This window comes from Paraburkholderia sp. PAMB 6770, from assembly GCF_057748135.1.
In genome coordinates this window covers 744964-802634 of the sequence record NZ_CM173239.1, presented here as the reverse complement: position 1 = coordinate 802634, position 57671 = coordinate 744964, and the positions used below count along the sequence as shown (strand labels likewise).

43 protein-coding genes and 1 pseudogene (1 of these 44 running past the window's edge) are annotated in these 57671 nt (G+C 68.8%); 14 read left to right on the top strand and 30 right to left on the bottom strand.

From position 1 onward, the window contains the following. From AC3AP7_RS21035 to AC3AP7_RS21010, 6 genes are all read left to right on the top strand, one after another. Positions 1-1333: the 3' portion of a cellulose synthase subunit BcsC-related outer membrane protein gene (locus tag AC3AP7_RS21035; protein ID WP_487364490.1), read on the top strand. It extends 3551 nt beyond the left edge of the window; the window shows 1333 of its 4884 coding nt (coding positions 3552-4884); its start codon lies off the left edge, out of view; the stop codon is at positions 1331-1333. A 61-nt stretch (positions 1334-1394) separates the two neighbouring features. After that, entirely contained in the window at positions 1395-2321 is a 927-nt protein-coding gene (locus tag AC3AP7_RS21030; protein WP_487364489.1) for a DUF72 domain-containing protein, read from the top strand. A 57-nt stretch (positions 2322-2378) separates the two neighbouring features. Then, on the top strand, positions 2379-3275 hold the full coding sequence (locus AC3AP7_RS21025) for a TolC family protein (RefSeq protein ID WP_487364488.1): 897 nt from the start codon (positions 2379-2381) through the stop codon (positions 3273-3275). A 479-nt stretch (positions 3276-3754) separates the two neighbouring features. Further along, positions 3755-4036 carry a hypothetical protein gene (locus AC3AP7_RS21020; protein ID WP_487364487.1) on the top strand — a complete coding sequence of 94 codons (282 nt, stop codon included), beginning with the start codon at positions 3755-3757 and terminating at the stop codon, positions 4034-4036. Positions 4037-4158: 122 nt separating this feature from the next. Beyond that, a complete protein-coding gene (locus tag AC3AP7_RS21015) occupies positions 4159-4821 on the top strand; it encodes a response regulator (RefSeq protein ID WP_487364486.1) in 663 nt (220 codons plus the stop codon). Next, entirely contained in the window at positions 4818-6191 is a 1374-nt protein-coding gene (locus AC3AP7_RS21010) for an ATP-binding protein (RefSeq protein WP_487364485.1), read from the top strand. Before AC3AP7_RS21015 ends, AC3AP7_RS21010 begins: the two co-directional genes overlap by 4 nt. A 286-nt stretch (positions 6192-6477) precedes the next feature. Here AC3AP7_RS21010 and AC3AP7_RS21005 read toward each other — a convergent pair whose 3' ends face one another. The 4 genes from AC3AP7_RS21005 to AC3AP7_RS20990 all read right to left on the bottom strand — a co-directional run bounded on the left by AC3AP7_RS21005 (position 6478) and on the right by AC3AP7_RS20990 (position 10009). Continuing rightward, the gene (locus AC3AP7_RS21005; protein WP_487364484.1) at positions 6478-7425 is read right to left on the bottom strand and encodes a class I SAM-dependent methyltransferase; all 948 of its coding nucleotides are present in this window, start codon (positions 7423-7425) and stop codon (positions 6478-6480) included. A 137-nt stretch (positions 7426-7562) separates the two neighbouring features. Beyond that, positions 7563-8981 (bottom strand): ATP-binding protein, encoded by a 1419-nt coding sequence (locus AC3AP7_RS21000; protein ID WP_487364483.1) that lies wholly within the window; start codon positions 8979-8981, stop codon positions 7563-7565. Further along, the gene (locus AC3AP7_RS20995) at positions 8978-9637 is read right to left on the bottom strand and encodes a response regulator (RefSeq protein WP_487364482.1); all 660 of its coding nucleotides are present in this window, start codon (positions 9635-9637) and stop codon (positions 8978-8980) included. Before AC3AP7_RS20995 ends, AC3AP7_RS21000 begins: the two co-directional genes overlap by 4 nt. A 144-nt stretch (positions 9638-9781) precedes the next feature. Beyond that, complete coding sequence (locus tag AC3AP7_RS20990; protein ID WP_487364481.1) at positions 9782-10009, bottom strand: hypothetical protein; 228 nt, start codon at positions 10007-10009, stop codon at positions 9782-9784. Positions 10010-10647: 638 nt separating this feature from the next. Between AC3AP7_RS20990 and AC3AP7_RS20985 the strand changes: the two genes are divergently transcribed. Further along, complete coding sequence (locus AC3AP7_RS20985) at positions 10648-11766, top strand: 3-deoxy-7-phosphoheptulonate synthase (RefSeq protein ID WP_487364480.1); 1119 nt, start codon at positions 10648-10650, stop codon at positions 11764-11766. A gap of 79 nt (positions 11767-11845) precedes the next feature. Here the strand turns inward: AC3AP7_RS20985 and AC3AP7_RS20980 are convergent, their stop codons facing one another. The 12 genes from AC3AP7_RS20980 to AC3AP7_RS20925 form a co-directional block, all read right to left on the bottom strand. Further along, the gene (locus tag AC3AP7_RS20980; protein ID WP_487364479.1) at positions 11846-13312 is read right to left on the bottom strand and encodes a heavy metal sensor histidine kinase; all 1467 of its coding nucleotides are present in this window, start codon (positions 13310-13312) and stop codon (positions 11846-11848) included. Beyond that, complete coding sequence (locus tag AC3AP7_RS20975; RefSeq protein WP_487364478.1) at positions 13312-13995, bottom strand: heavy metal response regulator transcription factor; 684 nt, start codon at positions 13993-13995, stop codon at positions 13312-13314. Before AC3AP7_RS20975 ends, AC3AP7_RS20980 begins: the two co-directional genes overlap by 1 nt. A gap of 163 nt (positions 13996-14158) precedes the next feature. After that, positions 14159-15682 (bottom strand): efflux transporter outer membrane subunit, encoded by a 1524-nt coding sequence (locus tag AC3AP7_RS20970; protein WP_487364477.1) that lies wholly within the window; start codon positions 15680-15682, stop codon positions 14159-14161. Continuing rightward, entirely contained in the window at positions 15679-16902 is a 1224-nt protein-coding gene (locus AC3AP7_RS20965) for an efflux RND transporter periplasmic adaptor subunit (RefSeq protein ID WP_487364476.1), read from the bottom strand. The genes AC3AP7_RS20970 and AC3AP7_RS20965 overlap by 4 nt, the downstream gene beginning before the upstream one ends. 22 nt (positions 16903-16924) lie before the next feature. Further along, positions 16925-20128, bottom strand: coding sequence for an efflux RND transporter permease subunit (locus AC3AP7_RS20960; RefSeq protein WP_487364475.1), 3204 nt, complete (start codon positions 20126-20128; stop codon positions 16925-16927). 290 nt (positions 20129-20418) lie between these two features. Then, positions 20419-22128 carry a SulP family inorganic anion transporter gene (locus tag AC3AP7_RS20955; protein WP_487364474.1) on the bottom strand — a complete coding sequence of 570 codons (1710 nt, stop codon included), beginning with the start codon at positions 22126-22128 and terminating at the stop codon, positions 20419-20421. Positions 22129-22652: 524 nt separating this feature from the next. Continuing rightward, positions 22653-23750: a LacI family DNA-binding transcriptional regulator gene (locus AC3AP7_RS20950; RefSeq protein ID WP_487364473.1), complete on the bottom strand. Its 1098-nt coding sequence runs from the start codon at positions 23748-23750 to the stop codon at positions 22653-22655. Between the two features lie 24 nt (positions 23751-23774). Then, a complete protein-coding gene (locus AC3AP7_RS20945) occupies positions 23775-25028 on the bottom strand; it encodes an ABC transporter ATP-binding protein (RefSeq protein WP_487364472.1) in 1254 nt (417 codons plus the stop codon). 3 nt (positions 25029-25031) lie between these two features. After that, complete coding sequence (locus AC3AP7_RS20940) at positions 25032-25934, bottom strand: carbohydrate ABC transporter permease (protein ID WP_487364471.1); 903 nt, start codon at positions 25932-25934, stop codon at positions 25032-25034. Beyond that, positions 25931-26767, bottom strand: coding sequence for a carbohydrate ABC transporter permease (locus tag AC3AP7_RS20935; RefSeq protein ID WP_487364960.1), 837 nt, complete (start codon positions 26765-26767; stop codon positions 25931-25933). Before AC3AP7_RS20935 ends, AC3AP7_RS20940 begins: the two co-directional genes overlap by 4 nt. A gap of 110 nt (positions 26768-26877) precedes the next feature. Further along, positions 26878-28116: an ABC transporter substrate-binding protein gene (locus AC3AP7_RS20930; RefSeq protein ID WP_487364470.1), complete on the bottom strand. Its 1239-nt coding sequence runs from the start codon at positions 28114-28116 to the stop codon at positions 26878-26880. Positions 28117-28178: 62 nt separating this feature from the next. Then, positions 28179-29570 (bottom strand): GH1 family beta-glucosidase, encoded by a 1392-nt coding sequence (locus AC3AP7_RS20925; protein WP_487364469.1) that lies wholly within the window; start codon positions 29568-29570, stop codon positions 28179-28181. Between the two features lie 565 nt (positions 29571-30135). Here AC3AP7_RS20925 and flhD point away from each other — a divergent pair. Further along, complete coding sequence (gene flhD, locus AC3AP7_RS20920; protein ID WP_487364468.1) at positions 30136-30453, top strand: flagellar transcriptional regulator FlhD; 318 nt, start codon at positions 30136-30138, stop codon at positions 30451-30453. Between the two features lie 237 nt (positions 30454-30690). After that, positions 30691-31968 (top strand): EAL and HDOD domain-containing protein, encoded by a 1278-nt coding sequence (locus tag AC3AP7_RS20915; RefSeq protein WP_487364467.1) that lies wholly within the window; start codon positions 30691-30693, stop codon positions 31966-31968. Positions 31969-31976: 8 nt separating this feature from the next. Here AC3AP7_RS20915 and AC3AP7_RS20910 read toward each other — a convergent pair whose 3' ends face one another. The 3 genes from AC3AP7_RS20910 to AC3AP7_RS20900 form a co-directional block, all read right to left on the bottom strand. Further along, entirely contained in the window at positions 31977-33188 is a 1212-nt protein-coding gene (locus AC3AP7_RS20910; RefSeq protein WP_487364466.1) for a lysozyme inhibitor LprI family protein, read from the bottom strand. Positions 33189-33605: 417 nt separating this feature from the next. Then, on the bottom strand, positions 33606-33794 hold the full coding sequence (locus AC3AP7_RS20905) for a hypothetical protein (protein WP_487364465.1): 189 nt from the start codon (positions 33792-33794) through the stop codon (positions 33606-33608). A gap of 298 nt (positions 33795-34092) precedes the next feature. Beyond that, the gene (locus AC3AP7_RS20900) at positions 34093-34926 is read right to left on the bottom strand and encodes a winged helix-turn-helix domain-containing protein (RefSeq protein WP_487364959.1); all 834 of its coding nucleotides are present in this window, start codon (positions 34924-34926) and stop codon (positions 34093-34095) included. 287 nt (positions 34927-35213) lie between these two features. Here AC3AP7_RS20900 and AC3AP7_RS20895 point away from each other — a divergent pair, with 287 nt between their 5' ends. Next, positions 35214-36926, top strand: a complete 1713-nt coding sequence (locus AC3AP7_RS20895) for an ATP-binding protein (RefSeq protein WP_487364464.1) — start codon at positions 35214-35216, stop codon at positions 36924-36926. Further along, on the top strand, positions 36919-37647 hold the full coding sequence (locus tag AC3AP7_RS20890) for a response regulator (protein ID WP_487364463.1): 729 nt from the start codon (positions 36919-36921) through the stop codon (positions 37645-37647). The genes AC3AP7_RS20895 and AC3AP7_RS20890 overlap by 8 nt, the downstream gene beginning before the upstream one ends. A gap of 66 nt (positions 37648-37713) precedes the next feature. Here AC3AP7_RS20890 and AC3AP7_RS20885 read toward each other — a convergent pair whose 3' ends face one another. Continuing rightward, positions 37714-38115: a hypothetical protein gene (locus tag AC3AP7_RS20885; protein ID WP_487364462.1), complete on the bottom strand. Its 402-nt coding sequence runs from the start codon at positions 38113-38115 to the stop codon at positions 37714-37716. A gap of 859 nt (positions 38116-38974) precedes the next feature. On the opposite strand from AC3AP7_RS20885, the gene AC3AP7_RS20880 reads away from it, so the two are divergent. Further along, entirely contained in the window at positions 38975-39256 is a 282-nt protein-coding gene (locus tag AC3AP7_RS20880; protein WP_487364461.1) for a hypothetical protein, read from the top strand. A gap of 80 nt (positions 39257-39336) precedes the next feature. On the opposite strand, the gene AC3AP7_RS20875 is transcribed toward AC3AP7_RS20880, so the two are convergent. The 5 genes from AC3AP7_RS20875 to AC3AP7_RS20855 form a co-directional block, all read right to left on the bottom strand. Further along, positions 39337-40464, bottom strand: a complete 1128-nt coding sequence (locus AC3AP7_RS20875; protein ID WP_487364460.1) for a DUF2827 domain-containing protein — start codon at positions 40462-40464, stop codon at positions 39337-39339. Then, positions 40461-41048, bottom strand: coding sequence for a hypothetical protein (locus AC3AP7_RS20870; RefSeq protein ID WP_487364459.1), 588 nt, complete (start codon positions 41046-41048; stop codon positions 40461-40463). Before AC3AP7_RS20870 ends, AC3AP7_RS20875 begins: the two co-directional genes overlap by 4 nt. Then, positions 41045-42202, bottom strand: coding sequence for a DUF2827 domain-containing protein (locus tag AC3AP7_RS20865; protein ID WP_487364458.1), 1158 nt, complete (start codon positions 42200-42202; stop codon positions 41045-41047). Before AC3AP7_RS20865 ends, AC3AP7_RS20870 begins: the two co-directional genes overlap by 4 nt. Next, positions 42202-43332 (bottom strand): DUF2827 domain-containing protein, encoded by a 1131-nt coding sequence (locus tag AC3AP7_RS20860; RefSeq protein ID WP_487364457.1) that lies wholly within the window; start codon positions 43330-43332, stop codon positions 42202-42204. Before AC3AP7_RS20860 ends, AC3AP7_RS20865 begins: the two co-directional genes overlap by 1 nt. Positions 43333-43423: 91 nt before the next feature. After that, the gene (locus AC3AP7_RS20855; protein WP_488324873.1) at positions 43424-45475 is read right to left on the bottom strand and encodes a YadA family autotransporter adhesin; all 2052 of its coding nucleotides are present in this window, start codon (positions 45473-45475) and stop codon (positions 43424-43426) included. 2902 nt (positions 45476-48377) lie between these two features. Here AC3AP7_RS20855 and AC3AP7_RS20850 point away from each other — a divergent pair. After that, the gene (locus tag AC3AP7_RS20850) at positions 48378-48566 is read left to right on the top strand and encodes a hypothetical protein (RefSeq protein WP_488324862.1); all 189 of its coding nucleotides are present in this window, start codon (positions 48378-48380) and stop codon (positions 48564-48566) included. A gap of 143 nt (positions 48567-48709) precedes the next feature. On the opposite strand, the pseudogene AC3AP7_RS20845 reads toward AC3AP7_RS20850, so the two are convergent. Then, positions 48710-49468 (bottom strand): annotated as a pseudogene (locus AC3AP7_RS20845) (ESPR-type extended signal peptide-containing protein); the annotation flags it as partial. 305 nt (positions 49469-49773) lie between these two features. Then, entirely contained in the window at positions 49774-51102 is a 1329-nt protein-coding gene (locus tag AC3AP7_RS20840; protein WP_487364456.1) for an EAL domain-containing protein, read from the bottom strand. A 772-nt stretch (positions 51103-51874) separates the two neighbouring features. Between AC3AP7_RS20840 and AC3AP7_RS20835 the strand changes: the two genes are divergently transcribed. Next, positions 51875-54880 (top strand): AfsR/SARP family transcriptional regulator, encoded by a 3006-nt coding sequence (locus AC3AP7_RS20835; protein WP_487364455.1) that lies wholly within the window; start codon positions 51875-51877, stop codon positions 54878-54880. A 12-nt stretch (positions 54881-54892) separates the two neighbouring features. On the opposite strand, the gene AC3AP7_RS20830 is transcribed toward AC3AP7_RS20835, so the two are convergent. From AC3AP7_RS20830 to AC3AP7_RS20820, 3 genes are all read right to left on the bottom strand, one after another. Then, positions 54893-56347 (bottom strand): metal-dependent hydrolase family protein, encoded by a 1455-nt coding sequence (locus AC3AP7_RS20830; protein ID WP_487364454.1) that lies wholly within the window; start codon positions 56345-56347, stop codon positions 54893-54895. A 321-nt stretch (positions 56348-56668) separates the two neighbouring features. Continuing rightward, positions 56669-56842: a hypothetical protein gene (locus tag AC3AP7_RS20825; RefSeq protein ID WP_487364453.1), complete on the bottom strand. Its 174-nt coding sequence runs from the start codon at positions 56840-56842 to the stop codon at positions 56669-56671. 332 nt (positions 56843-57174) lie between these two features. Then, positions 57175-57651: an Lrp/AsnC family transcriptional regulator gene (locus tag AC3AP7_RS20820; protein WP_487364452.1), complete on the bottom strand. Its 477-nt coding sequence runs from the start codon at positions 57649-57651 to the stop codon at positions 57175-57177. Positions 57652-57671 lie beyond the last annotated feature (20 nt).

The window sequence follows — 57671 nt, the reverse complement described above, 5'->3', positions numbered from 1 at the left end:
CTACGTGCCGCAGCCGCCCGCCGCTTATGCGCAACCCTATGCGCAACCTTATGCCGCGCAGGCCGGAGGCCAGCCGGCGCAGGACAGCACCGCGAACTCGCAGACGCTCGGCGTCGCCGCGGAACTCGCGCAGATCAACCGGGAGCAGACCAGCACCGTGAGCAGCGGCCTCGTGTTCCGCAACCGTGCGGGCGAAGCCGGGCTGTCCGGTCTCACCGACATCGAGGCGCCCGTCGAAGGCCGCATCAAGGCCGGCGACGGCCACGTCGTGATCACCGCGACGCCGGTCACGCTCGATGCCGGCACCGCTTCGACCAGCACGTCGACGCTCGCGCGCTTCGGCTCCGGGCTGTCGTCCTATCAGTCGTACCTGAACGCGAAGAATGGCGTCAATGCGTACGGCGCGCAGAACTCGAGCGGCGTCGGCCTGTCGCTCGGCTACGAAACCGCGAGCCTGAAGGGCGATGTCGGCGTGACGCCGCTCGGCTTCCCGGAGACCAGCATTGTCGGCGGCGCGCAGTACAGCGGCGCGATCACGGACAAGGTGTCGTACTCGCTCGAAGTCGCGCGCCGCGCGGTGACCGACAGCCTGCTGTCGTATGCCGGCGCGCGCGACCAGGGCTCGAACCTCAAGTGGGGCGGCATTACGTCGAACGGGGGGCTCGGCAGTCTCTCGTGGGACGACGGCACGAACGGCGCTTATGTCAACGCGTCGTACCAGTACTACACCGGCGACAACGTGCCGAACAACCAGTCGATCAAGGGCGGCGGCGGCGTCTACTCGCGCGTCGTGAAAAACACCGACCAGACACTGACGGTCGGCGTCAACGCGACCATGATGGGTTACAACAAGAACCTGTCGTACTTCACGTATGGCCAGGGCGGCTATTTCAGCCCGCAGACCTATGTGATCCTGAACCTGCCGGTCGAATTCGCCGGCCGTTACGACGCGTTCGTCTACGACGTGAAGGGCTCGCTGGGGGTCCAGTACTTCCGCGAGGATCCGTCGAACTACTTCCCGCTCGGCGGCGCGCAGCAGTCCAACGCGGCCGGCTACGCAGCGGCGGTGAACGCGAGCGGCGTGAACGTCGACAGCGGCGCGGTCTACCCGGGCCTGAGCAAGACCGGCCTGAGCTATGCGTTCAGCGCGACCGGCGAATATCAGCTCGGGCCGCAGCTCGCGGTGGGCGCCACGGCGTCGCTCGGCAATGCCTATGACTACCGCGAGTGGCTGGCCGCGGTGTACGTGCGCTACAGCTTTACGAAGCAGACCGGGTTGATGCCGTTCCCGCCCACGCCGCTCAGGTCGCCGTATCTGTCGCTGTCGGAGTAAAGGGCGCGCGTCGCCCCGGGAGGCCAGACAAGCCGCGCCGCGGATCGCGAAGGAGTCACGCATGAGCATCGCATGCGGTACCGCCGGCTGGACCGACCGGTCGCTGATCGCGTGCCGGCGCTTCTATCCGCGCGGCTGCAGCAGTGCGGAGGCGCGGCTGCGCTACTACGCCACGCAGTTTCCGCTGGTGGAGGTCGATTCGGCCTACTATGCCATGCCGTCGGTGACGAATGCGCAGCAGTGGGCGGCGCGCACGCCGGATGGCTTCACGTTCAACGTCAAGGCGTTCCGCCTCTTTACCGGCCACCCGCGCGCGCCCGACGCGCTGCCGCGCGACATCACGCTCGCGCTGCCGTCGCGGACGGCGCAGGCGGCCGCGCGCCGCACGCTGTATTACCGTGACCTGCCCGACGAAATCCGCGACGAAATGTGGCGCCGCTACCGCGACGCGCTCGAACCGCTGCGGCAAGCCGGCCGCCTCGGCGCGGTGCTGTTCCAGTTCGCGCCGTGGGTCGCGCGCAGCGCGGCGAGCGCGCGTCATATCGACGACTGTGCGGCACGCATGGGCGGCCACACGCTCGCCGTCGAGTTCCGGCATCCGTCCTGGCTCGACGACGCGCATGCCGGCACGACGCTCGCCTTTCTGCGCGAACGCGGGCTCGTGCATGTAATCGTCGACGCGCCCTCCGGCGTGCGCAACCGGGCGCACACCGTGTGGGACGTCACGTCCGCGTCGCTCGCGCTGGTGCGGCTGCACGGCCGCAACGCCGCGACGTGGGACAACAGCGGCGCGGCCGCATCCGGGCGCTTCGACTACGACTACAGCGACGCGGAGCTCGACGCGCTGAGCGGGCCGATCCGGGCGATTGCCGCGCGCAGCGCCCGCACCCATGTGATTTTCAACAACTGCTTCGAGGATCAGGGGCAGCGCAACGCGCGCACGCTGATGCGCCTGCTCGGCGACGCGGCGCTGGCGCCGCCGACGTGAGCGCATGACGCATACGGCGGGCCGCGTCGGCTACCGGATCGGCTGCGCCTGCGCTGAATGAACGACGTCGGTCAGCACGTCGATTGCCGCGTGGGCGGCGTCGATGCCGGCCAGAGGGGTTGCGATTTCAGAGCCGGCCGCGACGCCGCGCGCATACGGTGTACCGCGATGCGAGTGGGCCACCCGGTGCGGATGTGTCTGGGCAGTGGCGCAATTTTTGAGACCTTTCATCGGACCACGCTGTGCTACAGTCGCAGCGCCGCTTTCGTGTGGATCGTCAAGATTTGTGTGATTCGGATTACTTATCATATTTTTCTCTTATCCGGCTGGTGTCGCGCTTGCCTCTGCCCGCCCGATTTCTACGGATGGGCCTGCCAGGCGACGCATCCATCGGTGCGCGCCGCGCAGGCACAGTACGAGGCAGCGCTCGCGAAAATTTCGCAGACGCGTGCACAGGGGCTGCCCTCGATCAGCCTGGTCGGCAAGTACAGCCGCGACAACCAGCCCGAGAGCATGGGACTCGGCCTGCCCACCTACCCCGCGACCGGCCACGACGCGTACATCGGCGTGCAGGTCAGCATCCCGCTGTTCGAGGGGTTCGGGCGGCATTACCAGATCGACCAGGCACGCGCGCAAGCCGAGCGGCAGCAGGATGCCGTCGACGACGCCAGGCGCCAGGTCGCCCTCGACGTTTGGACCAGCTATCAGACACTGAGCGCTGCGACGCAGAACGCACAGACCAGCGAAAAGCTGCTGGATACCGCGCAACGCGCATGGAAGGCGGCCCAGCACCGCTACGATGCGGGCGTGGGCAACATCCTCGAACTGCTAAACACGCAGGCCGCGCTGGCAAACGCAAAGCAGCGCCGCATCGAGGCGCTGGCAGACTGGGACAATGCGCGGGTCGATCTCGCCGCGAAGCTCGGGCGGCTCGGGCCGGCCGACCTGCACTAGAGTGCCGCGCCACGTCGCGCACGGCGCTCACGCCCGATGTTCCCTCGCCCTCCATCCGCCTGTGCGTCGCGCCCCCGCGCGGACGGGCGCGTGACCGTCCGGAAGCCGCGGATGCACGCATGCGCGCATCCGCGATCCGGCCCCGGCACGCGTTGCGGCCGGGTCACGTTCAAGGAAACGCGCATGAAAAAGGGGACCGTTCCTCAAGGCCGGCGACGATCTGCGCATGGGGCAGCCGCGCCGCCGCCCAGCTCAGCACGGCTTCACGTTCGATCCCCCGCGAGCGGTCCCGGAACCGTATTCCCGTCGCGACGACGCAACGCGACGCTCGCATGGCGCGCCATAAGCTCCCGCTAAGGTTGGCTGTGTAATCTGCACGATAACGTCGGGCAATCCGCACGACGCGCAACGGCATCCTCGACACACCATGCAATTTAGTCAGGATGACTTATCACTATGTCACGAAGGAGTCCCGCATCATGAAGCCTGCCCTGACCCTCTCCTTTCTCGCCGTCGCCCTCGCCCTCGCGCTGCCTGCCGCGGCCTTCGCGCAAAGCCAGCCAACGCCGGGCGAACCGCAAGCCGGCACCGCGCCCGCATGGCAGCAAAACGCACCGTCACGCAGCGCCACGTCGGGCGCCGACGGATCGGGCTACGGCGCCCAGCCCGGCAGCGTATCGGACGCATCGTCGATGCACGGATCGCGCACGACGCGCTCGCTGTCCGACTGGGACCCGCACGGGATATTCGCGCATCACTGAGGCACGCCACTGAGGCACGCCACCGAGGCACACTGCCGAGGCACACGACCGCCGCCCGCCGCTTCAGGCCGTCTTAAGGTACAGTGCGGCACAATGGACTACCCTGATGTGCGGAGGCCGCCATGCGACTGCTGCTGGCAGAAGATGACGAGATGATCGCCGAAACGGTGCTCGATTCGATGCGCCGCGAAGGCTACGCGATCGACTGGGCGCGCGACGGCCGCGAAGCCGAGCTGTCGCTCGACAACGGCGTCTACGACCTCGTGCTGCTCGATCTCGGCCTGCCGCGCAAAGACGGCATCGCGGTGCTCGATCGCTATCGTCGCCGCGGCGGCGACGCGCCGGTCATCATCCTCACCGCGCGCGACGCGATCAGCGAGCGCATCGGCGGACTCGACGCCGGCGCCGACGACTACCTCGTCAAGCCGTTCGACCTGAACGAACTGGCGGCGCGCTCGCGCGCGCTGCTGCGCCGCCGCACGGGCAAGAAGCAGCCGATCTACACGCACGGCGCGCTCGCGCTCGATCCGGCCGCGCACGAAGTCACGAAAGACGGCGCAGCAGTCGCGCTCGTGCCGCGCGAATTCGCGCTGCTGCGCGTGCTGATCGAGGAGCCCGCACGCGTGTTCACGAAGGCCGAACTCGAAGAGCGTCTGTACGGCTGGGGCGAGGAAGTCGGCAGCAACACCATCGAAGTGCACGTGCACAGCCTGCGCCGCAAGATCGGCGCCGAGCAGATCGTCACGGTGCGCGGCGTCGGCTATCGCCTGAAGCGCGACGCATGACGTCGATTCGCCGCCAGTTGCTCGGCTGGCTGATCTGCGGGTTCGCCGCCGCGTCGGCCGCCGCCGGGCTCGGCATTTTCCACACCGCCCGCGAAGAAGCCAGCGAACTGTTCGACTACGAGCTGCGCACCGTCGCGCTGTCGATGCCGGTGAACCTGCAGACCGCGCGCACCGTCGAACAGCCGCAGCCGGGTTTCGAGGGAATCGCCGACGACCGCATCCTGATCGAGATCTGGGACGACAACGGGCAGCTCATCTATCACTCTCGCGCGCGCCCGACGCTGCCGCGCTTTCAGGACGGCCTGCGCACGATCGGCCACGAAGACAATCACTGGCGCGTGTTCGGCGCGCGCCAGCCGGGCCGCTACGTGCAGGTCGCACAGCCCGTCTCGGTGCGCAACACGCTCGCGCTCAAGCTCGCGCTGCATACGCTGTGGCCGCTCGCGCTGCTGCTGCCGGTCGCCATCCTGATCGTGCTGCTCGTCGTGGCGCGCGGACTCGCGCCGGTCAAGGCGCTATCGCGCGCGCTCGCGACGCGCTCGCTGAACTCGCTCGAACCGCTGCGTCTTGGCGGCACGATGCCAGTCGAGCTGAGCCCGCTCGTCGATGCGCTGAACGATCTGCTGGAGCGGCTGAACGTCGCGTCGCAGGCGCAGCGCACGTTCATTGCCGACGCCGCGCACGAATTGCGCTCGCCGCTCACCGCGCTCAAGCTGCAGCTTCAGGCCGCGCTGCAGGACGGCACGCTGGCCGGCGAGCCGCACACGCTCGAACGCATCGAAACGCGGCTGAACCGCATCATCCGCCTCGTTCAGCAGTTGCTGACGCTCGCGCGCGAAGATGCGCGCCCCACGCTCGACGTCGCGCGCGTGAGCCTGCGGCGGCTCGGCGAACAATCGGTCAGCGACTTTTCGCTGCTCGCGGAGCGCAAGGGCATCGATCTCGGCCTCGAATCGCGGCCGCCGGTCGCGCCGGACGATCCGTGCGACGTCGTGGGCGACGCGCACGCGCTGACGACGCTGCTGAACAATCTGATCGACAACGCGATCCGCCACACGCCGGTGGGCGGCCAGATCGACCTCGTGCTCACGCGCAACGGCGAGCACTTCGGCTTCGAGGTATGCGACACCGGCCCGGGCATCCCGGAGGCCGAACTCGAACGGGTGCTCGACCGCTTCTATCGCGGCAGCCACGCGCAAGGCACCGGCAGCGGTCTCGGGCTGTCGATCGCCACCCGCATCGTGCAGCGGCACCGCTTGAGCATGACGCTGCGCAACAACACGCCGGGCCCCGGCCTGAGCGCATCGGTCGGCGGGCTGGCCCCGGCCGCGCCTGGCACGCCGCCCATCCCGCCGCACCGCGCGCCGTGAGCGGCAGCCGCGCGCCGGACCGACCGGCGCGCCCCGCAGTTATGCTCCGCAGTCATGCATGGCCGTCACACCCTGCAGTTACGCCTCGCCGTTACGCCTCGCCGTTACGCCTCGCCGTTACACCCCGCAGTTACACCCCGCAGTTACACCTCACCGTCACACCCCGCAGTTACACCCCGCCGTCACACCCCGCAGTTACACCTCACCGTCACACCCCGCCGTCACACCTCGCCGTCACACCCCGCCGTCACACCCCGCCGTTACGCCTCGCCGTCACACCCCGCCGTCACGCCGCGTCCGGCTTGCGCGCGGTCAGATACGCGATACGCAGCGCGCCGAACTGACGGCCGCTCTCGACGAGGGGCCGCAGCCTCGCCTCGAAGAAGTGCCGCTCGTCGGCGGAAAACCGCTCCGCGAGAATCGCCGAAAGCGGCGGCGCCCACGGATGCGGCGACGTCCTGACAAAGGTGCTCCACGACATCGCACCTTCGGCGCGCACGTCGATGTGCAGTTCGAGGTGAATGTCGACGAAGCCGGTATCGATCGCGAAACGCACGAGATCCCGCTCGCCGTAATTCGTGATCGGAAGCTGCCGGACCTTCTCCTCGGTATCGGGATATTGCGCGGCGCGCCAGCGCAGCAGCAGCGGAAAGAACGGGTCGCCGTCGCCGGGCGCGCGCGCATCGACCAGCTTTTTCAATGCGCAGACTTCAAGCGCCTCGTCGCGCAGGACCGGCTCGGCCATCGACAGCCGGCCGCCCGGCTTCAGAATGCGCGCGCACTCGCGCAACGCGGCCAGCTTGTCGGGCACGTACGCGAGCACTGCACGCAACGTGACCGCATCGACGCTCGCGTCGCCGATGCCGGCGAGCCGCTCGGCCGGCGCATGCACGAACGCACACTGACTGCCGACACCGCGCTGCGCCGCCTGTGCCTGCGCATGCCGCACCAGCGGCGCGGACACATCCGTCATCACGACGCGCAGCGACGGCCCGATCCGCTCGATCGCGCGCAATGCGACAAGACCATCGCCAGTACCGATGTCGGCGAGCGTCATGTTCGGCTGCAGGCACGCGCCGTCCAGCACGCGGTCGGCATAGCGCGTGATCTCGGCGCGCACCTCGTGCGCGTGCGCCGCGTCGTCTCCATGCCGGCGATGCAGCAGCCAGTCGGACCAGAGGTCGGACCCGGCGTCGATATCGAGGTGACGATCGGACGGCAGCAAGACAGGCACCCCGGCTCCAGATGAACTGGAGGCGGATCTTACCGCGCGACCCTGAAGAAAATCTTAAGTACCGCGCGGCCCATGGCTTTCACACCCTTGCACACCGCCGGCCACCGCGCGCGGCCGGCTGGGGCGCCGCGCGACGATTACCCGTCCGCGCGCGCCGGTGCCGCCCCAAGGCCGGGAAAGACGACACGCACGGCAAGCCCGCGCCCGTCGATGCCGGGGCCGAAACTCAGCTGCCCGTCAAAGCGCTGCGCGATCCGTGCGACGATCGACAGGCCGAGCCCGCTGCCGCTCGCGCGGCTGCCGGACACGCGGAAGAACCGGTCGGTGAGCCGGCTGCGATCCTCGCCGGACACGCCGGGCCCGTCGTCGCGCACGGTCAGCGCCGCGCGCCGCGCGTCCCCCTCCAGCACCAGTTCGACGGTTCCGCCGCTGCGGCCATACTTGATCGCGTTGTCGATCAGGTTCGCGAGCAGCACGGACACGAGCGTCGGCTCGGCGAGAATCTCCGGCGCCGCCTCGCCGATCAGCGCAAGACCGATGCCCTTCGCCGCCGCGCCGTCCCGGTGCGCGTCGAGCGCAGCCCGCACCGCGCGCGCGAGCGACATGCGCTGCACCGACAACGCGTCGCTTTCGTCCAGACGCGCGAGCACCAGCAGTTGCTTCGCGAGATGGGTGCTGCGATCGACGCCGTGCACGACCCGCTGCATCGCGATGCGCTGCAGCGCGACGTCGTCGGCGGCGAGCGCCACCTGCGCCTGCACCTTGATCGCGGCAAGCGGCGTCTTGAGTTCGTGGGCGGCGTCGGCGGTGAACGCGCGCTCGCGCTGCAGCGAACGATGCAGGCGCCCGAGCAGATGATTGATCGCCTCCACCAGCGGGCGCACCTCCTGCGGCGCGCGGCGTGCGTCGATCGGTTCGAGCCGGTTCGCATCGCGCATGCTGACCGCCGCGGACAGCGCGCTGATCGGCGCGAGGCTGCGGCTCACGCTGATCCCGAGCAGCAGCGCGATCACGGGCAGCGACAGCAGGACCGGTCGCGCAATGCGCCAGGCGACGCCAGACACCAGGTCGCTGCGCTCGTTTGCCGGCTCGAACACGTTCACGGTGCGGCCGCTCGCCGCGTCGTGAAATGCGTAGGCGCGCCACGGCGCGCCGCCGATCGTCACCGGATGGGGCGCCGCGCGCGCGCCGGAATCGCCAGCGCCGATGCCGATGCCGGACACCGCGAACGGCGGGCTCGCCACGATCGCCCCGTGACGATCCTCGACGACAAACCAGGCCCGGCGCGGCTGCTTGTCCGTGTCCGTGGCGTCGTCGGTTGTGCCGCGGCGCGGATATTCGGTGCGGGTTTCCACGCCGTCTTTCGCGAGCGTCGCGAGATCGGCGGCATCGAGCTTCGCGAGCATCGTGGCGAGCTGCACGAGCCGCGCGTCGTCCCACTCGCCGACCTCGTCGGCCGCGCGCGCGTAGCTCAACGCCAGCGCGACGCTCCAGACCACGGTAATGCCCGCCAGCGTCAGCAGCAGCAGGCGAGTGCGTATCGACAGGGCCGTCATGGCTTCTCGATCACATAGCCGATGCCGCGCACCGTCCTGATCAGCTCCGCCCCGAGCTTCTTGCGCAGGTTGGAGATATGCACCTCGACCGCGTTGCTCTCCACTTCCTCCTGCCAGCCATACAGGCCCTCTTCGAGCCGCGCGCGCGATTGCGGCACGCCCTGGTTGGCCAGCAGACGGATCAGCAGCGCGCACTCGCGCCCGGTGACGGGCACCCGCGTGTCGTTGCGCATGACCGTGCACGCGGCGGGGTTCACGGTCAGTTCGCCGTGGCGGATCAGCTCGACGCTGCGGCCCTGCGAGCGCCGCAGCAGGGCACGGGAGCGCGCGATCAGCTCCGACAGCTCGAACGGTTTGCCGAGGTAGTCGTCCGCGCCGGCTTCGAGCCCCTCGACGCGCTCGCTGACCGTATCGCGCGCGGTCAGCACGAGCACCGGCGTGTCGTTGCCGGCCTGGCGCAACCCTTGCAATACCGCTGTTCCGGGGAGACCGGGCAGCCCCAGATCGAGAATGACGAGGTCGTAGGCGGTCGTCACGAGCGCGAGCCTCGCCGCGTTGCCGTCGACGGCCCAGTCGACGGCCATCCCGGACTGCCTGAGCGCCGCCTCGACACCGCTGCCGATCAGGTCGTCGTCTTCAACAAGTAATACGCGCATACCGGACTCGCCTTTCCCCTGGACGATGCGCCGCGCGGGCAATGGGGCACTGCACGCCCGCGTGGCGGCAACGCCTGCATTGTATGCCCACGTGCCCGCGCGCTCGCCGGCCCCGGGCCGCGGGGAACATGCGCCCGCGCGGCGTCAGTCGGCCGTCGCGTGGATGCGGACCGTGCCGCGCGCGGTCGGCAGCAGAAAGCTCGCCACGCGGCCCGCGCGGACGTCGAACAGCAACTGGGTCAGCTCTTCGAGCCGCGTGTGCAGAGGATCGGCCGCGCCGTGGGCGGGCTCGTCCGCGCGGGCGACGAGGCCCTGCCGCTCGGCCACGACCCACGCGACAGCACTCGATCGCGTGACGAAATACTCTTCCATGCCCTCTTCCTGCGGCCCGGCGCGGTGTCGCGCCGGGCGATCCGGTTCCATGCAGGCGGGGCGCGACGCGCAAGCCGCTCCCAGGCCGCCGTGCCATTGTATCGGCTGACCGCGCGCGGCGCTTTCTGGCTGCCCGCGCGCGGCACGCATGCGGGGGCGCAGGGGCGTGTGCTCGCGGAGACACGGGGGCACGGGGGCACGGGGGCACTGGGGCATGGGAGCACTGGAGCACTGGAGCACTGGGGCACTGGGGCACTGGGGCACTGGAGCACTGGAGCACTGGAGCACTGGAGCACTGGAGCACGCAGACACGGGCAGGCCGCGACGCGCCGCGTCACGAAGCCGTCCGCGTCCGCGCGCGCCGCCATTCGGTTACGATGTCGGCCTGGCATCCGCCAGCGGGCGCGCCCGCCGCCGTTTCCGGCAGGAATTCATCGGTTCCGGCCCGGACCGGGCACCGCGCGCTGCGCACGGATCCCGCCGCTTTCGAACCTGCCCGGTCCGCGCCCGCGCGAACCGGGCGCCGCACCCGCGCCGCCGATACGCACTCGCGCGCCGCACGGGCCGCCCCTGGGGTGGGCCCGTGCGCCGCGCGCATCCGGCAGCGGGCGCGGCCGCCCTACCCCAAGGAGCCCGCTTTGAACACGCTCGACAATCCTTCCCACGACCGCGAGGTCGGCGTCGCCGATGCGACCCAGGACACCACCCGCATCGACGACGTGCGCATCGGCGCAGTCCGTCCGTTGATCTCGCCCGCGCTGCTGCAGGACGAACTGCCGGTGCCGCCCGCCGTGCAAACGCTCGTCGAGACCAGCCGCGCGGCGATTGCCGACGTGCTGCACGGCCGCGACGAGCGCCTCGTGCTGGTGGTCGGCCCCTGCTCGATCCACGATCACGACCAGGCGCTCGATTACGCGCGCCGCCTGAAGCAGGCCGCCGACGCGCTGCGCGAGGACCTGCTGATCGTCATGCGCGTCTACTTCGAGAAGCCGCGCACCACGGTCGGCTGGAAGGGCTACATCAACGACCCGCGCCTCGACGGCAGCTTCCGCATCAACGAGGGGCTGCGGCGCGCGCGCCAGCTGCTGCTCGACATCAGCGGCCTCGGCCTGCCGACCGCCACCGAATTCCTCGATCTGCTGAGCCCGCAATACATCGCCGACCTCGTCGCATGGGGCGCGATCGGCGCGCGCACGACCGAGAGCCAGAGCCATCGCCAGCTCGCGTCCGGGCTGAGCTGCCCGATCGGCTTCAAGAACGGCACCGACGGCGGCGTGCAGATCGCCGCGGACGCGATCGTCGCCGCGCGCGCCAGCCACGCGTTCATGGGAATGACGAAGATGGGCATGGCGGCGATCTTCGAGACCCGCGGCAACGACGACGCCCACGTGATCCTGCGCGGCGGCAAGCAGGGACCGAACTACGATCGCGCCGCGGTCGAGCATAGCTGCGCGGTGCTGCGCGCGGCCGGCCTGCGCGAGCAGGTGATGATCGACTGCTCGCATGCGAACTCGAACAAGTCGCATCAGCGCCAGATCGACGTCGCGAACGATATCGCCGCGCAACTGGCGGCGGGCGAGCGGCGCATCGTCGGCGTGATGATCGAGAGTCATCTCGAGGAAGGCCGCCAGGATCTGAAACCGGGCGTGCCGCTGCGGCGCGGCGTCTCGATCACCGACGCCTGCCTGGGCTGGGCGCAGACCGAGCCGGTCCTCGCGACGCTCGCGGCGGCCGCGCGGCAGCGCCGCGGCGGGTGAGCGCGACCGGGGGATCCCTGAGCGGCCACCGGACGGCGCGCCGGCGCCGCATCGACCGCGCCCGCGCGGCGCGCCGCCGCTAACCGCGCGCGCCCGCCTCGATCCCGGCACGGCGCGCGCGCGCCGCCGCCACCCCGTCGCCGGCCGCGGGCATCGCCGCGTCGCGCGCGCCCTGGCTCGCGAGCGGCGCCGCATCGATCCAGAACGCGAACGTATTGATACCGTTCGCACTGCTTACCGATACGCCACCGCGATGCATTTCGGCGATCGCCTTGACGATCGCGAGCCCGAGGCCATGATTCTCGCGGCTGTTGGTACGCGACGCCTCGGCGCGATAGAAACGGTCGAACAGGTGATCGAGCGTCGACGGGTCGATCGGCGCACCGGGATTGGCCACCGCAATGCGCACCCGCTCCGCTTCGCGTGCGATCGTCACGCTCACGGTGTCGCCCGGCAGGCAGTGCTGGATCGCGTTCATCAGCAGGTTCGTGCACGCGCGTCCGAACAGCGACCGGTTCACCGGCGCGCTCGCGTCGCCGCGCGATTCGACGCTCACACGCGCCTCCTCGAACGGAATCTCCAGATAATCGAGCGTGCGCGCGACCTCCGCCGCGAGCGACACCTCGACGAGGCCGGTCGCGCGCTCGCCCTGATCCGCGCGCGCAAGGAACAGCATGTCGTTGATGATTCCGCGCATGCGCTCGAACTCTTCGAGATTCGACTGCAGCGTGTGGCGCAGGTCGTCCACCGAGCGATTGCGCGTCAGCGCGACCTCGGTCTGGCCGATCAGGATCGTCACCGGCGTGCGCAGTTCGTGCGCGACATCCGCGTTGAACGATTCGAGCCGTCCGTAAGCGGCGTCGAGACGTTCGAGCGCGCCGTTGAACGAGTGCGCGAGGTCGTTGAGTTCGAGCGGCAGCGATTCCGTATTCAGCCGCTGCGAGCGGTTGTTCGCGCTGACCTCGGACGCCTCGCGGCTCAGTTGACGCAGCGGCGCAAGACCGATCCGCGTGACCGAATAGCTGAGCAGCAGCACCGCGAGGCTGCCGAGCGCCGACAGCGCCGCCAGCGCCGCGCCGAACGCGCGCATCGTGCGCACGTTCGGCTGGCAGCTTGCCGCCACCTGCAGCTGCACGGTCGGGCGCACGCCGCTCGCGGGAATCTGCAGCGTGTTCGTGAGCATGTCGAAGCCGCCCGTGCGCGGGTGGATCCGCTGATAGCCGCCCGCCCATTGCGCGCGCACCGCGCCCTGCACCGGCGCGCCGTAATTGAACGTCGGCTCGCCGCTCGACACCGCGTAGCGCGTCGAGCCGTCGCGCGGCGTCATGTCGGCGAGCTTCTCGCGCGCGATGTGCCATTTGTCCAGCGTAACCGCGTGATAGACGATGATCTTCGCGATCTCCGTACGGTCGTCGAGCGACTCGCGCAGATGGTGTTCGAGCTGCGTGCGCAGCACGAGAAAGAGGCCCGTGCCGACCAGCGTGAACACCGACAGCGCAACGAGCGCGAACATCAGCGCGAGGCGCCGGGCAATCGAGCGGTTCATCACGCCTCCCCGTCGTCGCGCACTTCGAGCACGTAGCCCATGCCGCGCACCGTGTGCAGCAGCTTGGTGCGAAACGGTCCGTCGAGCTTCGCGCGCAGCCGCTTGATCGCGGTTTCGACGACATTCGTATGGCTGTCGAAATTGACGTCCCAGACGAGCTCGGTAATCGCAGTCTTCGACAGGATGTCGCCCTGGCGGCGCGCCAGCACGCTCAGCAGCTGGAACTCCTTTGCGGTGAGGTCGAGGCGCACGCCCTCGCGTGTCGCGCGCCGGCCGATCAGGTCGACGAACAGGTCGCCGACCGAAATGAGCGTCGACTCCTGCGCGCGCGTGCGCCGCGCGAGCGCATGCAGGCGCTCGACGAGTTCGAGGAACGAGAACGGCTTCGTCAGATAATCGTCCGCGCCTTCGCGCAGACCGCGCACGCGGTCGTTCACATGATCGCGCGCGGTCAGCATGATCACCGGAGTCGACTTGCGCTGACGCAGCGCGCGCAGCACGCTGAAGCCGTCGCGCCTCGGCAGCATCACGTCGAGCACGATCACGTCGTAGTCGAATTCGGTGGCCAGATGCATGCCCTCCTCGCCGTCGAGCGCGACGTCGACCACCCAGCCCTGTTCCGTGAGCCCCGAGCGCAGGTAATCGACGACCTTCAGTTCGTCTTCGACGATGAGCAGTTTCATGTGCGCCCTCCCCTCCTCACCATTATAGGAAACGCGTCGCCGCGCCCTCGCTGCCCGGCGCCGCGCAGCCAGCCTACGAGGCGCGGCGCGCCGGCGCCCGGTTTGCGCTCAAGTCGCGCCCGGGTGGCGCCCGGGTGGCGCCCGGTTCGCCCTCAGTTCGCCCTCAGTTCGCGCGCGGCGCGCCGGGTGCCGCAGTGCCTGCCGCAGTGGCCGCAGTGGCCGCGGCGGCAGCAGCAGCGGCGGCGTCGGCCTGCGGCTGCCAGCCGCCGCCGAGCGCCTTCACGAGCGAGACCGCCAGCGCCATCTGCTGGCCGTGAATCTGCACGTCGGTGCGCTCGCTCGTGAGCAGCGACTGCTGCGCGCTGATCACGTCGAGGTAGGCAACGAGGCCGCCGGAATAGCGGTCGTTCGCGAGCGACAGCAGGCGCTGTGCATCGGCCACCGCGGCATGCGACTGCTGCGACGCGCGATCGAGCACCGACAATCCGCTGATGCCGTCCTGCACCTGCTGGAACGCGTCGAGCACGGTCTGCCGGTAGTTCGCCTCGGCCATCCGGTAGCCGGCGCTCGCGTACTTCACGCCGGCCTCGCGACGCCCGCCGTCGAACACGACCTGGCCGAGCGTCGCGCCCACCGTCCACATCAGCGCGGGCGCGGAGAACAGGCTCGCGAGGCTGGTGCTTTCCCAGCCGATACCCGGCGACAGCGTGAGGCTCGGAAAGAACGCCGCGCGCGCGACGCCGATCTGCGCGTTCGCCGCGGCCATCGCGCGTTCGGCCGACGCGACGTCGGGACGCCGCTGCAGCACGTCGCTTGGCACGCCGAGCGGAATCGCCGGCACCTGCATCGCGATCACCTTCGGTGCAAGCGAGAACTGCGGCGCCGGCACGCCGATCAGCGCCGCGATCGCATGCTCGTACTGTGCGCGCTGCACCTGCAGCAGTTGCGCCTGCACGCGCGTTGCATCGAGTTCGGAACGCTGTTGCGCCACGTCGAGTCCCGACACCGAGCCGAGCTCATGCTCGGTCTGCACGAAGTCGAGCGCCTTTTGCTGCAGCACGACCGACTGGTTCAGCACGTCGATTTCGGCATCGAGTTCGCGCATCGCATAGTAGTCGGTGGCGAGACTCGTGCCCAGTACGAGCCGCGCATTGGCGAGATCGTCGCGCGCCTGGTCGGCGGAGGCCTGCGCGCCCTCGACTTCGCGGCGGATGCGGCCGAACAGGTCGGTGTCGTAGTTGATCGCCGGGCCGACCGTCAGCGCGTTCTGCACGGTCGACTGGTTGAGCACGCCGTAATTCGTCAGCGGCCGGTCTGCGGAAATCTTCAGGCGCTCGGCCTGCGCGCCGAGATCCACCTCGGGAAGCTGCTGCGCGGCGGTCCCGGCGAGGGTCGCCTTCGCCTGATCGTAGTGTGCGAGCGCCGACGCGAGGGTCGGGTTCTGCGCGAGCGCCTGCTGCTCGAGCGTATCGAGTTGCGGGTCGCCGAAGCTCGCCCACCAGTGCGGATCGAGCGGCGCATGCGACGGCGCGGCGACGCGCCAGTACGAGTCCGTGCGCCACGCGGGCGGCGCCGCGACGTGCGGCGCGCGATAGTCCGGGCCGACCGTGCAGGCGGCGAGCAGCGCCGCGCCGCCGCACAGCGCCGTACGGCGCGCCGCCCGCACAAGGGCACGGGCGCGCTTCACGACGCCCCCTTGCTGCTCTCGGCCGCCGGCTCGATCTGCACGTGATCGCCGTCCGCGATCGAATCGCTCGGGTTGATGATGACCTTGTCGTGCGTCGTGACGCCGCTCTCGATCTCGAGCGTCTGCCCCAGATCCTGCGCAATCACGACCTTGTGCAGATGCACGATGCCGTGATCGTCCACCACCGCGAGACGCGGCCCCTCCGCGCGGAACAGCAGCGCGTTGCCGGGCACCCGCACGTTCGCGAGCGCCTTCGCCGGCACCGCGACCTGCACGTAGGCGCCCGGGCGCAGCACGCCGTCCGGATTCGGCAGGCGCGCCTCGATCTGCAGCGAGCGCGTCGCCACGTCGATCGCCCCGGCGATATGGGTGATCGTCGCGGTGAACTGGCGGCCCGGCAGTTCGGGCTGCGTCACGACGACCTGCTGGCCGACCTGCACGTTCTGCGCATATGCCTGCGGCAACTGCACGTAGACGCGCAGCGGATCGGTCTGCGCAAGGGCGAACAGCGCGCGGCTCGTGCCGCTGCCCGCATCGATCAGGTCGCCGACATCGACGTTGCGCTGCGTGATCACGCCGTCGAACGGCGCGACGATGTGCTTGAACACCTCGAGCTGTTCGAGCCGCTTGACGTTCGCATTGGCCGCATCCAGATTGGCGACATCCTCGTTGTACGCGCCCTCGCGGTCGTCGAGCTCCTGCTGCGAGACCGCGTCGCGCTGGCGCAGCTTCACTGCGCGATCGTAGGTGGTCTTCGCGAGCCCGAGCGTCGCGATGGCCTGCTGACGCTGCGCGATCGCCTGCGACAGCTCCTGGTCGATCTCCGGCGTGTCGAGATCGGCGAGCAACTGGCCTTTCTTCACGTGCGCGCCGATATCGACATACCAGTGCAGCAGATAACCGGTTGCGCGCGCATAGATCGGCGACTCGACGTAGCCGCGCAGCGTGCCGGGCAGCGTCGTGACGCCGGCCGCGTCGCTGCGCGTCGGCGTCACGACGTTCACGTACGCCACCGCGTTCTGCCGCGTCGTCGCCTCGACCGCGCGGTTTTGCGCGACGTCGGACACCACGGTGCGCAGCGCGCCGAGCGCGAGCAGCGCGAGCACCACCCACATGACGATCTTCGCGCGCTTCCACTCGCGCCCGCGCGGCGGCAGCGCGTGACCGTCCTCGGATTCGAGCGCGCTAATCGCGAGCGATGCATGTTTCTTTTCAGTCATTTCAATCAGCCGTCATCAAACGTTACGCGTGCGGACCGGCGTCGCCGCCGTCCGTGCCCGATGCGTCGCCGGCGCCCGCGTGCGCGCCGGCGCGCCTCGCGAGCCGCAAATGAATCGCCGCAAACACGAGCGGCACGAAGAACAGCGTCGAGACCGTGGCGAACATCAGGCCGCCGATCACCGCGCGGCCGAGCGGCGCGTTCTGTTCGGCGCCTTCGCCGAGACCCAGCGCCATCGGAACCATGCCGATGATCATCGCACAGGCGGTCATCAGCACCGGCCGGATCCGGCTCGCGCCGGCTTCGAGCGCCGCGGTGAGCGGCGGCGCGCCGCCCGCGAGCCGCTGGCGGGCGAACGCGACCACCAGGATGCTGTTCGCGGTCGCGACCCCCATCGTCATGATCGCGCCGGTCAGCGCCGGCACGCTCAGATGCGTGCGCGTCAGGAACAGCATCCAGACGATCCCGGCGAGCGCCGCGGGCAGCGCGCTCACGATGATGAGCGGATCGACCCACGACTGGAAGTTCACGACGATCAGCAGATACACGAGCACGATCGCCATCGCGACGCCGATGCCGAGCCCGAAGTACGACGAGCGCATCGTCTGCACCTGGCCGCGCACGACGATCGAGCTGCCGCGCGGCAGCGACGCGCGCGCGTGGTCGACGATCCGGTACACCTGGCGTGCGACGCTGCCGAGGTCGCGCCCCTCGACGCTCACGAACACATCGATCACCGGCCGGATGTTGTAGTGCGAGACGATCGCGAACTGCTGGCGCGCCGAGACCTGCACGAGGTTGCCGAGCAGTTGCGTGGGACCGCTGAGCGACGCGGACACGGGCGTGCGCATCAGCTGGTCCATCGACGACACGTCGTATTGCGGCGTCTGCACGGCGATCTGGTACTCGACGCCGTTGCGCGGATCGAACCAGAACGCCGGCGCCGTCTGGAAGCTGCCGGCGAGCGACACCAGCGTGTTCTGCGCGACGTTGCTCGCCGACAGGTTCAGCTGCTGCAGCCGCGTGCGGTCCATCTGCAGGTTGATCACCGGCTCGTCGATGCGCTGCTGGATGTGCGTGTCCACGGTGCCCGGAATCATCCGGATCTGCTTGTACAGCTTGCGCGCCACGTCGAAGTTCGCGAACTGGTCCTTGCCGACGACCTGCACGTCGATCGCCGCGGGCAGGCCGAAGTTCAGGATCTGCGTGACGATGTCGGCCGGCTGGAAGAAGAACTCGACGCCCGGAAAGCGCTGCGGCAGGATCGCGCGCAGCGTGTCGATATAGCCCTGGGTCGGCCGGTGATCGGGCCTGAGCGCGACCTGGATCTCGCCGTCGAGCGTGCCGATCGTGCCCGCGTTGCTGTACGACAAGTTGATGCCGCTGTACGGTAGCCCGAGGTTGTCGAGAATCGTCGCGAGTTCGTCCTGCGGCACGACCTCGCGGATCACCCGCTCGACCTCGTCGGCGAGCCGCGCGGTTTCCTCGATCCGCGTGCCGGTCGGCGCGCGCATGTGCAGCCGGATGTCGCCCGCGTCGACGCTCGGGAAGAAGTCTTCGCCGAGCACGAACACGAGCCCGAGCGAGGCCACGCAGAAGCCGAGAAAGAGCGAGCCGAAGGTGCGCCGGTGCACCAGCACGTGGCTCAACACCACGATGTAGCCCGCGCGCATGCGCTCGAACGCCTGGTCGAAGCGGTGATAGACGCGCATCAGCGGGTTCGGCCGCGCGCCGGACTTCGGCTTGTGCGCATGGCCCATCAGCAGCATTGCGAGGGTCGGCACGAGCGTGCGCGACAGTATGTACGACGCGAGCATCGCGAACACCACCGCTTCGGCGAGCGGCACGAACAGGTAGCGCGCGACGCCGGTCAGAAAGAACATCGGCACGAACACGATGCAGATGCACAGCGTCGAGACGAGCGCGGGCACCGCGATTTCGCCGGCCCCGTCGAGGATCGCCTCGTGCAGCGGCGTGCCCATGTGCAGATGGCGCTCGATGTTCTCGATCGTCACCGTCGCGTCGTCCACCAGAATGCCGACCGCGAGCGCGAGCCCGCCGAGCGTCATGATGTTGATGGTCTGGCCGAGCGCGTGCAGCGCGATCAGCGACGTGAGGATCGACAGCGGGATCGACACCGCGATGATGCAGGTGCTGCGCCAGTTGCCGAGAAAGAGCAGGATCATCGCCGCGGTGAGCGCCGCGGCGATCAGCGCCTCGCGCACCACGCCCTGCACCGCGGCCTTCACGAACACCGACTGGTCGAACAGCGCGGAGATCGTCAGATCGGGCGGCAGCGCCGCGCGCGCGGCCGGCAGCAGGTCGCGCAGCGCATGCACGATCGACAGCGTCGACGCATTGCCGGTCTTCATGATCGACAGCAGCACGCCGCGATGGCCGTTCTGCCGCACCACGTTGGTCTGCGGCGAGAAACCGTCGCGCACGTGCGCGACCTCGCGCAGATAGGTGGTTTCTCCGTTCAGCGTGCGCACCGGAATGTCGTTCAGCCCCGCGATCGTCGTGGGCGAACCGTTCATGTTGACGGTGTACTCCTTCGCGCCGATCTTCACGGTGCCGCTCGGCAGGATCAGGTTCTGCGCGTTGATCGCGTTGACCACGTCGGCGGGCGTGAGCCCCTTCGCGAGCAGCGCGTGCGTATCCAGATCGACCGAGATCACGCGCGTCTTGCCGCCATACGGATAGGGCACCGCCGCGCCCGGAATCGTCACGATCTGCGGGCGCAGGAAGTTCAGCGCGAGGTCGTTGAGCTGCTGCTCGGACATGCGCGGGCTCGACAGGCCGAGCTGGATCACCGGGATGCTCGACGCCGAATAGCTGATCACGAGCGGCGGCGTCGCCCCCGGCGGCATCTGCTTGAGCTGCGCCTGCTCGACCGCGACGGTCTGCGCGATCGCGGTCTGGATGCTCGCGTCGGGCTGCAGGAACAGCTTGATCACCGTGATGCCGGCGCGCGACTCCGACTCGATGTGCTGGATGTTGTTGACCGTCGTCGTGAGGCTGCGCTCGTTCACGGAGGTGACGCGATCGGCCATCTCCTGCGCGGACATGCCGGTAAACGACCAGATGATGCTGACGACCGGAATGTCGATGTCCGGCAGCACGTCGACCGGCGTGCTCAGCAACACATAAGGCGTCGCCAGCACGATCATGATCGCCATCACGATGAACGTGTACGGCCGCTTAAGCGCCAGATTGACAATCCACATTGAAACGCGCCCGATGAAAAACAGGATTGAACGTGAAGCCGCCCCCTCGCGCGCACGCGCGCATCGGCGCTGGCGCGTGTGGATCGGGCGGCGCAGGACGGCGAGGTGCGCCACGCGGTGCGCGGTACGTGCGCGCACGCGCGCCGCACCGCCGGCCTGCACCGGACGACCCGTATGCTAGTGCGCATGCACCAACATCTGCATGGCGCCAAAATGGCAAAACTGTCAGGAAGCCGGCTGTAAGCATGGCCGCCGCCGCCGCCGCGCCTCGCCGGCCGGGCCGCTGCGCGCTACGACGCCTCGTGCGCGGGCACGTCGCCGGGCACGCCGGCCGCGGCAAGCGCCTCGTGCAGCGTGGCGAAGATGCACGACGCGCGGATGATCTCCGTGAGCCCGTGCCGGTCCATGTCGGCGCGCAGATAGGGGTTCACGCGCGCGAACAGCACCTTCGGGGCGCCGCCTTTCAGCTCCTCGAACAGCTCGCCGAGCGAGCGCGCGGCCGAATAGTCCAGATCGGTGATCGCGCTGGCGTCGACGATGAACCAGTTCACCTTGCCCGGCGCGTGCTCCAGCAGCCGGCGCACTTCCTCGACGAAAAAATGGTCGTTCGCGTAGAACAGGTCCGCGCCGAACCGGTAGACGATCAGCCCCGGCGCCGTCAGCACGCCCGGGCGCGCGGCGCGCGGCTGCCAGCGCCCGTCCGGGCCGGGTGCGAGGATCATCGTGTACGGGTGATAGCTGTGGCGCACGTGCCGCAGCAGCGACAGCGCGACCGCGAGCAGGATCCCCTGCTCGACGCCGATCACGACCACCGCCAGCGCCGTCACGACGGCCAGCGTGAATTCGCCGGGGCTCTCGCGGCGAATCGACAACAGCCCTTGCACGTTCACGAGACCCACGGCGATCGTGAACACCACGCCGGCCAGCACGCAGTGCGGCAGATACTGCAGAAAACGGCTGAAATACAGCAGCACGACGATCACGACGGCGGCGAACGCGAGCTGTCCGAGCTGGCTGCGGGTGCCGGCGCGATCGGCCATCGCGGTCTGGGTCGGGCTGCCGTTGACGACGAACGCGCCGCTCATCGCAGCCGCCGCATTCGCGGCCGCAAGGCCGAGGATGTCCGCGTTCAGGTCGACCGGCTCGTGATAGCGCTGTGCGAACACCCGCCCGGCCGCCGCGCTCTGCGCGACGATCATCACGAAGCACGACGCCGCGGTCGGCAGCAGTTCGAGCGTCTCGCGCCAGCCGACCGACGGCAGCCGCAGCGACGGCAGGCCGCCCGCGACCGGGCCGAGCACCGCGATGCCGTGCGCCGCAAAATCACCCAGGTCGCTCGCGACGATCGCGCCGATCACCGCGACGAGCGATACCGGCCAGCGCGGCACGAACCGCTTCGCGAGCAGGATCGCCGCGACCACCGCGGCCGATAACGCGAGCGTCGGCAGGTGCGCGGCCCGCAGATGCGTCGCGACCTGCAGCAACTGGTCGGTGCTGCGGTGCGACGCGATGTTCAGGCCGAGCATGTCGCCGAGCATCGCGATCCCGACCTGCACGCCGACGCCCGCCAGAAAGCCGACCAGCACGGTGCGCGACAGGAAGTCGGCGAGAAAGCCGAGCCGGAACACGCGGGCCACGAGCAGCAGCGCCGCGGTCAGCAGCGCAGTCATGCCGGCCAGCGCGACATACTGGGCGCTGGAGACCGGCGCCATCGCCGAGAGCCGGCTCGCAAAGATCGTCGCGGTCGCGGAATCGGCCGCCACCACGAGGTGCCGCGACGCGCCGAACAGCGCAAACGCGACGAGCGGCAGGAACGCCGTATAGAGCCCGGTCACCGCGGGCATCCCCGCGATGCGCGCGTAGCCGAGCACCTGCGGGATATCCATCGACGCGAGCGACACGCCGGCGAGCGCATCGCGCAACGCGCCGGCGCGCGTGAACGGCAACACGCCTTTGAGCAGGCTGAAACGGGCAGTCAGTGAGTCGGGAAGGTCTCGCATGCGGGGCGGCGCTCGGGGCCGGTGTCAACGGTAAAGCCGCATCGTGCCGCGAGCGGACGGCTGAACGCAAGCGCGAAAAGCGCGGGCGGCCGGCAGGCAGGGCTTCGCGCGCTGAGCGAAGCAGGGGGCGATCCTCGTCGGCCCCGCTGCCGCACGGCCGCTGGGGGGCCGCCGCAAAGAGAAGGAGAAAGCGGCCAGGCCGCCGCGGCGACGGCGCAGCGCAGGCGCTGCGCCACGGCGGGACGCCGGTGGGCGTCTACCGTTTCAGTTGCCCCGTCAGCGGATCCACGTGACGCGCAAATCCAAACAGCGCCGCAATGGCAAACGGGCAAGCGATCAGAATAATTTCCAACATGCCACACCCAGTAACAAAATGTTTCAACGAGTCTAATGAATCGATCGTGCTTTTAAATCGGGGAAAGCCCGCAGCATAGGGGCGTAGCAGGGAAACCCCGGGGGGTTCCCCGGGTTCTTCGGGCTTTTCGCGGCCGCCGCGCGCAACTGACGCCGTGCCGCGATGCGCGCTATGCCCGCGTGCCCGGGCCGGCCGGCTTGCGCGGCCGCGCTGCGCCGACCGCGCCGCGCCGACGTTGCGCGCGCGGCGCCTGCGGCACCGGCGGCGCCGCGCCGACCGATGCGCGCATCGTCACCGTCACCGGAAAGGCGCGCAAGACCGGCAACGCGGTGCCATAGCACTGGTTGATCAGCCAGCGCACCGCGCTCTGCGTGAGGTCGGCGGTCGGGATATGGACGGAGCTGAGCGCGGGCGCCGCGTAGGCCGCCGAGTAGTCGTCGTCGTAGCCGATCACCGAGACGTCGCGCGGCACCGCGAGCCCGGCTTGCTGCAGGCGCGCGAGCGCGCTGACCGCCATCGCATCGTTCGCGCAGAACAGCCCGGTGAAGCGCGCGCCCGCGGCGAGCAGCGCCTCGGTCGCCGCGTAGCCGCCTTCGTGCGAGAAGTCCGATTCGATCATCGTCACGGCGTCGCGCGCGATTCCGTGGCGGCCCAGCTCCGCAAAAAAGCCCGCGAGGCGCTCGCGGTTGTCGGACGCGGCGAACGGCCCGGCGATCACCGCGATCGCGCGATGCCCGTGCTCGACGAGCGTGCGCGCGGCCAGCTCGCCGCCGCGAAAATGGTCCGCGCAGAACGAGGCCTGCGGCCACTGCGCGAACGTGCGATTGACGAACACCATCTTCGGATGCATCTGGTGCAGCCGGATCAGGTCTTCGTCATGCAGGTCGTGGCTGATCACGACGACGCCGTCGCAATCGCGGCCAATCAGGAACTGCACCGCTTCGAGCGCCTGCTCGCGCGGCGATGCCTCGCCGCAGCCGGTCGCGACCACCACGTGACGGTGCACCGCGCGCAGTTCCGTATCGGTCTGCTTCAGGATCGTGCCGTAGTAGGAGCCGAAGAACGTCGGCACGAACAGGCCGATCATGCCCATCGACTGCGTGGCCATCGCGCGGCCGATCGACGAGGGCCTGAAATTCAGCGCGTCGATCGCGGCGCGCACACGCCGCGCCGCATCCGCCGACACGGGCCCCTTGCCCGAGATGACGCGCGAGGCCGTCGACAGGCCGACTCCGGCAAGCTGCGCTACGTCCTTCAGGGTTGCCACATCCGCTCCGTCAAACCGTGCCGCTCAGAGGCGTTCGCCGCCTGCCTCGTCGAACAGCGAAACATGGGCGCAATCGAACGACACGGGGCAAAGATCGCCCACCGCGATGGGCTGCTTGTCCTGATCGATCGATGCGATCTGGCCGCCATCATAATCGAGCCAGACGACGCGATGGTTGCCCATCGGTTCGACCAGCGCGACGCGCAGAGCCAAGGCGCCGCCGCCCGCGGCCGCCGCGCCGATGCGCACGTCCTCCGGGCGCACGCCGAGCACGCACGCGCGGCTCGCTTGCGGTGCTTGCGGTGCTTGCGGTGCTTGCGGTGCTTGCGGTGCTTGCGTTGCTTGCGGTGCATACGATCCGCGTCGCCATGCATAGCCCGAGACGTCGAGCGCAATCTGCGGCGCCCGGAAATGCCGCGCGTCGGCGCGTGCCTCGAGCTGCCCGTGCAGCAGGTTCATCGACGGCGAGCCGAGGAAGGTTGCGACGAACAGGTTCTCCGGCCGCTCGTACACCTCGGCCGGCGTGCCGATCTGCTGGATCGCGCCGCCGCGCATCACGGCCATGCGGGTCGCGAGCGTCATCGCCTCGACCTGGTCGTGCGTCACGTAGATCATCGTCGCGCCGAGCCGCTGATGCAGCTGCTTCAGCTCGCGCCGCAGCTCGGTGCGCAGCTTCGCGTCGAGATTCGACAGCGGCTCGTCGAACAGGAACACGTCCGCTTCGCGCACGATCGCGCGGCCGATCGCCACGCGCTGGCGCTGGCCGCCGGAAAGCTGGGCCGGCTTGCGCGCGAGCAGCGGCCCGAGCTGCAGCATGTCGGCCGCGCGCGCGACGCGCCGCGCGATTTCCGCTTTCGGCGTCCCGTTGATGCGCAGCGCGAACGACAGGTTGCGCTCGACCGACATCGTCGGATAGAGCGCGTACGACTGGAACACGAGCACGATGCGGCGATCCTTCGGATCGGCCCACGTCATGTCCTCGCCGCCGATTTCGATCTGTCCGTCGGCGACGTCGACGAGCCCCGCGATGCTGTGCAGCAGCGTCGACTTGCCGCAGCCCGACGGCCCGAGCAGCACGATGAACTCGCCCGCCTGCACGTCGAGATCGAGCGATTCGATGATCGTGTTCGCCCCGAGCGCGATGCGCAGGCCGCGGATCGACACGCTCGCCGTGCCGGCCGCGCCGGCCGTCGACACCGGCGCTTCGGCCTGCGCGAACCCGGCCGCCGCCGCTGTCCCATTCGCCGCGCCCTTCGCCACTTCTGCGATGCTTGCCATCCCTTATCCCTTGATTGCGCCGGAAGCAATGCCGCGCACGAACCAGCGGCCCGAAACGAAGTAGATCGCGAGCGGCACCAGCGACGTCAGAATGGTCGCGGCCATGTTCACGTCATACAGGCGCTCGCCGGTCGTCGTGTTGATGATGTTGTTCAGTTGCACCGTCATCGGCAGGTTGTTCGGGCCGGCGAACACGAGGCCGAGCAGGTAGTCGTTCCAGATGCCGGTGACCTGCATGATCATCGCGACGACGATGATCGGCACCGACATCGGCAGCATCAGCTGCGCGAAGATGCGCCAGAAGCCCCCGCCGTCGATGCGCGCCGCCTTGAACAGTTCGAGCGGAATGCCCGCATAGTAGTTGCGGAACAGCAGCGTCATGATCGGCATCCCGAAGATCGTATGGATCACGACGATGCCCGGCAGCGAGCTGAACAGGTGCACGCTCGCGAGGATGCGCACGAGCGGATAGACCATCACCTGCGCGGGGATGAACGCGCCCATCAGCAGCACGGCGAACAGCGCGCCCGCCCCGCGCGGCCGCCAGAACGACAGCGCGTAGCCGTTCACCGCGCCGATCGCGATCGACACGAGCGTGCTCGGCACGACGATGCGCACCGAGTTCCAGAAGCCGACCCGGATGCCGGTGCAGTCGAGCCCGGTGCACGCGTGCGCCCACGCGTCGCGCCACGGGGCGAACGTCACGTGCGACGGCAGCGCAAACAGGTTGCCGAGCCGGATCTCGCTCATCGGCTTGACCGACGTGACGAGCATCACGTAAAGCGGCAGCAGGAAAAACAGCGCCGCGCCGAGCAGGAACGCATAGATGCCGAGGCGGGCCGGCGTCCACGTCGCGCGTCGCCGGCGGCGCGGGGCGAGCGCGGCGGCGGAAGCGGGCGCGCTCATCGTGCCGCCCCGCGCGCGCCGGCGCGATGTCGCAGGTAGAGAAACGGTGCGAGAATCGCCAGCACGGTCGCCAGCATCACGATCGAAGCGGCCGAGGCGAGACCGATGTCCGCGCGGTTGAACAGGTAGTCCATGATGAATTTGGCGGGCACTTCGCTGGCCGTGCCCGGGCCGCCCTGGGTCATCGCGACGACCGCGTCGTAGAGCTTCACGACCATCACGAACAGCAGCACGAACGCGGTCGACATCGAGCCGCGCAGCATCGGCACGACGATGCTTGCGTACACGCGCCAGCGCGGAATGCCGTCGACGCGCGCGGCCTTCCAGATCTCGTCGTCGATCCCGCGCAGACCGGCGAGCAGCAGCGCCATCACGAGGCCGGATGCCTGCCACACCGTGGCGATCACGATCGTGTAGATCGCGCCGTCCTGATCGACGATCCAGTCGAAGCGCGCGTGCGCGAAGCCGAGATGGCGCAGCACCTGCTGCACGCCGAGTTCCGGGTTCAGGATCCACTGCCAGACGAGCCCGGTCGCGACGAACGACATCGCATACGGATACAGGAACACCGTGCGCAGCATGCCCTCGCCCACGACCTGCTGGTCGATGAAGATCGCGAGCAGCAGGCCCACCACCATGCACGCGGCAATGAAGCAGACCCCGTAGATCACGAGGTGCTGCAGCGACACCTGCCAGCGGTCGTTTTCGAACAGCCGCACGTATTGCGCGAGGCCCGCGTAGCGGTCGGTCGGCAGGCTGCGCGACAGCGTGAACGAGACGCGCGCGGTCCACAGCATCGTGCCGAGGTACGCGAACACCACGGTGGCCGCCATCGGCACAAGCGCGAGCCACGCGGCGAGCGGCCAGCGCCGCCGCCGCGCGGCGCGGCGGGCGGCATGCCGCGTGGCGGGGGTAGGCAGGCCGATCGCGCGCATCGGGCTGCTCAACTCGTCAGCGCGCGGGCAAAAGCCTTCTGCGCGTCGCTGGCCGATTCGTCCGTGTTCCAGAACTTCGTGATCACGTCCTGCAACGCGCCCTGCACGTCAGGCGAAATCAGCATCTCCGGATTGGGCAACTGGCGCGACTTGTCCTTCATGATCGCCATGCCCTCCTTCGCGCAGATGTCGAACTGCGACGTATCGACGTCCGGCCGGATCGGAATCGAGCCCTTGCGCAGGCTGAACGCGACCTGCGCGTCGCGCGAGGTCATCACGGTGGCGAGCAGTTGCTGCGCCTTGATCGCCCGCGGATTGTCGGTCTTCGGAAACACGAAGACGTCGCCCGCGACCATGTACGGCGAATGCGGACCGAACCCCGGGAAGCAGCCGAAGTCCTTGCCGGCCACCTGGTGCGCGGCCGAGAACTCGCCCTTCGCCCAGTCGCCCATGATCTGCATGCCGGCCTTGCCCGAAATCACGAGCGCGGTCGCATCGTTCCAGTTGCGGCCGGGCGAACCCGGATCGACGTAGCGGTGCAGCCGCTTGAACGTCTCCAGCACGTGCAGGAAGGCAGGCGAATTCACCGCGTTCGGGTCGCGGTCGCGATAGACCTTCATGTACAGGTCCGTGCCGCCGACGTCCGCGAACACCGCGTCGAACGTGATCTTCTCCTGCCACGGCTGGCCGCCGAGCGCGAGCGGAATCAGGCCCGCGGCCTTCAGCTTGTCGAGGTCGGCGAACAGCGCGTCGAACGTCTGCGGCTCGCCGGTGATGCCGGCCTTCGCGAAAGCCGGCTTCGAGTAGAAGAACCAGTCCTGCATGTGAATGTCGACCGGCGCCGCGTAGAAGTGCCCGTTCGCCTTGATCGCGTTCAGGATCGACGGCGGGAAGATCGCGTCCCAGTGCTCTTTTGCCGCGACCGCGTCGACGTTGTTGAGCATGCCCTGGTCGATCAGGTCGTGGAACTGCTTCGACGTGTTGAATTGCGCGGCCGTCGGCGGATCGCCGCCGACGATGCGGTTGATCGTCGTCGCGCGCGCCTGGTCGGCGCCGGCGATCGCGTTGTCCACCCACAGGCCGCCGGCCTTGTCGTACGCCTGCGCAAACTGGCGGACCGCCGCCGACTCCCCGCCCGAGGTCCACCAGTGGATCACAGTGGCTTTCAGCGGATCGGCGTGCGCGACCGCACTGCCGAGCGCGAGCGCCACCAGCGCGCCGCACAGGCCCAGCTTCCTGCTCTTCATTCCGTCTCCTCCAGGCTTCGCGCCTTTGTTTCGGACTGCGATTCGAATGAATGGGGCGCGCGTCACGCGCGCCTGCGCCGCTCGTCGATGAACGCCGCGATCAGCTCGCCGCTGCGCTTGACCGTGCGCTTCTGCGTGTCGTAGTCGACATGCACGATGCCGAAGCGCCGCTCGTAGCCGAACGCCCACTCGAAGTTATCGAGCAGCGACCACACGAAATAGCCGCGCACGTCGACGCCGGCCTGGATCGCGCTGTCGACGGCGGCCAGATGGCGCTTCAGAAACGAGATACGCTGCGGATCGTCGACGCGGCCGTCGATGACCGCGTCGTTCGACGCCATGCCGTTTTCGGTGATGTAGACCGGCGGCAGCCGCGCATACGTGCGGTCGAAGCCGATCAGCAGATCGCGCAGGCCGTCCGGATGGACCTCCCATCCCATCTGCGTGCGCTCGACGCCGGGCAGCGGCACCTCGGTGAAGCCATGCGCGCCGTCGCTGCGCACATTGGTGCGAAAGTAGTAGTTGATGCCGAGAAAATCGAGCGGCGTCGCGATCCGTTCCATGTCGCCGTCGAGCACGAGCGGCTCGGTGCCGGGCCACAGCTCGAACAGCTCGGCCGGATACCGGCCCTTGAAGAGCGGATCGAGAACCCACGCGTTGTGCTGCACCTCGAACAGCCGCGCGGCGCGCACGTCGGCCGCGCTGTCGCTGTTCGGCGTGCCGCGGCCGACGTTCGCGACGATCCCCTTGGCCGACGCCGGATCGTTGGCCCGCAGCACGCCGACCGCGTGGCCATGCGCAAGCAGCAGATGATGCATCGCCTGGGTCGCATGGCGCGTGTCGGCGCGGCCGGGCGCATGATGCCCGTTGCCGTAGCCGAGAAACGCCGAGCACCACGGCTCGTTCAGCGTCGCCCACGCGTCGATCTGCCCCGCGAACTCGCGGCTCACGAGGTCCGCATAGTCCGCGAAGCGATAGACGATATCGCGGTTCAGCCAGCCGCCGCGATCCTCCAGATACTGCGGCAGATCCCAGTGATACAGCGTGACGAACGGGCGGATGCCCTTGTCGTTCAGCCGGCCGAGCAGACGCCGGTAGAAGTCGAGCCCCTTGCGGTTCGGCCGGCCCGCTTCGTCCATCACGCGCGGCCAGGCAATCGACAGCCGGTACGCCTCGAAATTCAGCGCGGCAAGCAGCTCGACATCCGCTTCCCAGCGGTGATAGTGATCGCACGCCACCGCACCGGTGTCGCCCGCGAGCACCTTGCCCGGCGTCGCCGAAAAGGTGTCCCAGATCGACGGCAGGCGGCCGTCCTCGGTGGCCGCGCCCTCGATCTGATACGCGGCGGTCGCGGCGCCGAACAGAAAATCCCTGCGCCACAGCGCCGACCCCACGGGCGGAGCGAAGCGCGCATCGGCGAGTTCAGGGGACAACACAGATGCGTCGAGTGCCACGGATACTCCTGCGAGGGGGAGGGCGCCGGGTTGCGCGAAAGCCGGCTGGAAGGTCGGATGCGGAAAAGTGGAAGCGCTTCCACACGACCAGCGCACGATATCAGCGCGCAAATCGCCGCAGCAATCAGGGTTTGTCTGGATGAGAAAGCGCATCGCCCTGCGATCCGGGACGCCCGCCATTCACGCTGCATCGCGCGACGCGGACGTGCGGCGCGCGCACCCGGTCGGCCAACGGCGCCTCGCTGCGCCGGGTGGATGGAAATACCTGGTTATCCTGATCGATTTTCGATCAGTGTCGGACAGGGCTTCGCGTGCGACATACAGCATGTGCGATGCGGTGCCACGCCCGCGCGCGGCGCACCGCACACCGCGCCGCACAAGATGCGGTAAGGCACGGCGGCGCCGTCCCCTTTCCATGCATTTCCCGGCAATTGTTCGCGCCCGCCGTACAGAATAGACTTGCGCCAAAACGTATCTAAATGTAACTTTTGTTTCAATTCCAGCGCGGCGCATCGGGCAACCGCGCGGGGCACACCACCAATCGCAACCGCGCGGGGATACAACGATGGGCGACGAGCAGACGCAGGGCATGATCCGGGAAATGAATCTCGCCTATCTGATGCTCGCGCAACGACTGCTTCGCGAAGACCGGCTGACCGGCATGTTCCGGCTCGGGCTGAGCGCGCGCAGCGCCGATCTGCTGGCCGGCTTCACGCTGGCGCAGACGGTGCGGCTCGCCGCGAGCGACCAGTTGCTGTGCGATTCCCGCATCGGCGACCACGCGATCCTCGCCGCGCTCGTGCAGACCGACACCCACATCGACGTCTCGCCCGCGCGCACCGCGATCGCACTCGCCAGCCAAAGCGCCCTGGAGCCTGCCTGATGCCGCCTGAGCCCGGGCGGGTCGGCCCGAGCCCGCCCGAGCCCGCCTGAGCGGGTCCGAACCCGCCCAGGCCGAACAACGCCGCGGCCCGGCCGCGGGTTTCTCCGGGCGCCCCCCGCCATCAATATTTCGGCGCCGCGGCCGTTAGTACGGTCAGGAGACGGTCCCTGCCCGTGCGGCGCGCGCCCCAGCCGCCCGGCGACCCCATCATTACCTGTAACAGGCATGACTGACACGATGCAAGACGCTGCCGCCCTGTCGCTGATCGCGATGACGTCGTACCTCGGCCGGCAGCCCATGCTCGACCGCGAGAACCGGCTCGTCGCGTACGAGCTGCTGTTCCGGCCGTCCGGCTCGGACCGCGCGGCACCGGACGACGACGCGCCGCTCGACACGACGCGCGCGACCGCCGACATCCTGGTCGAGACGCTCGGCGAACTCGGGCTCGACAGCGTGCTCGGCGGCGCGACCGGCTACGTCAATGCCGCACGCGACTGGCTGATGAACGAGATGCTGACGCTGCTGCCGGCCGCGCATTTCGTGATCGAGATCGGGCGCGGCGTGCAGGACGACGCGCGCGTCGCGCAGCGTATCGCGCAACTCTCGCAGGCCGGCTACCGCTTCGCGCTCGACGACCTGCGCGAGAGCGCCGACGCGCACGGCGCGATCTTCGACGCCGCGAGCGTCGTCAAGCTCGACGCGGCGCACTGGCGGGCGCGCGCGCTCGCGCCCTTCGTCGCCGCGATGCACCGCGCCGGCAAGCAGGTGGTGGCCGCGAAGGTCGAAACGCCCGAGGTCTACCAATGGGCGCGCGAAGCCGGCTGCGACCTGTTCCAGGGCTACTATTTCGCACATCCGCACCTGCTCGCGGTGCGCCGCATCCCGCCGCTGCGCCACGCGCTCGTGAAGCTGCTGGTGCTGCTGGCGGCGGAACCCGATCTGCCGAGCGTCGAGGACGAGGTAAAGCGCAATCCGGTGCTCGCGATGCAGGTGCTGCGCGTCGCGAGCGCCGCGGACCATCCGCTGCCGCAGCGGCAATTGCGGATCGGCGACGCGCTGCGCATCGTCGGCACCGGATGGCTGCGCCGCTGGACGCTGCTCGCGCTGTACACCGACGGCCAGGCACGCACGCTCGCATCGGATGCGCTCGTGCAGCTGGTCGGCACGCGCGCGCGCCTGATGGAGCTGGCGGCGCGCCGTCTGCGCCCGCACGACAGCGAATTCCACGACAACGCGTTCATGACCGGGATGACCTCGTTGCTGCCGGCGGTGCTCGCTCGCAACCCGGCACAGCTATTCGACGAACTGCATCTGGCCGCGCCCGTGCGCGACGCGATCCAGACGCGGCGCGGCGAGCTGGGACAACTGCTCGGATGCGCGGAAGCCAGCGAAGCGGCCTGCGCCGAGGACGGCCTCGACGCACTCTGCGCGCCGCTGGCGCCGCTCACGCCCGCCGCGATCCGGCTGCTGGCCGCCGCAGCCGCAAGCTGGATGGCCGACCACACGCGCGGCTAGCGCATCGCTCAATCGTCGCCGAGCGCCTGGTTCGCGAGCGCGAGGCGCTCGTCGATCCACGTGAAGACGATGGTATGTGCGGCCGCCTGGGCGTCCGCGTCGCTCAGCCCGCGATTGTCGTGCAGCCAGCGCGCGGTCGCGGCGATCGTCGCCGGCAGCGCGTTCAGCGCCGCCTCGCGCCGCGCGCGCGGCCATGCCTTCTCGTCAGGCCAGTCGCGCAGACTGCTGTCCGGGTCGGGCGCCGCCTTGCGCAAGGCAGGCTGCAGGAAGTCGCGCGGCGAGAGCGTCGCGCGCAGTTCGAGCGCCGCCCAGTCCGCATACGCGCCAAAGCGCAGCGTGCCGGCCGCGTTGTCGACGAAGTCCATCAGCGGATCGAACGCGGCTGAAAGCTGTTGCCACGCGGGCAGTTCGAACAGCTTGCCGGTCGGCGCGCACACCGGTGCGGCGCCGTCGCGGCTCGAACCGTAGAAGCCCGCCATCGTGTCGTACGCCGCCTGGCCCTGGCGCGCGAACACGAAGCAGTGCACATACGGGCGGTCGCCCGAGACGTCGTAGCCGGCACGCTCGATCTGCATGCGCAGCAGCGTGAGCACCCGCTTGCCGGGACTCGCCTTCGGATCCTTCATCACGTCCTGCAGCACCGACTGCCCGAACGGGTCGTCCGTCAGCGCGGCGAACGCCACGCGTTCGCGCGCCTGTGCCTCGGCCGCGCTCACGCCGCTGGCCGGCTCGAACTGATGCAGATAGACGAGCCAGGCCGACGCCAGCCCGTTCTGATACGCGCGCAGCTGCGCCGCGGCATCGGCGGGATGCGCGGGAATCGCCGCGATCGCCTGATCGAGCGCGGCGGCCGCGCGCCGGTCGAGCGCGGTCAGCGTCTGCAGGCGCTGCTTCATGCTGTCGCGCAGACAGGCGTTTTCGTGCGCGGACTGCGCGCGGCAGGCATTGCGCGCGGCGAGCCAGTTGCGCTGATCGGTGCGCAGCGCCGGAAGCTGGTTCGCCGGCAGCGTGTTCAGCGTATCCGTGTAGAGATCGCCCAGTTGCGTATCGAGTTCGCTGAGCGACGCGTCGGCGCAGATGGCCTGCTCGACGCCGGATGCGGCCTTTGCGCAATCGAATGACGCACTCCGCGCCGTACCCGCATGAACGAGCAGCGCGGCGCCGCAGAGCAGGACGCGCCGCATCGCGCGGCCGCGGGCGAGGATGGCAAGGTGATTCATGAATGCCGCCCGCTGGCCGGATTGCGACGGACGGCCCGGATCGCCGGCCGGACCTGCTGCAGCGCGGGGCGCGGCGCGCGGCGCGTCGGCCGCCCTGTCGCCGCCACCCGGATGGTCGACGCGGCCATGTGCCTGCAAGCCGTCAAGACCGGCGGCCGTCGCGGCGCCTGCCGGCCTCGTCCGCAGGCTCGCGCATATCGCGTGCCGCCACCCGAATGTCCTCATCCCTGCTCCCTTCCGCTCGTGCGTTACCTGGTGCGTTGCCTCGGCCGATGCCGGGCGCGCCGGGCATTATCGGGGGGACGCCCTACGCGTGCAAGCGGCGCGGCGGCCGTCGCCGGTCGCGAGGGGTGAGTGTGCGAACCGGCACGAACCGGTGTGAACCGGCACGAACCGGCAGGACCCGGTGCGCACCGGTCAATGGCAGCCGACCGCGCAGATCAGCGCGCCGAGCGCACCCGCCGCGCCGAGGCCGGCGCCGAGACCGAAGGTTTCGAGCGACGTCGCGCATCCTTGCAGGCTGCACAGCGCCGCGAGCGCACCGATCAACACAAGGCGGCGCGCCGTCGTGCGCGCCGCGTTCCGGGATTGACGACGACAGACCATCTGCGTTCCTTGTACGTGAGCCGGCCATGGGCCTCGCGGGATGCGAGCCTGTCGCAGTCTAGCCAGCGCACGTGCGCGCGCATCGCAGGAACAGAGCGGCTGCGTGCGAGGTACTTACCAGATGTTGCTCACATGACGCGCGAGACGGGCCGCGCACAGTAGCCGTATGGAGAAAACGGTTTGGTGTGGGCGGTGTGGGCGGTGTGGGCGGTGTGGGCGGTGTGGGCGGTGTGGGCGGTGTGGGCGGTGTGGGCGGCGTGGGCGGCGTGGGCGGCGTGGGCGAAACGCGCTGCGGCGCTCACGCCCACACTTCTCGCGCGAGGCCGCGCGCGGCGCGGCCTCGCCTGCGCGGCACGGCAGCAGCCTCTGCCGCCTCCGCCTCCCCGACGGGCGCGGGCAGCGCCGCCGCATCGGGCCGCGGGGCGTCGTCGCCCGCCTCGCCGCACGGCACGAAGATATAGCCCCGACCGCGCAGCGTCTGGACGAACTGCGGCCTGGCGGGGTCCGGTTCGATCACCGCGCGCAGCCGGAATACCAGCACGTCGAGCCCGCGTTCCGTATGCCCGCTGTCGCGCTTGCCGAGCAGCGCGATGATGCTCGCGCGCGACATCACCTTCAGCGGATGGCCCGCGAAAATCTTCAGCAGTGCGAATTCGCTCGAACGCAGCGCCACGTTCCTGCCATCGCGGATCAGGCGCCGTTTCGCAAAGTCGACCTGCCAGTCGCCGAACGCATAGCGCTCGCGTATCTCCGGCGCCGCGCAGACCACCGTCGTGCGTCGCCGCAGCACGTTGCGCAGGCGCGCGCTCAGTTCGCGCAGATCGAACGGCTCGACGAGATGGTCGTCGGCGCCGAGTTCGAATGCGATGATCTTGTCGATCACATCGGCGCAGCGGCTGACGAGGATCACCGGCACGTCATAGCCGGCGGCGCGCAGGCGGCGCAGCGCGGCCTGCGCGTCGCACTGCGGCGGCTGCGCGCGCAGCACGATCGCCGACGGCAGTTCCTGCTCGACGCGATGCACGAGCGAGGCCGCGCCGTACAGCACCGACATGTCGATCTGCTCGCGCTGAAAATGCGTGCGCAGCGCGTCGCGCACGGACGGGTCGGGCTCGACCACCAGAAGCCGCATATTGATCACGGGATGACACTCCAGACGGCAGCGGAAACGATCCGGCATGCACGCATCGACGCGGCACGCTCAACCGCCATACTAGGGAGCGAATGCGCAGCCAGAATGGGGAAATCGAGGAGAAAGTGTGAAGAACGCGCGCCGCGGCCCTCGCGGGCCGCACGCGCGGGCGAAATTCGGGCACTATACGGCCCGGCGCGGCCCGGCGCGCGCACGCCTGCGGAGGCGCCACCGCGCGCCACGCCCGCGCACACTGCCGCGCCGCTGCGGCGAGGCGGGGACTCCCTATGAAATTAGGCATCAAATCCAAGCTCTTTCTCGCGATCTCGACGTCGTGCATCGCCATTGCGGTGGCGATGGGGGTCGCCGTGCGCTGGAGTTTCGAGAGCGGCTTCATCGATTATCTGGGCGAGCGTCATAGGGAAAGCGTGCGGCAGCTCGCCAGCGCGCTGCAGGATGCCTACGCGAAGCACGGCAACTGGACGTTCGTGACGGACGATCGCGACGCATGGCAGCGCTTCATCGCCCACGCGCACATCAGCATGATGCCGCCCCCGCCGTGGGATGCGGGGCCCGGCGGACCACCCGGCGCGCCTGCGGGGCCGCCGGGGCCGCCCGGCCAGCCGTGGCCGCCTTCCCCGCCCGACGCGGGCGCTCCGCCGCCCCAGGATGCGCCGCGCGCGCTGCCCCCGGATGCGTCCCAGCAGGCACCGCTGAACTTGCCGCAACCAGCGCCGCAACCAGCACCACAACAGGCCCCGCAACCAGCGCCGCAGCAGGCACCGCAGCAGGCACCGCAGCAGGCCTCGCAACAGGCACTGCAGAACTTGCCGCCGCAGGCACCGCAGCCGATGCCGCCGCAGGGGCCCGATGCGCGCCCGGCCGGCGCACGACCGGACCGGTCCGGCCGGCTGCCGCCGTTCACGCTGTACGACGCGCAGAAGCGCCCGATCGCCGGCACCGGCCCGCTGCCGCCGCCGGATGCGCGGCTCTGGCCGCTGAGCGTGGCCGGACGCACGGTCGGCTGGCTCGGCATGCCTTCGCCGGTGGACCTGTTCTATACCGCCGACCGCCAGTTCCAGGTCCGGCAGTTGCGCGCGACGTGGATCATCGTCGCGCTCGCGGCGCTGCTCGCCGCCGCGGTCGCGATGGTGCTCGCGCGTGTGTTCCTCTCGCCGGTCCGCCGGCTCGTCGACGCAACGCACCGGCTCGCGAGCGGCGACTACACGACCCGCGTGCCGGAGGGCAGCGGCGACGAACTGGAGCGGCTCGCGCAGGACTTCAACCGGCTCGCCGCGTCGCTCGAACGGGCCGAGCGCACCCGGCGCAATTTCATCGCCGACATCTCGCACGAGTTGCGCACGCCGCTTGCGGTGCTGCGCGGCGAACTCGAAGCGATCGAGGACGGTGTGCGTCATCTGGATCGCGCGTCGCTCGGGTCGCTGCAAAACGAGGTGGCGATGCTGAGCCAGCTGATCGACGATCTGTACGAGCTGTCGCTCGCCGATATCGGCGCACTGTCGTTCGAGAAGGTGCCGGTCGATGCCGCCGGTCTTGTCGAATCCGCCGCCGACGCATTCGAAGAACGCCTGAACGCACGCGGGCTGACGCTCGAAAAAGACCTCGCCGATACGCCGGCGATCGTGCTCGCCGATCCGCACCGGCTCACGCAGTTGCTGAAGAATCTGCTGGAAAACGCGCTGCGCTACACCGATGCGGGCGGCAAGGTACGCGTGAGCGTGTCGTTGCACGCGCAACTACTGCATATCGACGTGCAGGATTCCTACCCCGGCGTGCCCGATCCGCTGCTGCCGCATCTGTTCGAGCGGCTGTTCCGCGTCGACGTGTCGCGCAGCCGGCGCAGCGGCGGCGCGGGGCTCGGGCTCGCGCTGTGCCGCCACATCGCCGAAGCGCATCATGGCACCATCGACGCCGTCCGCTCGCCGCTCGGCGGCGTGTGGATCCGGCTGCGCCTTCCGCTGGAGCGCCATCATGACTGACATGCCCGCCCCGCTGCCGATCCTGATCGTCGAAGACGAACCGAAGCTCGCCGCGCTGCTCGCCGACTACCTGCAAGCGGAGGGCTATGCGCCGGCCGCGCTCGCCGACGGCCTGCAGGTGATTGCGCACGTGCGCGCCGATCCCCCCGCGCTGATCCTGCTCGACCTGATGCTGCCGGGGCGCAACGGGCTCGAAATCTGCCGCGAGCTGCGCACGTTCTCGGCGGTGCCGGTCATCATCCTGACCGCGCGCGTCGACGAAATCGACCGTCTGCTCGGCCTCGAACTCGGCGCGGACGACTACGTATGCAAGCCGTTCAGCCCGCGCGAAGTGATCGCGCGCGTGAAGGCGATCCTGCGCCGCAGCGGCCGCCTGCCGTCGCCGGTGCCGCAGGAGAGCCCGCCGCGCTCGCCGCTGCGCGTCGACGTGGAGCAGCACGTCGCGCACCTGGACGGCGCCGACCTGCAGCTCACGCCCATCGAACTGCGGCTGCTCGCGCTGCTGCAATCGACGCCGGGGCGCATTTACCGGCGCGACCATCTGCTGCGCCAGCTTTATGACGATCACCGCGTCGTCACCGACCGCACCGTCGACACCCACGTGAAAAACCTGCGCCGCAAGCTGCAGGCGATACGCCCCGGGCAGGACATGATCCGCTCGATCTACGGGGTGGGCTACCGGCTCGACATCGAACCGGACCAGGGCGACGCCGGCGTGTAACCGCCCCGCCGCGGGCGGCCGCCTGCATCCCGCCACACTATTCAGGATTCCGACACAATTGCGCGCTTACGCGTGCCGGCGGGCCGCGGCCGGCAACGGCTCGCCGGCAGTCAAACGCTGCAGGCGCTCGCTTGCATCGGTGAGCGCCCAGAGCGGCGCTTTCTGCAACTGGCGATCGTAGCCGCCGACGATCGCCGCGAACGCGCAATAAGCGGTTTCGTCGAGGCGCCAGACACCGGAGGCGCGCCCGTGCGCGAAGCATTCGGCAATCAGCGCGTCGGCAGTGCGCAGCGCCTCGTTCGTCATCTCGCCATAGCCGGATTCGACCAGGAACGCGCTCAGCAGCATCGCCTGGGTCAGCTTCTGCGCGTCGCTGTCGCTGCCCGCGCGACGGCGCAGCGCGTCGAGCGCGAGATACATCTGCAGCGCCAGGTCGTCGGCCACGCTGCGCGGCAGAGGCAACAGCATGGACTTGGCGGCGTGGGCGCGCGCTGCCTGAGCGTGACGGGAGAACAAAGCGGGACTGGCCATGAGCGTAAAACAAACGTATGACAGATGCGATAACGGCGGTTCGCGTCAAAGCTTAAGGGGCCGCGCATCAGATAAACCGGCCTCGCGCCTGCCGCGTGTTACCGATTGCTACCCGTTTCCATCGGCCTCGATCGGTTGCTACGGGCAGAACCCGGCAGAACCCGGCAGAAACCGCTAGAAACCGGCCCCTGCGGACCGGTACCGATCGATACCGCGCCTTTCCCCGATATCCGCCGTCTTGCGCAGGCAGCGGACGCCGCCCGGGACGGAGAACCCCGCTCCGGTCCGACCCTGCAGGCGCGGCGATTCGCCCGGGTCCGATGCCCGTGGACGCCCCGGATCGCTACGATGGGCAGCAGATCCCGACCCCGCCCCTGCCACGAAGGAACCCGTCATGAGCCCGTTTTGCCTGATCGACGTCAAGAGAATGCACACCCGCCCCTGTCGCGCCGCGCGGCGCGGTCGGCGGCTGCGCGTGGTCCGCTGGCTCGCGGTGCTGTTGCGCCAGTGCCGGCGCGCCCGCCAGGTCGCCCAGACAGACGGTCCCCACGCCTCGCCCGCCACAGCGCGCCATAGGGCGCCATAGGGCGCCATAGGGCGGTAGCGTGACGCAGCCGCAGCGGGAACGCCTCGACCGCGTGATGCACGCCGAGCCCGTGCGCCGCCCGCCATGCCCAGCCCGCCACCATGCCGTCGACCGGCTGGCGCGGTCCGCTTGCCGGCAAGCGGACCGAACAGGCGATAGAACACGGCGGCGGCGCGGCCGTTGTTCCAGCCGACGGACCCGAAACCGGGCATGGCCGCCACGACGCAGCCGCACCGCAGGGTTGAAATGCGCTTCGAAGACGTTTGGCGTCAGCGCGATCGCCTCCTGGTACGCGGCCTGCGCCGCCCGCGCGTCGCCCTCGTCCGCGAGCAGCAGACCGCGACGGCACAGTGCCGGCACATCGGAGCGGGGTCGGCGGGCCAGCCGGTCGAGCCGCTTGCGTGCGAGATCGAGGCGCCCTGCCGGCAGCGCCGCGTCCGCCGCGTCACCGCGTGCCGCGCGCGCGGCAGACGGCAACGCGGCGCGGGATGACTCGTCTTCATCATATGGCGGCCCTTCCTGCTGATCCGTCGTTCGTCTGCTCCCGTGACACCGGCATCGGGCCGCGCCGGTTAGCGCACCGGCCGGCTCATCACGTCGTCGAGCAGCGTCTGGTAGGTCGACACCACGCCCGGATGATCGGGCAGAAAGCGCCCGATGTGCTGCCGCTGCCGCGCGCGATACGCGTGCGCGTCGCTGTCGTGGGTATCGATCGCGTCGCTCAGGCGGCGCGCGCCGGCATGCGCATCGTTATCCGCGTAGTAGTAGCCGAGCTCCGGGCAGAGCGACGCGTTATGGACGAGCGGATACCCCTGCCAGCACACTTCGAGATACATGTAGTTCAGCGGATTGTTCAGCTGATGCGAAATCACGATGTCCGTATGCTCCGCGAGAAAAGCCGGCGTCTCGTAGCGTCCGGCGAACACGGCCTTGTGCCCCCGCACGATGTCCAGCTGGTTCATCAGTGCGATGAAGTCCGCGTTCTCCTGCGCGAGCGTCAGCGCGTTGGTGACCTGCAGCCGCTCGATGTCCTGCGGCCGCGACCGGTACACGAGCTCCGCGATCAGCACCGGGTACAGGCAGAACTTGACCACGTTGATGTTCGGCTCCATGACGCTCAGCCGGCGCGGGCCGTCGCGCGGCTGATAGACGCCCTCGCCCGGCAGATGCCGCGCGGCCTGCTCGACGAACACTGGGCTCCAGACGAACGGCACGACCTTGCCCGGAATGCGCCGCATCACTTCGAGGTACGTTTGCGTGTTGCCCGCCACCTGCGGGATGAACCACAGGTCGTCGTAGTGCGCATTGACGAACAGCCCGCCGCGCCACAGCGGCCGCTGGAAGAGCATGGCCTCGGCCGCATGCAGGTACTCGAAGCCGCAGCAGTAGGACACGAGCCGCACGTTGCGCGCCTTCAGCCACGCGGTGCGGGCTGCGTCGAGCTGGCCGCCGAGTTCGATGACGAGGTCGAGCTGCTCTTTCACGTCGTCGAACGACGCGCTCGGCCAGCGCGCCTGATCCCACGGCAGCGCCGCCGTGACCGGCACACTGGTCGTATTGACGAGCGTCACGCGCGCGACGCCCGGGCAGTGGCGCAGCGTTTCGGCGAGAAACACCGCGTTCTGCTTGATGCCGTTGTTCCAGAGCGTCTCGTCGGGCTGGCTGAGCCCGATCGTGATGCCGATTCGCCAGCGGTTCATGGCGCCTCCTTGCCCGCCGACGCGGTGGCGATCTTCACGTAGCGGCGGATCACGACGCAGCCGGGCGCGGCATCGATCAGCGTCACGCTCGAACCGCGGTCTTGCGCGGACGTGTAGACGCTCAGGTGCGGCACCAGCGGCGTGCCGTGCAGACCGCCCAGTTCGCGCGCGGCGACGTGCGCGCAGTCGTCGTGCTCGAACGCGATCCGCTCGGCGGCGATCGAGCAGGCGCCGCCCGTTTGCGGCACGGCGCTCAGCAGCATCGCGGCGTTCGCCTGCGGCGTCTGCATGCCGAGCAGCGCGAACACCGGCCCGGTATCGGGACTGCCGCGATCCCAGTCGATCATGCCGTCGCTGTGCACCGTATTGCGTTCGCCGATCGCCGACAGTTCCGCCAGCGCCGGCAGACAGCGCCGCACGCCGAGCGAGCGCACCGCCGCGACGAACGGATTGGGCGGCGGCGCCGCAGCCGGCGCTTCGAGGATCTGCTGCGCGAGACCGCTGCGCGGCACGACACCGCCGGCGAGCAGCACGCATGCCGCGGCAAGCGCGGCACGGAGAAAGCCAGAGCGTCCTCGCCTCATCGCATGTTCCCCCTCGCATACAGCGCGTCGAGCGCGTCGCCGTAGCTGCGCACATTGGGCGCATAGGCCGGATGCAGCGTACTCAGGAACGACCGGGCCGCGTCGCGATACGCGGGAAGATCGTCGTCATGCCGCCGGAACGCCTCCAGCAGCGCCCGGCCGCCCTCCTCGCAGTCGAATTCGTGGTAGCGGTAGCCGCAGCCGCCGATCAGCGCCGAGTTATGAATCAGCGGATAGCCGCCGTGCAGCGCTTCGTAGTACAGATAGTTTTGCGCGTTCTCCCACTGATGCGTGACGACCGCGTCGACCTGCGCATTCATCACCTGATAGAACGGGTAGCGCCCCTCGAACGAAGCGAGCCCGTGCCTGACGATGTCAAGACTGTTCGCAAAGCCCGCGAAACCGAGGTGCTCCTTCATGTGCAGCGTGTTGTAGACCCACACGTGCTCCAGCAGGGCGGGCCGCTGCCGGTGCGCGGTTTCGCAGCACAGCATCGGAATGTGGCTCGCCTTGACCATGCAGATGTTCGGCTCGAAGATGCCCACCCGCCAGCGGCGCCGCCCCGGCCGATAGCCGAACGGCTCGCCGCGTCCATCCCGGCTGATCGCGCGTTCGAGCACGTCCGGGCACCACAGGTGCGGCACGATCCGTACCGGTGCGCGCATCGCCGCGCGGAAGTACGACGCGCAACTGTGCGCGTACTCGGGCAGGGTCCAGATCTCGTCGTAAGGCGCGCCGCTGATCAGCAATGCGTTCGGGCGGTCGAAGATCATGCGCTCGATGTCGATCACGTAGTCGTTGCCGACCCGCATCGACACGACCTTGCCGCCGCGCTCGCGAAACGCGACGATCCAGTCGCGGGCCAGTTGCGCGCTCATCTCGATCATCACGTCCAGTTGCGCGGATGCCTGTTCGAGATCGATCAACGGCACCGGCGACGCGCCGATGAAGCGGCTCGCGTCGTCGATGCCGCCGTCGCCGCCGCACACCACCAGCGACACTTCGGCGACGGCGGGCACGCGCCGCAGCAGCATCGCGAGAAACAGGCAGTTCTGGAAAATGCCGTTTTCCCACAGCGACTGCTCGCCCTTGCGCACGAACAGCGATACGCCGACGCGCAAGGCTTGTGCGGAGGTTTTTGTCGGCCCGGCCATCAGTGCCTCCCGAATCCGGCTTCGCCCGCCAGCGCTTTCAGACGCTGCGCGTAACTCGCCAGATTGGCCTCGCAAAACGGATCGACCTGATCGAGCAACGCGCGGGTGCGCGCCCGGTACGCGTCGAGCGTCGCATCGTGCTCGCGCACCGCCTTCATCAGCGCCGCGGCGCCCGCCTGCGCGTCGAAGCCCGGGTAGTAGTAGCCGGCCGACCCCAGCCATGGCGAATTGTGAATCAGCGGGTAATCGCCATACAGCGCGTCGAGATAGCTGTAGTTCTGGTCGTTGCCCCACTGATGGGCGACCACCGCGTCCGCGTTCTGGCCCATGAAGCCCACCACGTCGTGCCGGCCGTGGAAGCACGCATGATGCTCGCGCACGATGTCGAGCGAGTTCGCCAGATGCAGCATGGTCGGATGATCCTTCATGTGCAGCGTGTTGAGCACGTGCATGAACGACACGCTGTCGCGGTCGAGACGATACGCCTCGTCGCAGATCAGCATCGGGATGCTCGACGTCTTGACGACCGAGATGTTCGGCTCGAAGATCGCGACGCGCAGACCGCGGTCCCGTTCGCGGTTCGCCGTATAGCCGAAGCGCACGCCGTGCCGGGCCACCTCGGCGATGCGCTGCTCGACGAACACGGGGCGCCAGATGAACGGCACCTCGTGGACGGGGCACCGGCACATCGTGCGCATCAGCGGGATGCTCAGGCGATCTTTCGGCATCAGCCACACCTCGTCGCAGCGGTCGGGGCGCGCCGCGTGGACCGGCCGCCCGAACATCGACGGCTCGACGAGTCCCACGTAAGGCTGGCCGCAACAGCAGTAGACCACCTTGCAGCCGCGGCTGCGCATCAGGTCGAGCCAGCGGTTGTCGAGCGCGCCTTCCATCTCGACGATCACGTCGACTTCGTCGGTCGCGTGCTGCAGCGTCAGCACGCGCGCGTTGCCGCATTGCGCAGCCACCTCCGGCGCGAGACCGAGTTGCTGGCCGACGTCGATCAGCGCCACGGTCTCGACGAACGGCAGCCGCTGGAACAGTTGCGCGAGGAACACCACGTTCTGGCTGAGGCCGTTCTGCCAGACGCTTTGCCCCTCGCGACTCAATATGGAGATGCCGATACGCATGGGCGGATTTCCTGCATCAGGTTGATCATGGACTTGCCTTTCTCATGCTGCTGCCGATACGCGCACCGGCGCCGCGCCGATGCGCGCATCCTTACCATTGATAGGACGCACCGATCCCGATGTCGGTGTTGCCGCTCGTGAAGCCAATGCCCATCTTCATCTTGAAGCTCTCCGCGAGACGGATCGACGCGCCGACCGCCATCGCCTGATAGCCGCCGTAGCTGCCGGCGCCGAGACCGATCGCGAAGTTCTTGCCCGGATCGACCTCGGGGATCATCGTGAGCGCCGTCGCCGCCGCCACGCCCGAGTAAGCCGCGCGCGCGTACTGGCCGATCTGCGACTGAACGCTGCCGATCGCGTTGTCCAGCTGGTTCACGTTGACTGCGTCGGTGGGGTCGATGCCGGGCGCCACGTTGGTGATGCGGCGTTCGTTGCCCGGCGAGCCCACCGATACCGTGTTGTCCGCCGTCGCGACCGAGCCGGCGCCAAGCGCCACCGAATTGCTGCCGCTCGCCACCGCGTTGGCCCCCATCGCGACGCTGTTCGTTGCGGTCGCACTCGCCCCCGCACCGACCGCGACCGCGTTGTTGCCGGACGCGAGCGCGTCCGCGCCGATCGCGACAGTCGGGTCCGCAATGGCCTGCGCGTTGTAGCCGAGCGCGACCGAGCCGGCGTAGTACGCGACCGAGCGGAAGCCGACCGCGGTGGTCTGCTCGCCGTTCGCCTGGGCGTTGGAGCCGAACGCGGTCGCGCCGGCACCGCTTGCCTTCGCACACAGACCCGTGCCCGTCGCGTCGACGCCCGAAACCGACGAGCAGGTGAGCGGATTGACGTTCTCGATCGTCGTGCCCGACTCGCCGGTTGTCTGCACCGAGCCGTTGTTGTTCATCCCGCCCACGAGCGTGCCGATGAACGCGTTACCCTGGTCGTTGGCGGACGTCACCATGCGCGCGACCGAATTCGCGATCGTCGACACCGACGCGAGTGTCGCGGCCGTCCCGGCAAGGCTCGTCGACAGCGAACCCGCGGCGCTCGACAGCGAGGTCGACGCGACGCTCGACAGCGAAGCGAAGCCGCTCGACGTGGACAGCGACAGCGACTGCACGGTGGAATTGGCCGAACTCACGCCGCTCGACAGGCTGCCGAGCGAACTGTTGGCGGTGGACAACCCGGTGGACAGCGAACCGATACCGGTCGACGTGGACGAGGACAGGCTCGCGACCGAACTGTTGGTGCTCGACAGACCGGTCGACAGCGACGAAAGGCCGGTCGAGGTCGACGTGGACAGGCTGCCGACGGTGCTGTTGGTCGTCGACAGCGCGCTCGACAGGCTGTTCACGCTGCTGCTGGTGCTCGCGAGCGAGGTGGACAGGCTGCCGAGACCGCTGTTCGTGTTCGAGATCGACGTCGAGAGCGAATTGATGCCGCTCGAAGTCGACGAGGACAGCGAGGCGACATTGCTCTGCGTGGTCGACAGCCCGCTCGACACGGAGGTCGACAGCGACGCGACGCTGGTCGAACTGGAGGTCGACAGGCTGGCGACGCTGTCCACCGTAGTCGACAGTCCGCTGGACAGCGAAGCCTCGACGGTCGAGGTGGAGCTCGACAGGCTCGTGATCGTGCTGTTGGTGCCCGACAGGCCGGTGGACAGGGACGAGAGTCCGGTCGAGACCGACGTCGACAGCACGAGCACCGAGCTCGACAACGTCAGGAACCCGGTCGACAACGACAGGATGCCGTTGTCCAGCGTGCTGTAATCGTTCGAGGTCGAGAGTGACAGGCTCGCGAGGTTGCTGTTGACCGTCGCGAGACCGCTCGACGTCGAGCCCGACAGCGAAGCGAGCGAGCTGTCCGTGCCCGACAGACTCGTCGAGAGCGAATCGAGGCCGGTGGAGGTGGAAGACGAAAGACTCGCGACATTGCTGTCAGTGCTCGACAGCCCGGTCGACAGGCTCGACACGTTGCTGTCCGTCGTGCTGAGGCCGGTGGACAGAGACGCAAGACCGCTCGAAGTGGAGGTCGACAGGCTCGTGACCGTGCTGGCCGTCGTGCTGACGCCGGTGGACAGCGAGGCGACGCTCGATGCGGTTGACGACGACAGTGTGCTCAGGCCGGTCGAGGCCGAGGTCGACAGGCTATCCACGTTCGAGTTCGTGGACGAGAGCGCGGTGGACAGCGAGGAGACGCCGGTCGAACTGGATGTCGAGAGGCTCGCGACGGTGCTGTCGGTCGTGCTGATTCCGGTCGAGAGCGACGCCACACTCGACGTGGTTGACGATGACAGTGTGCTCAAGCCGGTCGAGGCCGAGGTCGACAGGCTATCCACGTTCGAGTTCGTGGACGAGAGCGCGGTGGACAGTGAGGAAACACCGGTCGAACTGGACGTCGAGAGGCTCGCGACGGTGCTGTCGGTCGTGCTGATTCCGGTCGAGAGCGATGCCACGCTCGATGTGGTTGACGACGACAGTGTGCTCAGGCCGGTCGAGGCCGAAGTCGACAGGCTGTCTACGTTTGAGTTCGTGGATGAGAGCGCAGTGGACAGCGAGGACACGCCGGTCGAGCTGGATGTCGAGAGGCTCGCGACCGTGCTGTCGGTCGTGCTGATTCCAGTCGAGAGTGACGCCACGCTCGACGTGGTTGACGACGACAGTGTGCTCAAGCCGGTCGAGGCCGAAGTCGACAGGCTTGTGACTGTGCTGTCGGTCGTCGACAGGCCCGTGGACAGGCTGTCCACGTTCGAGTTCGTGGACGAGAGCGCAGTGGACAGCGAGGAGACGCCGGTCGAACTGGATGTCGAGAGGCTCGCGACGGTGCTGTCGGTCGTGCTGATTCCGGTCGAGAGCGACGCCACGCTCGATGTGGTTGACGACGACAGTGTGCTCAAGCCGGTCGAGGCCGAAGTCGACAGGCTGTCTACGTTCGAGTTCGTGGATGAGAGCGCGGTCGACAGCGAGGACACGCCGGTCGAACTGGATGTCGAGAGGCTCGCGACCGTGCTGTCGGTCGTGCTGATTCCGGTCGAGAGCGAGGTCACGCTCGATGTGGTTGACGACGACAGTGTGCTCAGGCCGGTCGAGGCCGAAGTCGACAGGCTTGTGACTGTGCTGTCGGTCGTCGACAGGCCTGTGGACAGGCTGTCTACGTTCGAATTCGTGGACGACAGCGCAGTGGACAGCGAGGACACGCCGGTCGAACTGGATGTCGAGAGGCTCGCGACCGTGCTGTCGGTCGTGCTAATCCCGGTCGAAAGCGAGGTCACGCTCGATGTGGTTGACGACGACAACGTGCTCAGGCCGGTCGAGGCCGAAGTCGACAGGCTTGTGACTGTGCTGTCGGTCGTCGACAGGCCTGTGGACAGGCTGTCTACGTTCGAATTCGTGGACGACAGCGCAGTGGACAGCGAGGACACGCCGGTCGAACTGGATGTCGAGAGGCTCGCGACCGTGCTGTCGGTCGTGCTGATTCCGGTCGAGAGCGACGTCACGCTCGAAGCCGTTGACGACGACAACGTACTCACCCCAGTCGACAGACTCCCGACCGAACTGTTCGCCGTGCTCACCCCGGTGGAAAGCGACGTCACACTCGACGCCGTCGACGACGACAACGTGCTCAGCCCGGTCGAACTGGAGGTCGACAAGCTCGCCACCGAACTGTTCGCCGTACTGACCCCAGTGGAGAGCGACGTCACGCTCGAAGCCGTTGACGACGACAGCGTACTTACCCCGGTCGACAGACTCCCGATTGAACTGTTCGCCGTGCTCAGCCCGGTAGACGCCGAAGTAGACAGGCTTGCAACCGAACTGCTTGCCGTACTGACCCCGGTGGAGAGCGACGTCACGCTCGACGCCGTTGACGACGACAACGTGCTCACCCCGGTCGACAAACTCCCGACCGAACTATTCGCCGCGCTCACCCCGGTGGAGAGCGACGTCACGCTCGAAGCCGTTGACGACGACAGCGTGCTCAGCCCGGTCGAACTGGAGGTCGACAAGCTCGCAACCGAACTGTTCGCCGTGCTCACCCCGGTGGAGAGCGACGTCACGCTCGAAGCCGTCGACGACGACAACGTGCTCAGCCCGGTCGAACTGGAGGTCGACAAGCTCGCCACCGAACTATTCGCCGTACTCACCCCAGTGGAAAGCGACGTCACGCTCGACGCCGTTGACGACGACAGCGTACTCACCCCGGTCGACAGACTCCCGATTGAACTGTTCGCCGTGCTCAGCCCGGTGGACGCCGAAGTCGACAAGCTCGCAACCGAACTGCTTGCCGTACTCACCCCGGTGGAGAGCGACGTCACGCTCGAAGCCGTCGACGACGACAGCGTACTCAGCCCGGTCGAGGCCGACGTCGACAGGCTCGTCACTGCGCTGTTCGTCGTCGACAGCCCCGTCGACAGCGATGCTTCGCTTGTCGAGGCCGATGTCGACAGGCTGGTCACCTTGCTATTCGCCGTGCTGACCCCGGTGGACAGCGACGTCACGCTCGAAGCCGTCGACGACGACAGCGTGCTCAGCCCGGTCGAACTGGAGGTCGACAGGCTCGCAACCGAACTATTCGCCGTGCTCACCCCAGTGGACAGCGACGCCACGCTCGAAGCCGTCGACGACGACAGCGTACTCAGCCCGGTCGAGGCCGACGTCGACAGGCTGGTCACCGCGCTGTTCGTCGTCGACAGACCCGTCGACAGCGACGCTTCGCTTGTCGAGGTCGACGTGGACAGGCTCGTCACCTTGCTGTTCGTCGTACTGATCGCCGTCGACAGGCTCGAATTGCTGGTGCTCAGCTGCGCGACCGTCACCGCATCCTGGGGCGCGGAGCCGTCCGCGACGTTGGTAATCCGCCGCAGCGAGGACGTGCTGCCCACCGCCACCTCGGACGTCGGCGGCGCGGTATTGGTGATGTAACCGTTGCCGGTCGGCGCGGCCGTCCCGGTCTGGCTGCCGGAGCCGATCGCCACGCTGCCGGCATATTGCGCGCTTGCGCCCGTGCCGATCGCGATTCCGTTGGCCGACTGCGTGGTCGCGCCCTGACCCAGCGCGATCGTGCCGGCCGCCGCCGCCGTCGACGTTTCGCCGAGCGCCAGCGCGCCCGCACCGTTCGCGACGTTCGCACTGCCCACCGCCACCGCGCCGTCGCCGGTCGCCGTCTGCGCCCGGCCGATCGCGACCGCGCCGCCGGCCGCCGTGCCAGCGTTCGCATTGGTGGCCGCGGAGCCGATCGCGACATTCTGACCGGTCGAACCCGACTTCGAACTCACGCCCTCCGCAATGCCGTAGGCGCCGCTCACCGTCGCCCCCTGACCCAGCGCCAGCCCGCCCGTCGCGCCCGACGCGACCACCGCCTGGGAACCGAACGCGATGCCGTCCTGCGCGGCGGCCGTCGACTGCGTACCGAGCGCAAACGAGTCCGTGGCGCTCGCGGTCGCGTACACGCCAAACGCCAGCGACCCCGCCCCGGACGCCGTCGAATTGATCCCGAGCGCGACCGCGGACGTCCCGGAGGCGATCGCCCCCCAGCCGAGCGCGCTCGATCCCATTCCTGTCGCCTGCGATCCGCAGCCGGTTGCGAGCGAGTTCATCCCGAACGCGGATGTGTTGCCGACTCCGCCGGCCGTCGGCGCCTGCCCGCTCGATACCGCCACGTTGCCGAGCGTCTGCGCGGTCGTCCAGTTGTTGATCCCGCCGGTCTGGCCCGCGCCGGTTTGCACGATGGACCCCCAGCTCTGGGCGGTCGTCTGTGCCCCGAATCCGTATAGCCCCCCGGTATAGCTCGCCCCCGTGCCATAGATCATGCTGGACACGGTATCCGATCCGGCCGGACTGAGCATCCCGCAATCGATCGCCCCCGTCAGCGCGACACCGTTGAAGCCCGCCGAGACCGTATTCTGGTAGGTGTAGCTGGCCAATCCGTCGACAGCCTCGTTCGCGCCGTTGCCGGTGAGAAATGCACCCATGCTGGGCGGCACCAGCGACGCGTACAGCAGCACACCCGCGCCCACGGCCGGCGCGAGCCGGCACAGCGACGCCGCAACCACCCTGCCCCCGCTTCGCGCACCCCGCGCCTTGTCGATCTCGCTGGCGGCGACCCACGCGCCCAGCGCTTCGTTATAGATGCTCCGGTAATTCTTGTTCATTTCACGGCTCACTTGAGATGAACTGCGATTCAGTGCATTGCTTTCATGGCCGCCGATACGAACAGCGTCTTAAGCGCTTCCCATGAAATGCAATCGTCCTTTCATCACTTCTTCTGCATACCTAAGTAAATTGAACATAACCCCACTCGAATCGACGCAGTACCGTCCGTGCATCCTGGCGTTTGCGCCTCCGCCCTCCGCCCGGCGGCACTGCCCGGCTTCACACCCCATCGTAGAAGCCGTTTCCTTACCGAATACCTACTTATAAGACAATTGACGCAGCGCCGATCCCCCGCGCAACGAACTCAGCCATGCAGTGCGCTGCGGCAAACGTCGCGCGCCCACGCGCGCAGCGGTTCCGCACGCCCGATCAGATTGCCCTGCACGTAGTCCACCCCGAGCGTGCGCGCCAGCACGACCAGTTCCGGCCGGTCGACGTACTCCGCAATGGTTCGCATGCCCAGGCTGCGCGCGATCGCGACGCACGAGCGCACCATCTTGATGGCGGTCCCGCTACGGTCGAGTTGCTGGATCAGCACGCCGTCGATCTTCAGGTAATCCAGCGCGCCCACCTGCAACAGCGTGGCAAATGATGCGTTTCCGTTGCCGAAATCGTCGAGCGCGAACGTGCAGCCGCGCAGACGCAGTGCCGCGATGAACGTGCGCGCGCGCGCAAAGTTCGACACCGCCAGCGATTCGGTCAATTCGAAGCACACCTGGTGCGGCTGCAGCGTGCCGCTGTGGAATGCGTCTTCGATAAAGGCCAGCATCGACTCGTCCTGGATCGACGCCGCGGACAGATTGATCGAAACCGATTGCAGTGCAGGGGCGGCCGCATCGTGATCCGCATCGCGATCCGGATCGGCGAAGAGCTGCGGCAAGGTCGCGAAGGCCTTTCTCAGCACGGCGCGATCGAGCGTCGGCATCAGGCCGTCGCGCTCGGCGAGCGGAATGAAATCCGCCGGTGCGACGAGTTCGCCGCCATCGTCAAGCAGACGGCACAGCAGCTCCAGCCGGTAGCCGCGCGCTCCGTCCGCAGCCGCATCGGCGCCCAGCGGGACGATAGGCTGGTAATACAGTTCGACGCGCTCGTCGCGCAGCGCGCGGCGCAACGCATGCAGACTCATCATCTCGTCGCGAAACGACGTTACCCGGCAGTCGTATGGGCCGTCGAGCGCCACACAGTCGACCCGCTCGCGCCGCGCGATGCAGCACGCGACGTGCACGGCCCGCAGCAACTCGCGCGGCTGCGCGCGACGCGCGACGCGGACCAGTCCCGCGCTAAATCCAACCTCGCCTGGAAATGCGCAATGCGACCAGTTGCGCGCGCGCAGACTCCCGCCGACTGCGCGCGCGGCAGCCAGCGCGAGCGCGTCGCCCGCCGCGCCGAACAGGACCGCGAACGCGCCTTCGGCGATGCGCGCGACCGTGCCGCCCGCGTCCATTGCCGCGCGAATATGGCCATGCACCTCGTCGACCAGCACGCCTGTCGCGTCGTCGCCGGCAAGCGCCCGCATCTTGTCGAGACTGTCGATGCGGATTTCGAGCAGCCACTGCCCGCATCCGCGAGGTTCGCCGGCCATCAGCCCTTCGAGCGCTTCGCGTTCCGGCCAGTCGATCAATGCCGTCGCCATGACGCCTCCCTGCACCCTGCCGCGTCGGTTGGAGTCGCACGCCCGTTCAGAACATCGGGACGTGTGCCGCACCGGGTAGCGCGAGATACGCCGGTGACGTTTTGATGCTACCCATCACTCCCCCGACCGTTCACCTACGGATTGCGATCGACGCATCCATGGCGGCGGTGCGAACCCGATCTCTGCGCTCGCATCGCGATGAATCGTGCCGAGCCGGCCCGTCCCGACGTGAACCGCCGCACGTCTGCGGAATCACCGGCTCACCCGCTCTGACCCAGATACAAAAACGAAACAACCGAGTTCGTATTGCGCGTCAGATTGCTTGTGGTCGCACGCCAAACTTATCCGTGCATCGCTATAATGAATTCACGATAGCACTTATTACGGAAAGCACTCAGTAGTATTAACGAGACAATGCAGTTTTACCGATTTCAAGCATAAGACCGATACAAGCCCATACTCGTCTGACCTGTTTCTATATCGAAAATATCAGGACACTTGAATTTCAATCGGCGACTGCCCCTCCGATACGTGTCAATCCAGTGTCATGTGCGCACCCACCGTCCCACACTCTCGCCCGCTCACGCCCATGCTTCCCTCCGAATGCCCCGGCCCCGCGACTGACCCTCGTTCGACGCAGCGACACGACCGTGCCGAAACCCAGGCGCCGGCAGATCATCCGCACTCGTCGGCTGTGTTTCGCGAACTCGCCGAACAGATACATCGATCCGAATCGACATGGATTCATGCGCCGCCAGGCGCCGGCAAATTCGTGCTGATCGATGCGGCACTCGCGCTCGGCGACACGGAGCCGCTTTATTGCAGCGTCGCGAACGTGCCGCATCGGGGAACGTCGACGCCCTACCTGTTCACGCGTCCGCTGGCCTCCGCCCGCGCGCCCGCCGCGCTGCCGCTCGACGCGCTTACGCCGGCTGCCCTGAGCGCATGGGCCGGGCACGAGGATGCCGGCCGGCGCCGCACGCTCGTGCTCGATCTCACGCACGATAGCGCGGATTACCATGCAATTCGACAACACGTTTTTCACCATGTCGTATCGCAAGCAACGCGGTTGAATTGCATCGCGGTCAGCCACGCGGCGCCGCCCGGCGCCGCGGCGCTTGTGCTCGGCTGGCCTGCGCTGCGGCTCGCGCCGGATCAGGTCGCCCTCGCGGCCGGCCTCGGGCCGGATCGCGACGTCGCGCGCGAATTGCATGCGCTGTCGCACGGACTGCTGCGGCACGTGCTGATCCTCTGCGAGTGGCTGCGAAAAGACCCGCGCGGTGTGCTGGGCGCGCGTCATGCGACGCTCGTGCCGATGCTGCCGAGGCTCTACCAGCGCGCGAAGGCCGCGGCGTGCCGGCACGACCTGTGGGACCTGTGCCTGCGCACCGCCTATCTCGCCGAGATCACGCCGGCGGCGCTCGGCCGGATCGGCGGCCGGCGCAACCCGTTGACGTTCATCGAGTTCTTTCGCAACCGCTTCCCCTACCTCGACCCGCTCGACGACAGCAGCCAGACCTTCGCATGGGGCCCGCTGTTCCGGCGCTTTCTGCTCAACGAATGCCGCTCGACCTTCGCGCATGCGCACCTCGGCGCATTGCGCAAGGAAGCTGGGCCGCCGCGCAGCGGCGTCGCGGCCGCGTACTCCACGTTCTGCATCTACGCCGAGACGGAAGACTGGAGCGCGGCGACCCAGCTGATCGAGCAAAGCGCCGAGGCGCTGCTCGCCGACGGCATGGCGGCAAGCCTGCGCGGGATGATCGACGCCATGCCCGAGACGCTCGGCGCATGCGATCCGACGCTGCTCTACTGGCTCGGCCGCAGCCTGATGCCGGCGGATCCGGCGGCGGCGCGCACGCGCTTTCAGCATGCGCTCGAGCGCACCACGCCCCATCACCACCCGCGGCTGTATTTCCAGTGCGCGCTGTGGTTCGCGTTCGCCTGCGACATGTCGCCGGGGCACGACGCCGCGCTGCCGCCGCTGTTCGCGGCGTTGCACGCCCTGTACCGCTCGCAGCGCCACAAATTCGACAGCCAGTCCGTGATGCTGCTCGCCACCACGCTGCTGCACGGTTTCGCCAGCGACCCGGCGCTTGCCGACGAAGCGCATGCGCTCGCCAACGAACTCGCCGCCACGCTGTTTGCGCAATCCGGCGCCGAGACCCGGTTGCTGCGCGCGATCGCGCTCACCGATTACTACGTGCACGCCGGCGAGTCCGATGCGCTCGGCCGCATCGTGTCGCACACGCGCGCGATGCTGTCGGGCACGGCGGTATCGCTGCCGCTGCGGCTGCGCTGGCAGCTCTCGCTCGCCGACTACTTCGCGACCCTGCGTCAGCACGAAGACGCCGTCGCGCTGCTCGACGAGACCGCCGCCGCCGCCCGCGAGCATCCCGCGCTCGCCCGCCTGCACGGCGCCTCGCAGGTGCGGCGGCTGCGGCGCTGCGTGGAGCGCTTCGATCCGCGCGCGAGCGCGCTGGCCGCCGCGCCCGAAGTGCTCGCGCTCGCCCGCTCGACGCCGGCCGACATGGTATCGGCGAGCGTCTCGCTCTGCGCGCTCGCGCTTCAGACGCAGCGCATTGCTTCGGCCTGCGAAGCGATCCGGACGGCATCGCTTGCCGCCGAACAGGACGGCGTGCCGCTCACGGTCCGCGCGGACGCGCTGCTCGGCCACGCCCACGTGCAGTTGCACACCGGCGACTTCACCGCGTTCGAGCAGAGCATGGCGCGCCTCGACGGGTATGCGCAACAGCTTGGCCGCTATTACGCGTTTCACGCGCATCTGCTGGCCGCGCTGCGCGCCGCGATGCAAGGCGCCCCCGACGCGCCCGGCGCGCCGCTGCGCGCGAGCTTCGCGCTCGCCTGCGCGATGGGCGCGTTTCCCAGCCTGTTCCTGCCGCGCCGCGAGATCGCGCAGTGGTGCACCGCCGCGCTCGAACACGACGTGCCCCGCGAGCACGTGGTCGCCGTCGTCGAAGAGCGCCAGCTCGCGCCCGATGTCGAGCGGATCCACGAAGCGTGGCCCTGGGCGTTCCGGGTCTATACGCTCGGCACCTTCCTCGTGGTTCAGCGCGACACGCCGCTGAAGACCATCGGCAAGGCGCAGCGCCGGCCGCTGGATCTGCTCAAGGCCATCATCGCGCACGGCGGCGCGGCGGTCGACCTGAACATCATCATCGGCGACCTGTGGCCCGATTCGCCGGGCGACCTCGCGCAGAAATCGTTCGATTCCGCGCTGCACCGGCTGCGCAAGCTGCTGTCGGAGGATGCGGTGATCCAGACCAACCGCGCGGTGTCGCTGAACCGCGAACTCGTGTGGGTCGACGTGTTCGAGTTCAACCAGCTCTCGGGCCGGATGCTCGACGACATCGAACTCGCCGCGCTCGACATCGACAGCGCACTCGTCAGGCGGCGCGTGAACCGCCTCTTCCAGCTGTACAAGGACGACTTTCTCGGCCTCGAAGAAGAATCGGCATGGATCGCGCCGGCCGCGGACCGCATCAGGAGCCGGTTTTTCCGCTTCATTCACCGCTTCGGCGCGCTGCTCGAACACGCGCAGCGCTGGTCCGACGTGATCGCCCTCTACCGGCGCGGCATCGAGGTCGACAACCTGTCCGAAGACCTGTACCGCCGCCTGATGGACGCCCAGCAACACAACGGCGACGTCTCCGGTGCGCTGGAGACGTATCGCCGTTGCCGTCACATCCTGTCGGTGGTGCTGGGCGTCGCGCCGTCGGAGCGCACCACCGCGAAATACCGCGAACTGCTTGCGGGATAGCCGTGTCGCGCGCTACGCGAGCGTGTTCTTGTAGAGCCGGCCGTCCTTCATGATGAGCCGCAGGTTCGTGTCCGGATCGGCGATCAGCGCGATGGTTTCGAGCGGGTCGCCGTCGACGACGAGCAGGTCCGCCAGCGCGCCCGCGCGCACCACGCCGAGCGCGCCCGGATACGGATTGCGCGGCCCGGATAGCGCGAGCAGCTGTGCATTGCGGCTCGTGCCGAGCCGCAGCACGTCGGCCGGCGCGAACCAGCGCACGAGCTTCGCAAGCTGCTTGCCCTGCGTCGCGCCGCCGGCCGGATTGAACAGGATGTCCGTGCCCCAGGCCATGTTCGCGTTGTGCTTGCGGCCCAGTTCGAACGAACGCAGCGTGCCTTGCGCGATCTCCCGCTGCTGGCGCTGCTGCTCGGCGCTCGGCTGGCGGTTCGCGTCCTCGTCGTCGAGAAAGGGCTGGATGCTCCACCACGCGTTCGCGTCGACCATCTTGCGCACCGTGTCCTCGTCCGCAAGCTGGCCGTGCTCGATCGAACGCACGCCGCAGGCCAGCGCGCGCTGGATCCCGGCCGACGTGTAGACATGCGCGCAGACGTAGGTGCCCCAGTCGCGCGCGGCATCGACCGCGGCGCGCATCTCCGGCGGCGTGTACTGGAGCGAATCGATCGGATCGAACATCGACGACACGCCGCCGCCCGCCATGATCTTGATCTGGCTCGCGCCGAGCATCAGTTGCGCGCGCGTCTTGCGCAACACTTCCGGCACGCCGTCCGCGATCGCCGCGACGCCCGCCACCTCGGCGCTGCTGAGCGCGCACAACGCCGGAATCGACAACTGGTTCGGATTGCGGAAGTCGCCGTGGCCGGAGGTCTGCGAGATCATCGCGCCGCTCGGATAGATGCGCGGACCGGCAATGCGGTTCTCGTCGATGGCGCGCTTCAGCGCGAACGACGGACCGCCGACGTCGCGCACGGTCGTGAAGCCGCGCATCACGGTGCGCTCGGCTTCCTGTGCGGCGATCAGATAGACGTAGCTGACGTCGCCCTGCATCGCGACGTTCAGCGGCACGGCGGCGAGCACCGAATGCCAGTGCGCGTCGATGAGCCCCGGCATCACGACCCGGCCGCCGCACGCGATCTCGCGCGCATCGGCGACCGGCTGGCCGGCCGGGATCAGCGCTTCGATCAGGTTGCCGCGCACCAGCACGTCGCGGCCGTCGATCAGGCTCGCCTGCTCGCCATCGAAGATGCGCGCGCCGCGCAGCACGACAGGACGCGCGCCGGTTTGCCCGAAGGCCGGCCAGGCGAGACCGAGCGAGGCCGTCGCCACGCAGGCGGCGATGGTCCTGAGCGCGTCGCGGCGCGACATCCCGGCGTCGAGCCGCTCGCTGACACGCCGCGCGAGTCCGCTCTGGCACGCGCAGTTGAGACGATAGACGGGTGTGCTGTTGTCGCGGCGGCGGGATGCGGACATCGGTGACTCCTCGTTTGAACGGAACCGGCGCGCGGGCCATGCGCAAAACGGATGAGGCGGCTCACACTCCCCATACTAGAGGGAATCGCGCGGCTTGCCCATCCGCACGGCGCGGCTGCCGGCCCGTGCCTGTCCATCGGCACGCACGGACTTGTGCCATTCGCGTGGGCACCGGGAGAATCGGCGACCCGAGCGCCCCGCATACGACTTTGCCGATTCTTCGGCTATTCATCAGTATCGCGAACCTTTCGGGCGAACTCGTGCCAGCACGCCTCGGTCCGAGGCAAAGCCCGGCGCGGCGGCCAGCCGCCAGGCCGGCGTTCAGGCGCGCGATCCGCACGGGCCGTACGGGCTGCGCGTGCCGTACGAGCCATACGAGCCGTACCCGCCATACACGCCATACACGCCATACACGCCGTACACGCCGTACACGCCGTACACGCCGTACACGCCGTACACGCCGTACACGCCGTACACGCCGTACCCGCCATACACGCCGCACGATCCGCACGCGCCGCGCGCGCCGCCGTCACCGTCTCGCCCTGGCTCGCCGCCCCCGCCCCGTCGCAATGCGATGTAATGCGATGCGCATGACACCCTGCATGCCGCCCGTCCCCGCCCCTGTCATCACCCAGGCGTTCCGACCGACACGACTCCCGATGCGTGGCAACGCTCTCTCTTCGCCTTTGCCGGCCTGGGGATGTCGAGCGACCTCGGCGCAACCGTGCTCCGACGCCTGCGCAGCGGCGCAACGCTCACCTTGCCCGGGCTGAGCGCCGGCGTTGCGCTGTCGATGGCGATCGACGCCACGCGTTGACCGCGGCCGCTCAAGCCGGGCCGTCGACCAGGTCCAGCACCGACCCGTCGCGCTTGAGCGTCGCGAGCACGATGTTCGAGTTGATCGACAGCACGCCCGGCTGGCGGTGCAGGCGATTGATCACGAAGTCCGAGTAGTGGTCGAGGTCGCGCGCGCGCACCGTCAGCACGTAGTTCGACATGCCCGTGACGATCTGCGCGCCGATCACCTCGGGCCACCTCTGGAGCGCCTCGATGAACTTCTCGTGCCACTGGTCGACTTCGGGCCGCATCGATACGTGCACGAGCGCCTCGAACTCGACGCCCACGCGCCGCGGCGCGATCACGCACCGGTAGCCGGCGATCACGCCGTCCTGTTCGAGCATCTTCACGCGCCGCAGGCACGCCGACGGCGACAGCGATACCGCGTTCGCCAGATCCTGGTTGCTGATGCGCCCGTCCTTTTCGAGGGCGCGCAGGATGCGCCTATCCGTCCGGTCCATGTCCATTTCGCAGAAACTCCATATTC

Excerpts from the sequence above, each read along its gene's own strand:
- AC3AP7_RS21030 (WP_487364489.1), top strand. The coding sequence starts at position 1,395 with ATGAGCATCGCATGCGGTACCGCCGGCTGGACCGACCGGTCGCTGATC.
- AC3AP7_RS21025 (WP_487364488.1), top strand. The coding sequence starts at position 2,379 with ATGAACGACGTCGGTCAGCACGTCGATTGCCGCGTGGGCGGCGTCGAT.
- AC3AP7_RS21020 (WP_487364487.1), top strand. The coding sequence starts at position 3,755 with ATGAAGCCTGCCCTGACCCTCTCCTTTCTCGCCGTCGCCCTCGCCCTC.
- AC3AP7_RS21015 (WP_487364486.1), top strand. The coding sequence starts at position 4,159 with ATGCGACTGCTGCTGGCAGAAGATGACGAGATGATCGCCGAAACGGTG.
- AC3AP7_RS21010 (WP_487364485.1), top strand. The coding sequence starts at position 4,818 with ATGACGTCGATTCGCCGCCAGTTGCTCGGCTGGCTGATCTGCGGGTTC.
- AC3AP7_RS21000 (WP_487364483.1), bottom strand. The coding sequence starts at position 8,981 with ATGACGGCCCTGTCGATACGCACTCGCCTGCTGCTGCTGACGCTGGCG.
- AC3AP7_RS20995 (WP_487364482.1), bottom strand. The coding sequence starts at position 9,637 with ATGCGCGTATTACTTGTTGAAGACGACGACCTGATCGGCAGCGGTGTC.
- AC3AP7_RS20990 (WP_487364481.1), bottom strand. The coding sequence starts at position 10,009 with ATGGAAGAGTATTTCGTCACGCGATCGAGTGCTGTCGCGTGGGTCGTG.
- AC3AP7_RS20980 (WP_487364479.1), bottom strand. The coding sequence starts at position 13,312 with ATGAACCGCTCGATTGCCCGGCGCCTCGCGCTGATGTTCGCGCTCGTT.
- AC3AP7_RS20975 (WP_487364478.1), bottom strand. The coding sequence starts at position 13,995 with ATGAAACTGCTCATCGTCGAAGACGAACTGAAGGTCGTCGATTACCTG.
- AC3AP7_RS20965 (WP_487364476.1), bottom strand. The coding sequence starts at position 16,902 with ATGACTGAAAAGAAACATGCATCGCTCGCGATTAGCGCGCTCGAATCC.
- AC3AP7_RS20960 (WP_487364475.1), bottom strand. The coding sequence starts at position 20,128 with ATGTGGATTGTCAATCTGGCGCTTAAGCGGCCGTACACGTTCATCGTG.
- AC3AP7_RS20955 (WP_487364474.1), bottom strand. The coding sequence starts at position 22,128 with ATGCGAGACCTTCCCGACTCACTGACTGCCCGTTTCAGCCTGCTCAAA.
- AC3AP7_RS20945 (WP_487364472.1), bottom strand. The coding sequence starts at position 25,028 with ATGGCAAGCATCGCAGAAGTGGCGAAGGGCGCGGCGAATGGGACAGCG.
- AC3AP7_RS20940 (WP_487364471.1), bottom strand. The coding sequence starts at position 25,934 with ATGAGCGCGCCCGCTTCCGCCGCCGCGCTCGCCCCGCGCCGCCGGCGA.
- AC3AP7_RS20935 (WP_487364960.1), bottom strand. The coding sequence starts at position 26,767 with ATGGCGGCCACCGTGGTGTTCGCGTACCTCGGCACGATGCTGTGGACC.
- AC3AP7_RS20930 (WP_487364470.1), bottom strand. The coding sequence starts at position 28,116 with ATGAAGAGCAGGAAGCTGGGCCTGTGCGGCGCGCTGGTGGCGCTCGCG.
- flhD (WP_487364468.1), top strand. The coding sequence starts at position 30,136 with ATGGGCGACGAGCAGACGCAGGGCATGATCCGGGAAATGAATCTCGCC.
- AC3AP7_RS20915 (WP_487364467.1), top strand. The coding sequence starts at position 30,691 with ATGCAAGACGCTGCCGCCCTGTCGCTGATCGCGATGACGTCGTACCTC.
- AC3AP7_RS20910 (WP_487364466.1), bottom strand. The coding sequence starts at position 33,188 with ATGAATCACCTTGCCATCCTCGCCCGCGGCCGCGCGATGCGGCGCGTC.
- AC3AP7_RS20905 (WP_487364465.1), bottom strand. The coding sequence starts at position 33,794 with ATGGTCTGTCGTCGTCAATCCCGGAACGCGGCGCGCACGACGGCGCGC.
- AC3AP7_RS20900 (WP_487364959.1), bottom strand. The coding sequence starts at position 34,926 with ATGCGGCTTCTGGTGGTCGAGCCCGACCCGTCCGTGCGCGACGCGCTG.
- AC3AP7_RS20895 (WP_487364464.1), top strand. The coding sequence starts at position 35,214 with ATGAAATTAGGCATCAAATCCAAGCTCTTTCTCGCGATCTCGACGTCG.
- AC3AP7_RS20890 (WP_487364463.1), top strand. The coding sequence starts at position 36,919 with ATGACTGACATGCCCGCCCCGCTGCCGATCCTGATCGTCGAAGACGAA.
- AC3AP7_RS20885 (WP_487364462.1), bottom strand. The coding sequence starts at position 38,115 with ATGCTGTTGCCTCTGCCGCGCAGCGTGGCCGACGACCTGGCGCTGCAG.
- AC3AP7_RS20880 (WP_487364461.1), top strand. The coding sequence starts at position 38,975 with ATGGCCGCCACGACGCAGCCGCACCGCAGGGTTGAAATGCGCTTCGAA.
- AC3AP7_RS20875 (WP_487364460.1), bottom strand. The coding sequence starts at position 40,464 with ATGAACCGCTGGCGAATCGGCATCACGATCGGGCTCAGCCAGCCCGAC.
- AC3AP7_RS20870 (WP_487364459.1), bottom strand. The coding sequence starts at position 41,048 with ATGAGGCGAGGACGCTCTGGCTTTCTCCGTGCCGCGCTTGCCGCGGCA.
- AC3AP7_RS20865 (WP_487364458.1), bottom strand. The coding sequence starts at position 42,202 with ATGGCCGGGCCGACAAAAACCTCCGCACAAGCCTTGCGCGTCGGCGTA.
- AC3AP7_RS20860 (WP_487364457.1), bottom strand. The coding sequence starts at position 43,332 with ATGCGTATCGGCATCTCCATATTGAGTCGCGAGGGGCAAAGCGTCTGG.
- AC3AP7_RS20840 (WP_487364456.1), bottom strand. The coding sequence starts at position 51,102 with ATGGCGACGGCATTGATCGACTGGCCGGAACGCGAAGCGCTCGAAGGG.
- AC3AP7_RS20830 (WP_487364454.1), bottom strand. The coding sequence starts at position 56,347 with ATGTCCGCATCCCGCCGCCGCGACAACAGCACACCCGTCTATCGTCTC.
- AC3AP7_RS20820 (WP_487364452.1), bottom strand. The coding sequence starts at position 57,651 with ATGGACATGGACCGGACGGATAGGCGCATCCTGCGCGCCCTCGAAAAG.